This is a genomic window from Halorubrum sp. F4 (assembly GCF_027257195.1).
Classification (GTDB): domain Archaea; phylum Halobacteriota; class Halobacteria; order Halobacteriales; family Haloferacaceae; genus Halorubrum.
The window spans coordinates 272354-330024 of sequence record NZ_JAPDFS010000002.1 but is presented as its reverse complement, the minus strand read 5'-3'; the positions used below and the strand labels follow the sequence as shown (position 1 = coordinate 330024).

Below are 57671 nucleotides of genomic sequence, written 5' to 3'. Positions count from 1 at the left end.
TCGCAAGGAGATGATTCGGATGGGGAAGGCTGGCGTTCAGCGAATGAAGGAACGCCATAGTATCACCAATTTGGCTCCAGAACTCGAAGATAAATACGACCAACTTCGCTAATTGTGTTAAGTTAAGAATTAGTTCCAGCAGACGACGATGGCTTGAATTCATTATCCTGTTGTCATCGACCCTGGTTTCTGAAATTGTTGAAATTACCAAATATTTTATTAAATTGTATCAAGATTGGAGCGTGATACTGTGGAGAGCGGCGAAGGCTGTGACCCACGATCTGGTTGGTAGGCGGTGATATCGACGGGAAATCGGTGGTAGAAGTTCCTAGTTCAGTATTTGAAGATCATGAACTATGCTCGGTAAGCGACCGATTTCCCTACGTCTCACGCTCGTACTTACAGTCAAGGAGTTTCAGTACTTCACAAAGCTGGTTATAGTTAGAACGTCTGCTTGCTGCGAATGTGCTTAGCAAACAGCAGCAAGCAGACAGTGAAATCCACGAAGACTAGCTTCTTAACTTTCTCGTCAACGCTCTTGATGAGGAAATTGCTCTCAACCTTGCAAACAACATTGAAATCAACTCCGAGGACATCTACGAGGTCCTCGTCGGCACGACCGCCGACGGGACCTTGGTCTCGACCCTGTGTGGCACCAGTGAAGACTCACCACCTGCGAACACGATTCTCTACCATCTCCGGACGAAATTCAAGCCGTTCTGGCTCGAACGAATCGCTAACACTCCTTCGGCGAAATATCGTCGAACTGCTCCCAACCCTATTACGGTGATGAAGACGACATAGACGGTCTCAATCATTACGAATCCAAACACAGAACAACCGCATTCCACTCCTACGCCACACTCTGCGCACGCGTACGAAAACAAACGGTAAACGCTGAGGTGCGCATCTCGAAGACGGCGACACCGCCAGTAGCGTCCTCACTGAGTTTCTCGGTGTTCTCGACGGCCTTGACCTCAATATCAAGGCCGTTACCTCGACGCAGTTTCTACGACAACAAGTGTCTCACGCTGTTACAGGGGCACAACTACGCCTACGTGATGCCGATCATTCGGTCGGGTGAGGCCATTCAGCAGAAACTCTCGGAAGGGTGGAGTTGAGTCATCCAGCATGACCTGACAGGGAAACTTGACGGTCACAGCTGTACCGTCGAGTTTCCCGTCTACATTGACTGTACGTACCTGAATGGAAAATATGACGACTACGGCGTGGTGTGTCACGGTTACGCAGCTGACGCGACGTTTATCGAGACACCACGCGATGATCTTAATACCACTACTTGAAACCCTTCGGTATCGAATCAAGCTATCGCTTGTCTGAGCAAGCGATAGCGACGACAGCAACGCGAGACGTGACGGTGAGACTGCTGTATGTCGTGGTAAGTCTCCTGTTGTAGAACGTCTGGTGGGATCTGAACTACGAATACGTGGCGACGCCCCGCCGAGACGGGCGTCGCCTCCGGGGGTGGTCGTACAAGGAGTTCGTCAATATGGTTCGGCGAACTGCATGGACGGCCCGATCCACAGCGAGGCCGTCCACGCGAATCGGTCATCTGACGATCGGTTTCCCGGTAATCAGTGACCCAGCAAGCCAGGGAGTGAGTACGCTGTCGCGTCGGTGGCTGGTCGCCGCCGATAGCGACAGCTCCCCCTACTTGTGACGTTGTTTTCTCAGTGATGACATCTCAGCAGGAGAGATTTAGCGACTCAGAACGAGTTAGCTGGCGACGCTTTGTAAAGTACTGAACATTGTTCGTCGAGTGCCCCGGTTCACCCTTGCTCGCTGTGACCCCAGCTCCTGCTGAGAACTGACCAATAATTCTCTACCCAAGAACGAACAATCAATTAAATATATACCCTTCTAAGCAATATTCCAGCTATGCCTATCGTAAGTGTAGTAATTCCCACATACAACAGGTCTGAAACAATTTCCACTGCTATTGATAGTGTTCTTGACCAAAACTTCCAAGACTTTAATATTATCGTTGTAGATGATGGATCTAAGGATAGAACCCAGAGTGTTGTATCACAATACACAGAAGTGGATTTATACTCATTCAATCGGAATAGAGGACAGGCAGCTGCTCGACAAAAAGGGGTAAAAGAAGCTGAAGGAGAGTACATCTCCTTCTTAGATTCAGATGACGAATTATGCCCTAATCACCTATCTAAAGCTGTTGAATACTTAAACGAGACTGACTCAAATTGTGTCGGGGCCTTCACTGCTTTTAAATATGCTGATTCGGGCCGCATTTCTCATGTGCCAGATAACAAAATAACGTTTGATGACGTTAGAAGTGGGCATATTATTGGTGGATACTCACAACACACGTACCGATCAGATGTATTTAATCATATTAAAATCACTCGAGATATTGGAGCAGCTACCGGCTATGATCTCAGTTTACGTTTATTAAAAAAAGGGTATAGTATGATCGGAATTAATGAACCACTAGTGAGGAAATATAACTCTGAAAATAGTATTTCATCAGATCCTGAAAGACTTATTAACGGCCACAAAAAAATTATTGAATTACATGGAAAAGATCTAACGAATAAAGCTATTGCACAACTATACTATTCTGAAGCGCATGCCCTTGTAAATGATAAGAAAATAGACCAAGCAAACCGAAAGTTCAAAGATTCACTTGTTACCTATCCTTGGAATCCCCGATATTTACTGTACTATCTGGCTAGTGCTATGGGCTACCGGGCATTTCAATCAATACAGCGGTTAAAAGAGGTTGTGTGGGATAATATCAGGACATACAACGTATAGGCGGTGTTCAGATAAGGGTTGAAAGGTGAGGCGGTACGCTTTCAAAATAATTCATGCCCGAAAACGACCGCCTCAGGGGCTGTTTAGACAAAATCAACTTAGAATTTGTGGAACGAGAAGCAACACCGAAGCTGTTGATGAAGCTCAGTATTCAGCTCTATTTGCCGGGGCTATCTCTTTCGAATACTGTTTCGTTTCTTGAAGAATTCGGTGTTGATCGAGTTCGATCGACCGTTTACAACTGCATTCACAAAGCCGATCTACAGCCAGAATCGGGCCGAAGCCCGAATCACGTCGCGGTTGACGAGACAGTGATTCAACTCAACAATAAAAAGTATTGGCTGTACGCTGCCGTCAACCCCGAATGGAACGATCTGCTACATACACGGCTTGGACCGACGAGAAACAATGCAATCGCCGATCGGTTTTTGTAGAACTCCGTGACAAACAAGATGTCGACGACGCGATCGTTCTCGTTGATAGCGCAGCACCACTTCAGCGAGCCTGCTACAAATACGGTCTCGATTTCTGATACGAACGACATAGAAATCGGAACAGCGTCGAACGGGTCTTTCGTGAGGTAAAACACAGAACTACCAGCTTTTCAAACTGTTTCAGCAACGCCAACGCAGAAATTGCCGACGAATGGCTCAGATCCTTCGCCTTCGCATGGAATCAGCTTATCTGAACACAAGGGTGTCAAGGTTAGAGCGTGGCATTGTGGAGAGCGGCGAAGGCAGTGAGCCACGATCTGGTGGAGTTGGCGGTGGTATGGAGGGGAAATCGGTGGTAAAAGCGTCTGGTTCGGTATTTGAAGATCCCGAACCATGCTTCGATGAATGACCGATTTCCCCACGTTTCACGCTCGTACTCGCAGTCTAAGCGTTCAAGCGGCCAGTCGTACCACGGGCCGCGGTCGGCCCGCACAAGCGGGCGCCCGCGGCATCGTTCGAGAACGTCTTTCAAAAACAGTAACGCGTCAAGACTTGATCGGCCGGGAGTGACCTCAACGGCAAGTACTTCGAGCATCTCACAATCGACTGCCGCCCAGACGTAATGCTCGTCGCCGTCAATTTCGACTTTCGTCTCATCGACGGCGACTTCTTGGCGATCTCGGCAGTCCGGCTCGAAGAAGTGCTTCAACCAATGAAACCATTGCCTGATCGCCTCGTGCGATCGATCAACGAACGGTTCGATCCGTCGATACGAGAGGCCAACATGGTACAAAAATGCCGCGAGGACACGCCGTTCTGTCGGCGTGTCCTCACGGGAAAATACTTCCTGTTGGCGGGCCTTCTCAACCATGCGGTCGAGCATCCTCAACTCACCAACTTACCCTTGCTCGGCCGCTTCCTTCACGCTAAGGTTGACACCCTTTACGACCAAAAGTATTAAATATTCCTTGGTTTATCTCAAAACATACTATGGTAAATCTCTGTATGAAAACGAGATTGAATTGGAAATGTAATCTATAATTCATGTCTCGATACAATCTGAGTAATTTTAAACGTGCGATTCAAAATCCAGAGCATATTTCTGGAGAATTAAGCCATATTGGAACAAAAATAAATAGCCGCTTCCAAAAAAAATTAGTGTATCGGGATAAAAAAACAGATCCAATCTCCAAAGATTGGGATAATTTAATTATTCTTGATGCCTGTAGGATAGATGCCTATCAGAAAGTTATCGGAGATGATTCTGTAGACTCTCATATTTCAAATTCAACCCATAGCTGGGAGTTTATGAAAAACAACTTTCAAGGAAGGACTCTTCATGATACTATATATATAACTGCAAATCCATTTACAACACGTCTAGACAAATCTATTTTTTTCAAACTTGACTATCTACCTAAGCATAGTTGGAATGAAGAGAAAGGAACGGTTATGCCGGGTGATGTACTTCAAACAACGCTTAACACCCACAAAAATTATCCACACAAGAAATTAATCATTCATTTTATGCAGCCGCACTATCCATTTATTGGAGATATTGGAGATTCTATTGACCATACTGGATATAATAGGGACCAGGATGATGTAGAAGATACAGCTCCGAATATTTGGTGGGTACTTCAGTACGCTTCAAAAAGTCAGGGAGTTACGACACGTGAAGTTTGGGAAGCATATATTCAAAATCTAGAGATAGTCCTCGAATACGCACAAAAAATAGTAGATTCTATTCCGGGAAAGACTGTTTTAACTGCAGATCATGGCACGATGATCGGAGACCGCACGCTACCTGTTCCGGTTAGGGGATATGGTCATGCTCATGGATCTTTTGTGACTCCTGTGGTTAAGGTACCGTGGGATGTTAGAGATTACAATGACAGAAAAATCGTGAGAGCTGACTCACCGATCGATACAGGAGAAAAAATCTCTAAAAATATTAATCAACAACTTGAAAGTCTTGGATACAAGCCATAATCTGCTAACACCTACAGCCATATTTGAGTGGAATATACGCCTACTGTAGGAGATTGTTGCTACTGCTGAGCTGTCGAGTCGAAAAAGACAAGGACACCGCAAAAGCGGTGTCTGACACGAATGATTCCGCTCGATGTGTTTGGGTCGGAATCGGTCGCCGTGAATCTGCTGTAACAGGTTCGCTGGCGTGACGGCGTTTCCTGTCCTCGCTGTCGTTCTGGCCGTTCGGTCAGAAACGGCAGCTACGGACACTCTCAGTGTATCTCTGTAAGGATATCGACCGCAACAGCCCTCCATCAACAATGTGCTACACATGAGCGTTTAACAGAGATATTTATTACTTAGACCGCAACATGACCGACTATCAAGACAGCTAATTTTATTCACCAGTTTACCAACTACTTTGTATGAACAGTCGAAGATGGACACTGCCTTGGAACGACGTGGACTCGTTCAAGCTACTTAGTGGTCGATTTGAAGCTGAACGGCTTCCGGATGACCTCTCTGAACGCCCAGTCCCCGACTTCGGATATAATGTACTTAATCAAAAAGGTTTACTGTACGATCCGATTCTTGATTATGATGAATCACAAGGAGAACGAACTAACATACAGTGGCCAGACGGATTTGATTTTGCCGTCTGTCTCACACATGATCTCGATCACGTCACACGCTATTCACTGACACAAACATACCGGAGAGTTAAACAGAAAGCCAGCGCTCACTCACGTGCTCGCTCTATCTCTGAAGAATCCCTTGTTGGCAGTAACGCGAGTGATTTGTTGAGATCGATTGCTATTGAAGGCCGATCGGTGCTCCAGACTATCCAGCACACAGGTACCGACCCGTACCACTCACTTGATCAGTGGTTGGACGCTGAACGTACTATAGGTGCGAAATCCACCTTTTTTATTCTCCCGACACCGCTACCTCCATACCACAGTACTGACCCCGAATATCGATTTTCAGACTCCATCTTATTTGAAGGCAGAAAACAAACTGTTGCGAAAACAATCAGACAGATCGATAATCTTGGGTGGGAGATCGGACTCCATCCGACATGGTATTCATTCGATGACGTAGATAAATTACAACAGGAAAAATCTGAACTTGAGGATATAGTCGGTAGTGAAGTCGAAAGTGTCAGGTCCCACTGCTTACATTATGATATCCGCCAGACGCCTCGCGTTCAAGAGGCTGTAGGTTTCAAATATGATTCAACACTTGGTTTTAACCGAAACATCGGCTTCCGATTCGGCACTTCGTATCCCTGGAAACTCTACGATCTTCAAAGTAACAACTCGACCAATATTGTTGAGATTCCACTCCACGTTCAGGATACGGCTTTATTCCGACCGAAGGGATTGGATTTGGCTCCAGATGACGCTATTAAATATGTGAAAGAATTGACTAATCGAGTGAGAAATGTTGGCGGTGTGTTGACTCTCTCTTGGCATCCAAGCAAAATCGATAAGAACGGCTGGTTAGATTCATACCGTCAGATCCTATCGTTCCTAAATGATCAGAACGCGTGGATTACCACAGTCGCTGAGATTGGTGAACACTGTAGGCAGAGAGCCAAACTAACCCTGGAGTAAATGAGATGCTTGACCAGCAAGGACGGAAGCGGCTACCTTCGGCAGATTCCGGCATAGTGTGCTTTGTTGAATCAGATGATGGTGTGGGGATCACTGTTTGAGACCCTGTTCAAGCTTGTAGACTGCGGCGATCAACATGAGTTCACGGAGATCACGGTACCACGCGCGAGGGTGGACAGTAGGGCCGACTTGACGCTTGATGGCCGAAAAGGTAGTCTCGGCAATCCAGTGTTGGCCGTAAATTCGCTGTCCAATCGTGCGTTGTGTGCGTGAGTGTAGAACAGCGAACAGTCGGCGACGAAGCAAGAGCCAGACGCCCTCTGAACGGAGGGCGTCCCGGAGAGACAGGTCGTCATAGCCTCTATCACTGGCTATATTCTCAATCTTCTCGGTATTTCGAAGGACAACTCGACGACCAGTTTGCGTATCGTGAGGCCAGTGTGCCGAGAAGTGAATATCGAGGATAGCACACAAGTCTACGAGAACTGTCGTTTTCAGCGTGCGTATGTGGCGATCTGAGTGGTGTTGATAGTGTTTCGATGCCGTTTCTCGGTCGAAGAACGTGGTGTCGATAGCTCCGTACGATCCCGGATCGCAGATCTCTGTAAACTCCTGAAGGAATCCGTACCATATCGACATGGGCACCCGCTCGAACGACCGGTACAGCGTTGAGGGTACGAAATGCCATCCGCGACAGGTGTAACAACCACGAACTCGATCTATCTCACTCGCCCAATCAACGATCTCGCGGTACATCGCGTCCATATGAATCCGCAAAAAGTAGAGCATGACATGCTTCCAGCCGGGAAACCCGTTCCAGCCGAATCACTCACCGACGTTGGATTGGCGGTACAACGCTTTTGAGCCAGCGACGCAGCTTGCTTAACGAAGCGGAAGAGTAGGGTTAGTCACATCCGGCTCTTCTGCTTCGCTTCCACCTTTACAGCGACGCTACCTCGCCACTTTTGCAGATTCAACACTTATGAAAGCCTGATAGCCCAATAAACCACGTCTGCGATACTATATTTTTCGCCGGGATCTGCCCGATCTTGTCCACGGAGAGAAAACCGCAAGCAGTCACGGCGATAGCTCAGCAACCAGCCGGCAGGCGGTCAGAACGTGAGGGCGTTAGCTGTAGCTCATGCCCGCTGCGACCCGCCGATAAGGGCCGCCGGCTCGATGGCCCTCTGGCACTCACCTCTGGTGGATCGTACACTTCAACCTGATCAAGCATATGGAAAATTGACACGAGCAGTTTCTGCGCCGTTGCGACGATCGTTATCTGGTGGTTCTTCCGCTGTTTCAATCGAGTGTAGAAGCGTCCAAGATACGGATCGTTACACCGATAAACCGCTGTTTGGACGCATTGGACGGGGATCTAGCGTAAGTCTCCACTTCCTCGTTTCGAGGTCGATCCGTCAGTCTGCAAGTCACCTGACTCGCGGACGACCGGATCCAATCCCGTGTAACTCACCACCTGGTTCGCCTCGTCGAATCGGTCGATCTCACCAATCTCCGAGGTGATCAGCAACGACGAGTAGAAACTCACGCCCGGAATCGTCATCAACAGCTGCGTCGCCTCCAGAGACGCAGCGGTCTCTTCGATCAGCATTTCGAGTTCCTCGATCTGAGCGGTGAGCTCGTCGATAATCGAGAGGAACGACTCCATCAGCTGATCGCCGACCACACTGAGCGAGAAATCCTCGTTGGCGAGGATTTCTCGTCCGTTCACGCTGAACGGATCCCAGTCGTAGGTGATCCGTGTTTGTCAAGCAAGGCGTGGACTTCGTTTTTGAAGTCCGTACGCTTTTCGACCAATCGCTTCCGGCCGCGCACGAGTGCGCGGTGCTCCCGCAGTTCTTCGGACGGAACGTAACTTTCAGCGATCATGCCGGCTCGGCGAAGTTGCGCAAGCAACTTCGCGTCGAGCCGGTCGTTTTTTACCTCAGCATAGCCGATTGCCTTGGTCTGGCCCGGATCTGCGAGAACCACGTTGAGGTGTTCGTCGAGGGTGTCGCAGACCGTATAGTAGTTGCTGGTTGCTTCGAGCGCAGCTTTGGCTCCGGCGTATTCTTCGGCGACTTCGTCGAGATTCGCGTTTGTGACGCGAATCTCTTCGACGACCCCAGTATCGTCGTCCAAAACAGCGACGTGCGACTCATCTTTATGAAGGTCGATTCCGAGGTAGTATATGGTTCCTCAGGAGTGGGAAGTTCGTGAAGGAAGCCACACCCATTCGGGCTCGCCGCCTGGATGCTGTCGGCATCCGGGCGGCCTCCCATGATGTGCGTCCTTGGCAGTAGGCCAATCAGAGCCACGCGTTCTGAGACGTTGTTGAATCATCGGCCTTTGACCACACCCCAGTACCTCTTCACGCACGCTGGGGACTTAGCAGGCTCTCATCCCATCAGAGCAATTTTATCCAATTTCCTCTACTGGTAATGGATCATCTTCTCTTATCTTACTTCATGCTCTTAGAATTTAGCAATCTTTTACTTTATCGAGTTTTAATTTGACCTCAGGCTATCTGTATATGGGGATGAACGCTACGAAGTCAATTAATGAATCTAATTTGAATCTTGGAACGGTAACAAATACCTTAATTTCATTTGAATTTCTGTTTGTATTATTTTTATTTTCTGGTGTTGTGAAAGAATTATATGGTGTTAATATCCTGCTTGACACCACATTTGTGTTAATGATTTTGGTTTCACTTTCTATGACATACCTCATATACAGACGAAGTGAAGTAACACATATCCAAATTGTGTGTGTGATTTTATTGGTTCTGTTTCTGGCATATACCTTTATGACAGGTCTATTTATAAATGGCGAGAACTATTTTATGAGAAAAATGATAGGTACGTCCACTACTATCTTGGCCTTTTTTTCTAGTGTATTTGTTATCGCAACAAGGCCTGTACGAGTAAGGAAGTTGATCCAATCCTTATATCTATTTTCTATTATATCTGGAATAGTTGCTATTCTCAAGTTAGTATTCCTTAGTGCCGGTAGCCTACAAGAGCTAGTTCAATATCAACTGATGACCTTACTCCTTGGAATTGGATTCATTTTATCTTTTCATTATACACTCATGAATAGGAAAAAAATAAAGAAGGCTCTCATTTATTCGTTCTTGACTATGTTCTTTATTCTCATGCTGTCATCATCTGGAGGTCGGGGTCCTTTTATTTCATCAATCATAGCAAATGTTCTATTACTTATTACGGTATTTATCTCAAATAAAACCAATATAAAAAAGTTGGTCCAAATAATTGTATCATTCTTTTCAATCATTTTGACTAGTGGATTCATTTTCTCATATCTTGGGGTGGTTCCTAGAACTATTGAACGGATATTAATTACAATTGACTCACCTCTCGAAAGTAGACTAATGTACTATCCTACTGCGATTCGCTCCATAATAAATAATCCTCTGTTCGGCATTGGATTTGGTGGATGGCCTTCTGTATGGGATCAAGTACATGATCATCCTCACAATCTTCTTTTAGAAGTAACAACTGAATTGGGACTTGCTGGGTTATTCTTATTCACACTCGTTATAGTATATCCGTTATCATATTTTAGGCCAGTAATTGATATACAAAATAGTAAAAAAACAATTATTATTCTTCTACTAGTGTACTTATTTATTTGGCGTATGGTATCGGGAGATCTTACTTCAGATAGGTTCTTATTCACATTTATAGGTCTACTAATCTATCCGAGTATAAGACACTGTCAAGCCGATAATATCAAATTAAATTTGTTTGGATAGTGGACTACTCGTTAATTTAGATTATACTCAAGCAAGAACTGGCCACTGAGATACTTGTGACGAGAATATTGAGAGCGTGACGGCGACGCCTGTCGGTCTTTTTCGGTCCGACTCCACGCGACCGGTTTTCACTCAGGGAAACTAAGAGATCTTTCGCCTATTCGGCGTTAAACGGCCTCATCAAGCAGCTTTTTAGTGAGTACATTGAGTTATTAATAGCATGATTGAACAAGTCATACATCATTGTAATCATCAACAGCTGCATCAATCACTCAACTATTGAACGCCAGCTAAGGAGGTGCTAAACCAGGCAATTCCAATCGCATCAGTTATTCATTTGCTGAATATGTACTTATATTATGGATAGCCTCCACCTAACGACCGCTCACACACCGATAGACACTCGAATCTTCGATAAGCAGGCCACTAGTTTAGCTGACGCCGGATTCAGCGTCGGGATCGTCGCACATGATACTCCGGACAGAAGGCAGAACAGTGTCCAGTTTATTGACCTGGGTTCAACTCTGAGTCGGGTTGATCGGTGGCGTAATATTCCAGAGGTGGCTCGAATCGCGAAACAGCTTGATGTATCAGTCTATCACTTCCACGATCCAGAATTGATCCCAGTCGGACTCTACCTCGCAGCGACAACTAACAGTGCTGTAGTGTATGACGTCCATGAGGACTTCGGACACAAGGCTGCCGGAAGGGAATGGATCCCGGATCCGGTGACACTGCCGATTGCATACACAATCCCACGAGTCGAACGGCTCGCTGCGACCCGATTCGATGCAATCGTATCCGCAACCGATCGACTCGGAAGAAAATTTATGCAATCGAACGATCGTGTCGTCACGTTACACAATTATCCACGTATCGACGGGCTATCGTCAAAGATGGACACGAAGGAACGACAGGCCGATCACGTTCTCTGTTACATCGGTGGGTTGAGCGAACTCCGAGGCATTCATCGTTCCCTTGATCTCCTAAACATGCTCCGGGAGCGCGGCCTTGAAGTCGAGTTGTGGGCACTCGGAACGTGGCGTACTGATGCGGACAAACGTCGAGCTGAACGGTTCATCCGTGATCATGATCTCGAATTTCACGTCGAATTCCCTGGATACGTCGACTACGAAGAAATGTTCCGGTATTTGTACAGTGCTGATATCGGACTCTCGCTTTTAGACACAGCTGAGTTCGAAACCGCGATCCCGACAAAACAGTTCGAGTACCTGTACGCCGGACTTCCTACTCTGACTACTCCTCTAGATGCGGCGATCCGGTTTCTCCCCGATCGGTTCCGACACGTCGTTCCTCAAGACGATACTGAGGCTGCGGCTGACGCGGTCGAAAACGCTCTTCAACGAGACTACGATATCGCTAACATGCGCTCTCTTATTGAGAAAAAATATAGCTGGGAAGTTGAAGCAAAGAAACTCATCGCACTCTACGAAGAGTTATGTCGATAGATCATCCAGCACCTCAACGATCTTTTCCGCCGCGGTCCCATCCGCGTAAGGCTTCACATCTGATGGAGATCGTGGCGGATCAGCAAGTACATCCCCGATCGTGGTCGAATTCGCACCTACGAGGATATTTCCACCGGCCTCAACCATTTCCGGCCACTCAGTCTCCTCACGCAGTGTAACGCGAGGGACACCAAGGAAGAACACCTCTTTCTGGATCCCTTGCGAGTAAGTGACGATGATCTTCGCACCCGCCTGGAGCGTGACGAAATCCAAATATCCGACCGGATCAACGAGCGTCAATTCCATCTCGGTCGTCTCAACCAGAAGTAGTATTCCAACTGATCGATCGTCCGTGGGTGAGCTGGGAAAACTACCTCTTGAGGATCGGCCGCGAGACTCATCAGGATCGTTTCGAGCTGCTCTCGATCATCCGTATTACGAGGCCGGTGAACCGTCGCGAAGAGATACTCCTCGCCCAAGATTCTTATGAATCGTTGAGCGAGCCAGCGCTTCGTCACGTTCCCACAGCACCGAATCGTACATGACGTCGCCGACGTTGTGTACCCCTTCGGCCTCGAGGTTGTCGATCGCTCGTTCGCTCGGCGCAAACAGGGGATCAGAGGTATGACCCGTCAAGACTCAATTGATCTCCTCCGGCATCTCTCGATTGAAGCTTCGCAGTCCCGCTTCCACGTTTGTCAGATCGACGTCGACTTCGACGCGACCCTCGCGGCCGCGAGCGTCGAATTCGTGTCTCCGTAGCACAGCGGTACGTCAGGAGCGTACTCGTCGACGAACTGCTCCAGCTTGATCATCATCTGAGCCGTTTGAGCGGCGTGACTCTCGGACCCGATTCCGGGATCCCCAGTTCGTCGAAGAACATGTTGGACAGTTTCTCGTCGTAGTGTTGACTGGTGTGAACGAGGACTTCGTCGTGTTCGACTCATAGCTCTCTGGAGACCACGAACGCTTCGATGAACCGTGGTCGAGCGCTGACTACCGTGAGGACATCTATACTGCGTTTCGGTATCCAGAGAATCCAGGTATACCATTCGATACGGTCGTTTCTCTTTCGGCGACTCCGTCACTCGATCCCAAGAAGGGGACACATCCAGGTCGGTGTTAGCACTCTCGTATCGGAAGATTATCATGCGCTTGCCGACTCGTTCCGCATAGGAGTCAAGAATTGAGCATGAATCAGGCTACGATCGGGTTCGAATACGCGGAGGGATCCGAGGAACCTCACATCGGGTCCGATCCGAGGATCCGAGCGGGAACGATCATCTATGACGACGTCGCGATCGGTGACCGGTTCTCGACTGGACACGACGCGCTCGTTCGGGAGCTAACCGAGATCGGCGACGACGTCCTGGTTGGAACGAAAACCGTCATCGACGGTCGAACGACTATCGGGTCCGACGTGAGTCTACAAACTGGCGTGTACGTTCCCTCCCACACGACAATCGGCGATCACGCCTTCGTCGGCCCGCACGCCGTGTTGACCAACGATCCCTATCCAGTTCGGGATGACATCGATCTCGCCGGACCGACGATCGAAGACCACGCGTCCATCGGCGCGAACGCGACGATCCTCCCCGACGTGACGGTCGGTGCCGAATCGTTCGTTGCGGCCGGTTCCGTTGTCGTCAACGACGTACCCCCAGAAACGCTTGCGATCGGTGCGCCCGCGGAACATCGAGCACTTCCAGAAGGAGTCCCCCGGAAGAACGACCTATGACGATCCCGATCGCTAACCCGACGATCAGCGACGAAGCAAAAGAACGCGTGGAGGCCGTCCTTGACAGCGGAATGATCGCGGACGGGCCCGAGGTTCGTGAGTTCGAACGAGAGTTCGCAGACTACTGTGGAACCGATCACGGGGTCGCGACGGCAAACGGAACCGCCGCCCTCCATGCCGCACTCGAAGCACTCGGGATCGGCGAGGGTGATTCCGTGTTGACGACGCCGTTCTCGTTCGTCGCCACGGCGAATGTGGTCCGGTTCACCGGAGCGGATCCGGTGTTCGCCGACATCGATCCGGAAACGTACAACCTCGATCCCGAGGCGACTGAGGAGATCGCACGGAAGCACGACGTCGACGCGATCATGCCGGTTCACCTCTACGGACTACCGGCACCGATGGGCCAACTCTGCGAACTCGCGAACGACCTCGACGTACCGATCATTGAGGACGCGGCTCAGGCACACGGCGCGACCTACGAGGATACCAGAGTCGGATCGATCGGTGACGTGGCGTGTTTTTCGTTCTACCCGACCAAGAACATGACGACGGGAGAGGGTGGAATGATCGTCACGGACCGGGAGGACATTGCCGAGGCGGTGGCTCAATTCGTCAACCACGGACGAACCGAATTGTATGAGCACGCGACGCTCGGACACAACTTCCGGATGACGAGCATGGCCGCGGCGATCGGTCGTGTTCAGCTCGATCGACTTCCTCGTTTCATCGAATCACGACGAGCGAACGCCGCCGAATTGAACGAAGGCCTTGCGGGGACGGAAGTCGTCACTCCGACCGAACCGGATGGAATGACACACGCGTATCACCAGTACACGATCCGGACGGAGGATCGGGAGGGACTCCGAGAACACTTGGACGACCACGACATCGGAAACAGTGTGTACTACCCGAAATGTATTCATGAGCAACCCGCTTACGACCACCTCGACGTGAGCGCACGGGAGGCCGAACTCGCTGCGAACCAGGTCCTTTCGCTTCCGGTACATCCCTCCGTTTCACACGACGATATTGACCGGATCATCGAGGTAATTCACGACTATGACACGAAACGAGATTGACGTTGGCGTCATCGGCGTCGGATCGATGGGCCAGCACCACGCGCGCGTGTATGATGAGTTGAACGACGTGAACCTCGTCGGCATTGCCGACGCCGATACGAAGCGGGCAAACGAGGTCGCGAAAAAACACGATACAGAGGTGAGAGAAACGGAAGACCTACTGGAGGACGTCGACGCAGTCTCAGTCGTCGTTCCAACTCAGTATCACTATGACGTCGTGACGACGTGTCTGGACGAACACGTCGCGACGTTCGTCGAGAAACCGGCTCTCGGGTCACTCGATCGTGCCGATGATCTCCTCTCGAAAGTCGAAACGGCAGATGTACCGGTTCAGGTCGGTCACATCGAGCGATTCAATCCTGCCGTAACTACACTTCGAGATATCATCGATGATCTGTCGGTGATCAGTGTTCGGGCACGTCGACTCGGTCCCGAACCGGATCGAGCGATTCAGGACAGCGCCGTGATCGATCTGATGATCCACGATATCGACATCGTCCTATCGCTGTTCGACGAGACACCGACATCTATCGCTGGCTCGGGGAGCCGAGGAGGCAGACATGCGAGCGCCCTTCTCGAGTTCGAGGGTGACCGAATGGCATCGCTTACTGCCAGTCGGAAAACGCAACGGAAAGTTCGAACCCTCGAAATAACCACGGAGGAGTGTTTCATCGAAGTCGACTACCTCGACCAGTCGATCGAGATCCATCGAAACTCCGTCCCGGAGTACATCGAAAAGGATGGCAACGTGCGGTTTTCACACGAGAGTATCGTTGAGCGACCGGTCGTACAGAACGGAGAACCGCTACAGAGAGAACTCGAGTCGTTCATCGAAGCCGTCAAGACCGAAACCAGTCCCGAGATAACCGTCGAAGACGGATTGGACGCGCTATCGGTCGCATTAGAAATCGAGGAAAAAATTGGGCGGAACCCGGTGGCAACTTCCATCAATGACTGAGACGACCCCTCGCAGGGATCCGGAGTCACTGTACGGAACCTCGAAGACCAAAAGCTCCCAACGGGAGGCATTCACTGGTGGTGACGTACCCGTCGCAGTCTACGGTCTCGGAAAGATGGGACTACCACTAGCTGCCGTGTTTGCCGAAACCTGTGGGAACGTGGTCGGGGCCGATATCGACCCGGATGTCGTCAACACCATCAACGACGGCGGCTGTCACGTCAAACGTGAACCGGGACTCGATTCGCTCGTCGCCGACCTCGTCGATGACGGATCCCTTCGAGCGACGACGGATCCCCGCGAGGCGGCTCAGGAGTCGTCAGTTCACGTCGTCATCGTCCCAACCCCGATCACCGAGGAGAAGGAGCCGGATCTTGCGATCCTCGATACGGTCGTTTCGGATATCGCGACTGAACTAACCGAAGGAGACATCGTACTCATCGAATGTACTGTCCCGCCCAAGACGACGAGGACGCGTGTCTTCGAGCAACTTCTCGAAGAATCTGATCTCGAACGGGGAGATTTTGGGGTCGCATTCTGTCCGGAACGAACCTCTTCAGGGCGAGCACTCGAAGACATCCGCGGTGCGTATCCGAAAGTGGTGGGAGGGATCGATGATGAGAGTACTCGTACCGCAAACCTGATCTACGATACCATCAATTCTGAAGGGGTACTCGCAGTATCGGACGCAACGACTGCGGAGGCGGTGAAACTTTTCGAAGGCCTCTACCGAGATGTAAACATCGCACTTGCGAACGAACTCGCCCGGTTTACAGACGAATTGGGCATCGACGTTCGTGAGGCGATCGAGATCGCGAACACGCAGCCGTTCTGTCACATCCACGATCCCGGGCCGGGAGTCGGTGGACACTGTATCCCATACTACCCGTATTTCTTGATCAAACCCTTCGAAACCTCTTCACCGCTGCTCTCGACGGCACGTGAGGTGAACGACTCCATGCCGTCGTTTACTGTTTCGAAGGTGAAAGAAGGACTCAACGTAAACGGGATCGACCTTACGGATGCGACGGTCGTTATCCTCGGATTGACGTACCGACCCGGAGTCAAGGAGATCCGTGCTTCCCCATCCATCCCGATCACACAGGAATTGTCTACCTCGGGAGCGACTGTGTATGCGGTTGATCCGATGCTTGACACGTTCGATGCCTTCGACGCACAACCGATCGAACAAGAAGAGATTTACGATATTGGCGCTGACGCAATTATTCTAGTTACTCCACACGAGGAATTCGAGACAATTCGGTGGGAAGAACTGGACGAAGATCCAGATGAACTATCTGTTCTGGTTGATGGCCGAGCGACAATATCTGATCTGGATCTGGACTCATGGACATACACGATCGGCGTCTCCAAATAGAGAGTTGACTTTGAACAGATATTACATATAGGGGTTCTAAGATCTCCGATTGATATTGACTACTTCAGGATTAATTTATCAATTTTGGAAACTAGTTCAATCAAATTTCAATCTAGGGTTGTACTTGTAGTTTTACTCTCTCAAAATACTCTTATAAATAGTTGATCGGAGACGATTGGGTACCAATTTCAGTATTAATCGAGACAATATATTAAATACCATTATTGAAGGCGATATAAATCTAATCCGATAAAAGTACCATTGTGTCTTGACGTCATGCCTAATGTTCAATATGCCGCCTTTTCGTTCATAAAAAGACTCTCCTACACGTGCTTTCGCTAATATTTCAGGTATATTTGCGATACTATAGCCGCTCATAAGTAACCGCACCCAAAGATCATAGTCCTGTTGACGACGAAGGTCACGAAAGCCACCCACCTCAAGAACTGCGTCCTTCCGAAACATAACAGATGTATGGTTAATGGGTGATCGGAAACGAGCGTATCTTTCAACTGATGAAGGATCCAGCGGCACCTCTCGGATTCCTACAACATTATTTACACTATTTTCAAATTCCTCTATGTACCCTCCGACTACATCTATATCTGGATTCGTCCGCAGAAAATTCACCTGCTTTTCAAACCGTCCTTCTGCCGCAATATCGTCTGCACCGATTTGAGCTACCAAAGGTTGCGAACAATATTGTAGTCCCATGTCGTAAGCTTTCCCTGCTCCTTGGTTCTCTGGCAGTTCAACAGTAACTAGCCTCTCGTCATAATGTAGACGGAAATTATCAATAACTACCTCTAGCTCATCTGTCAGCGATCCATCTTTAACAATAACCGTTTCCGTCGGCCTATATTCTTGATTTATTATACTTTCTAAACATTGACTAAAATGAACTGGATTTTCACCTTCATATACTGCGATCAATAGAGAAAAATTGGTGCTATCCATATTACAATTCTGCCAGTCACTATACAAAATGATGCTGGTTTTCAGAACGCGTGTTCTTTTCAACTACAATACTCATAATATGAATTTGTTGATATATTCTCTCATTGTAGATCTCTCTCAGTAGATAACTGTCAGAACTACTGAATCGAAACCTCCCAATCTGCTCCACTTATTCCGGAATCCAAAAGAGATACACACCAACAATTTCCTATAGAAGAGCGTTCTCCGTTGGCAGTATCCCAACAGTGTCATTGGGGATCTTCTTCGTCACTTTCTTTGTCGATATAATCCCAAGTCTCTGTGTCTAACCGGCCCTCGAGATAGGCCTCACCATCCTCAGTGATCATGTAGACCCCATTTCCTAAACTTTCAACAAGCCCCTCTTCACCCAGTTTCTTACACCTTCTATCGACGTGCTGTCGAGAGTAGGGTAGGGAAGCTTTTGTAGTCATTTTTGTCGGTGTTGTTGGTTTGTTCTCATGAAGATATTCCAAAATTCGATCATCGACAGAAGTCATCCACTTACCTGAATGCCTCATTGAGCACATATTCTCCATCATAGTCTATATTACGGACGGATAGCACATATAGACTAACTAAAGCATTTTTCTAATACCATCGTTAACTATATGTTACTGGAGAATGATCATTGGTGTACGGAACCCGAGTGACGAACCCTCGGCTCGTGAGAAAGTGTAGAAACCCCGGCTGCGGTGCTCCAACACCCAGCCAGGACGGGTTCTGTGCCCGAACACAGAACCATGCTAATGCTGGCAACTGCGGGGCTTAAGCCCTGCGAGACGACCCCAGGATCGAACAGTAACACCTGTAGCCTATGTACCAATGAGGCCGATGGGTACGACGCTACCCTAGACGCTCCACTCTGTACAACGTGTGCGGAGACACGCAGCACTAACCAGAACACCGCAGAGGGGCACAATGAGTAGTTCCCACGCCGAGTGCGATACGAGCCACTCGGTCGGTGATCTCTCAGCCGTCCACCGCGATCTGCTCTGGATACTCGCACGGACAGGCCCCTGTGAGAGTTGCCAACTCCACCGAGCACTCACCGACTACTACACCGAGAGTATCGAACATAGCCAAGTCTGCGACGCACTCGAAGAACTCACCAAACACGACTTCATCACCACCCACGATCCGAAACGGTACCAACTCACAGAATCAGCCCGACGCGCACTCTCCGCCCGGCAAGCGTGGCAAGCTGACAGTCGCACCACCAGCACCGAGGGAGAATCAGAATGACGCGACCCACCGACGACCTCCCAGATCGCCAGCAACTCGCACACATTCCGCTGGACACCCACCTCGCCTGTCAAGTCTGCGGCCGCACCCTCCACGAAGGAGACGACATCACCGCCTACGCCTACCGGGCCGCCGGCGAGTCCGCGTACGCGATCGGCTACGTCATGTGCGGGTCAGATACCCACGAACACCCGACCGTCTTCACCCGCGGTGTTCGCGAGTACGTCCTCACGGGCCACATCGGGACGTGTACGGACACCCACACCCAATCGACGACGTTCGTCCTGCTCGACCCGACCGCCGTCGTCACGAGCCCCACGACGACCACAACCCCACACGTCGACGCGGACGCGCTAACCCCACGGGACCCAACCCACCCACCACGCCAGGAGCCTCCCTCGCTACTCACCGCCGTCCGCGAGCAGGCTCGCTCCGATGGTGGCGCGTCCCACGAGGGGCCACAGTGATCCACCACGCCGTCACTCGGTGATCATTGATGCAATCCCTCCAGCCTGCGGCCCCTAGCCGAGGAGTTCGGCTCGCTAGCCCAACAGGCGCTCCCACCGACGGAATTCGCTGTCTCGCGGTGTCACCTCGTCTGACCGAGTGGCTTCCGGACCTCCTCGAAAAACTCACGGCGCACACCGAGCGCGCTATCCGCGACACCACCACGGAGGATCCATGGCGGGCGAGCTCACAGCTGCTCACCCGCCTCTTCCCGGAGTGGACGAACACCGACCACGCGTGGACCGACGACGTCGCCGAAGCCGTCGCGTACATCCGCGCGATCACCGCGCGTGCGCTTACGTACGACACGGACACTGAGGACCTCTCGCCGTACCGCCAACAGCGCCACGCAGCCATCACAGAGACCGTCACCGCGATCGGCACGGGCCGTGGCCCAGTGAACGCCAGCCTCGGCGCGCTCGCGAAGGGCCCGGTCGCACTCCATCACGAACTCGACGCCCAGCCCACCGTCCTCACCCTCCAGTTGGACGGTGAAGCATGGACTGACTTAGACGATCGTCGGACGGGAGTCCGCGCACTCGCAGCGATCGCCGTGCTTGCCGCCGGGTTCGGCGTTCGACTCGTCGTCTCACCCGGACTCCAGCGACACCTGTCCACGCGATATCCAACGTGGACCGAGTGCCATCTCGATCTTACTGCGAGCCGGGATCGGTCTCCCCGTATCACCACCCGCCAACAGCCAACCAACGCCGCATGGAAAGCCGTCCATGACCTCGACACCGAACCAGGCAAACGCCGACTCCTCGGGAATCTCACGGCAACGTACGCCCGGGGGTACGACGACCTTACCGCCGACGACGCGATCGACATCGCAGCCGGAACCGTCAGCCGGTACGTCCTCGATCTCGAAACACGCGGACTAGTCACCGTTGACCGTCGCGGTCACCAACACACAGTCCAGCTCACCGATCTGGGCCAGCGTGCCGTCACCGCGTGTCTCGACGACGAGTACGACCTCGTCCACCCGGATCAGCGTCGGCTCGACGAGCGTCTTACCGCAACCCCTCACGAATCTACAAGTACAGTGTCCCCCCGGCGGGCGGGTGACCCAGAGGCGACACCACCAGACGAGTGGATCGCGGCGACCGGCACTCCGGACACAGACGCGGACTACGTCCAATGGCTCACCGGCCCTGACACCGCTCTCGACGGCCACCTCCACGAGCGATTCGCCACGGTTGCTCATGACGACGCCATCACGCTCGTCGATGACCATCCGGCTCCCTTCGAGGACGGCCGTGTCGCGTACCTCAGTCACACGGCAACGGAAACGCTCGTCGTCCTCCAGTGGGGCGGGCCCGTAGCCACCCTGGGACGTCTCGCGGGAGCCTTACTCAGCGAGAAGGCACTCTCCGAGATCCTCACGCCCGAACGTCTGGGCGAAGAATTCGAGCATCTCGACGAGGACACCCACGAGTACGCAGTCGGCCGCCTGCTCCGTCGTGGTCGCCAAATAGGGTGGTGTAGCGACGCCGACACCACCTACGAGACGTGGCGCGAGCGGATCACGACCGTCCGGGATCGCCTCCTGTCTCGTGTGGCCAAACTCACGACGAGTGATAACACAACTGCCCGCAGCGAACTCTTCAGGGATCTCCACGGGCTCATCGCCTCGGCCACCCAGCTGTATCACGCAGCCGGGATCAACCTTACGACCACGCTCCGAATTCCGGACACCGCCTCGCTCGCACGCTCCACCACTCGACTCCAGAATCTCTGTGAGTTCCTCGCCAAGACGGTCCCCAAACAGTCCGTCTACGGGATCCACTCCGGATATAGACTACTGTTCGAGGATCGACCCGCAAAGCTGTGCCGGCGACTCCCGTATGAGGTCGAGCCCGATACCCGGCTGGATCTCACGATGTCGTGGGTGGTTGCCGGCCCGACGGCCACGGCGCTCCACGATCAGATCACCACGACCCTTCGAGAGGAACTCACCACCGTGCGTGAAGCGATCGCCGACGGGACCGAAGCCGCACCCACCCTCGAGATCCCCGTCGTCGACGGCACGACGTACCCGGCCATCCGGCGGGTAATCGACGAGATTTCGACGGCCCACGACGTCCAGTGGACGCCACAGGAGACACAACGACTCGTCCGGCTGTGTCTCAGTTCGTTCGGCCCGTCGGACACCACACGACGGGCGTGTCCGTACGACGTCGTAGAAGCCCTCTTGGAGGCGCTCTCCGAATCCCGAACCCCGACGCCTGCCGACGTCGAACGCGCAGCCGCTACTCTCTCACCCTCGCGCTTCCGGCCGGATCTCACGCCGACGGCCACCAAGCTGTACGCCACACTGCTCCGGGCCGACACCGCGCTTGGCCGCACCGACCTCATCGATAAGGCCGGCATCTCCGCGAGTAGCTACGACCGCCGACTAGATGATGTCCATGCGCTCGAGCGCGTCCATGCCGTCCACATAGACGGCCACCGACGGTGGACAACCGCAGAGACGATCACAGCCACACCAGTGGGTGTCACCACGAGCTCTACTCCGCAGGGGACACACCCAACCCACCGCGTCGTCAGCACCGACCGACAAACCCGACGACACACCAGCCACGCTCAGACAGCCCTGTTCACGCCACCACCCCAGACCACGATGAGAGACTCCAGACTTCCAGTGAACCGACACCTGCCTAGACAGCCGGCCAGACACGGCACAGACCACGACGCACCGCTCACAGACTACCCAGCCGACCACACGATGACAGACCCAAACCACCACCCAACCGAACAACCCAGCACACCACCGCTCCACTCGAACCAGCGGGGTGAGACTCAATGACAACCCCGACGATCGACCTCGAAACGACGGTAACCCGCGACCAGCCAGTCACCCAGACGACGGGCTCCATCCAGGTGGGCACGGACGAACTCGACGACGACACGATCACGCTCAGCTTCGGCGGGCCGTGGGGGATCACGTATGCGGACCTCACCCCTGAAGAAGCCCACGCCGTTGCGACCGCACTCGACGACGCAGCCACCACAGCGCAGGAGGGGCCAACCGATGAGTGACTCCACCGACGACCCCGACACACAGATCCCCGCGGTAGGGACCAATACCGATGAGACTGACCAGGAACCCGCACCCGATCACGATCCCACAAACGGACGCTGGCTCGAACGGGAGGTCGCCACAGCCCTCGAAGCGTGGGGCTACCGCACGGCCCGCAACGAGAAACTCTTCGGGCTCGAAACCGACGTGATTGCCCGACGAATTCCCCCACACGATGAGCCGGACGACTTCATCGTCGTCGAGTGTAAAGACTGGCAGTCGACCCTTGTCCGCCGTGATGCCGTCGAGGACATCTCTCACCGGGCCGCACTGGCTCGCGCGATGCCGGTCCTCGTGGTCGCGTGGGGTGTCACCACGCCGGCGTGGACGATTGCCCAACGCCTCGACGTCCGCATTCTCACCATCGGTGACCTCACCAAGGGATCGCTGCCCCCGCTGACTGAACACCGACCGCCCACCGGAACCCTCCGCACGCGCAGAGAACCCCGTGTGAGCGAGCTTCGAGACGGGATGCCGGATCTGTTGCGACGATTGAGTGGCCTCGACATCGAGTCGCCGGTGTTCATCGGTGCTGGGCGAGGGCCATGTTACGTGCCGGATCGGACGGGAAACGACGCGTACGTCAACGCGTACGATAGCGACTACGACTTCCATTAGTTGAACAGGGAAGTGAGCTCATCTAACCCATACAGGTACAACGTAGGATGCTCGTCGGCGACGGCCCACAGCTCGTCGGTGAACCCGGCACGCGAAAAGAGGACATAATTCACGTCCCGATCGTCGCCGTGCCACCGAACCGCTGACTCGAGTGCTGTGAGCTCATCGAATAACGAGCGACCGACGGGCGTTGACGTCCACTTACACTCGCCGAGCAACAGCGTGCCCGTGTGTTGGTTGAGTCCGACGACATCGATCTCCTCACCGTCATACCACCAGCGACCGACACGCGAGCAGGACACAGGAAACGCAGACGTCTGAACCGCCTGTTGACACACGTTCTCGAAGGTTCGACTCGTATGTGTCGGGAGTGTCTCGGCGATTGCCGCCCGGACCGGTTCGGTCTGTCCCTGCTCGAGCGTTCCCTGATTCGGTGCCACGTACCGGAACCAGAACCGAAGGAAATCATCGGTCAGGTGATAGAGTCCACGACCGTCCGGATCTGTAACTGGGTGCTCCTGCTCGAGGATCGCTAACTGTGTGAGGTTCTTGAGATACCGGGAGAGACTGCTTGCATCCTTGTCGATCTCGTTAGCGATCTCGGTGACGCGGGTCGCACCACCGGCGATTGCTTCGAGGATCGCCATGTAGGTCGCAGGCTCACGAAGCTCCTGTCGAAGCAGGAATTCTGGCTCCTCATAGAGAAACGCGCCTTTCGAGAGAATGGCCTGCTCGATGTTCTCGAAGAGGCTCCGATCTGTATCGAACTGCTCGAGATACGCAGGAACACCTCCCAAAACACTGTAGATCTGGATCTGCGTCTGTATGTCGTCGTTCGGAAAGAATGCACGGACGTCTGTGAACGACAACGGCGCAAGCTCCCACTGCCCGGTACGGCGACCGTACAGTGGGCTCTCGTAGCTCAATACGCCCTCTTCCATCATCGAGATCGACGATCCCAACAGCACGAGCGAGATCTCCGTCTCAGCGAGGACGTCGTCGACGATCGTCTGAAACACCGACGGGATGGTCTCATCATCTGCAACGAGGTACGAAAACTCGTCTAGTGCAATAACGCACGGTCCGTTGACGCGATCCGCGAGATATTGAAACGCCTCTGCGAAATCGTCCACATCTGGGGAAACGTCATCAAACGCTTCGGCACACTGTACCGCAAAACGCCGCGCGTTGTGACGCGAGCCACGCTGGTCACACAGATAGTATATCGACGTCACGTTCAGATTCTTGAGTGCAGTGGTCACCAGCGTGGTTTTGCCGACTCGTCGGCGACCATAGAGAACGAGAAGCTGTCGGTCCTCCTGAGAAAGGTGTGACGTAAGCCACTCCAGTTCATTCTCTCTGTTGATCATTATGTGTGCGATAATATGATCGCGTTCATAATAGGTGTTCGGGTGAGACGCAGCGAGCAAACACGTGCCTTGGCCAGTGACTTCCGGCTCCACGCTCGACGTTCGGCGTCGACGTGCTCACAGTTTTTGAGACAGTAGCGTGAACTACTTCGTCTACTCAGCCGCTGGTGCGGCTTTGGTGAGGGTGTCGTCAGAACTCTCCGAGTTCTGACCGCTCACACCGTAGTCCCGAAGGGCCAGCTGGCGTGGTCCAGCGGGAGATCGTCACTCCTCGTCTACTTCATCACCATCGATGAACGCGAGGTCCGGTGAGTATACCTCCTCTGTGAAGATGAGCCGTCGATTCTCAAGCCGCTTGTTGCGGGTGTCTGAGGCGTCGATCTCAAAGGAGTCAGAACAGGCGTTTACCGCCCGTCCGAACCACGTTTCGGTCGGCTCTTTGAGGTCGGTTTGGGCTCGATACCACTCGAGGAACCGCGACCGGAGCAGCGTCATCGAAATCGAATCCCCAGGAGACTCGACCGTCACCTGCTCGAGGAACGACTTGACGGCCGCCTCGTAGCGTCCTGCGTGGCTATTCCGGTACCGGGTTGCCCACGACGGGGTGTGCTCGTACTCGATGAACTCGTTGCCCGACTGGTAGTGAACCGTCGTATTCGACAGGTAGTGCCAGTGTGTCAGTGGGAACGGCTTTCGAACCTTGGTGCGGTCGCCAATTGCGGCCGGCTTCGTCGGCTGTTCACGAATGACCTCGCCGTTCGACGACTCAAGCACGTAGGCTGACTCATGCTTGCGGACCCGTGGGAGGTCGTAGGTATATGTATCCACACTTGCCGCAGCGGGCCCAGACGCGACAACTGTGCCATTGACGAGCAGCTCTCGGATGTCTTCAGGGAGGTGACGCCATCGTACCTCTGTAACCCCGTCAGGTAAGACGAGCGTGACATCCTCTTCAGGGGTGACGAGCGTGTCGAGATTATATTCGATGACGCCCTTGTTATCGGCATCCTTGATGGGCTCCGGAAGTGGCCCCATTCGGGCCGCATCGTTCAGATTCTCGAATTTTCGCCTAGCGCTTTTTTCTGACGCGGTGACGATGACCACGGGATACCCCGCGTGGGCGCCACGAGCGAGATTCGTCAGCAGCTGGGCTGGCTTGGTGTCGTTTGCGATCTCGATTTCGTGACAGTAGATCTGGCCGTTGTATTTGCTGACGATGTCTGGGCGCGATTCGTCGTCAAACACCGTTTGTTGAGTAGGATCGGTTCCCTCGAAGTCGTGATCGACATCCAGCTGGTCGATGGCGAGTATCTTGTGTCCGTTTCGGAGGAGATACGAGACCCACTCGGAAACCAACTCTTGGTGCGGCTCGGACTCTTCGTGCGTATTCTCGAGTTCACGTTTCGGGTCCTCTGGGTGTTCGGTGCCGTAGGTCTGTCGCGTACTTGCTGCGCGGTCGCCAAGTTTGTGGACGGTTATGCCGTGAGCGGCTGCGGTTGCGGATCCATCCCACAACGAATACTCGAAGAACTCCGGGATGGCGACGTGAAAGTGGAGCAGATCGCGTTTATCCATCCGGAAGACACCGTAGCAATTGAACAGCTCCCGGTACCGTGAGTCTGGATTCATCCGAGCGTTCAGTAGCGCATGGTATTCAGACAGCCCTGATTGTAACTCTCGGGCTGTTGTTTTCCGAGCGCTCATCTCGCCCAGCAGTTCAATCGGCTGAGCATATGCCGCATCGCGAGCATTTCTGCGGTGCGATTCAACCGGCAGGTCGAAGTTGTCGGTGATGTCTTTGTTGTCGAAATACGAACTCAGCCGGAAGTCCGGGTCGACCGTTTTAGCGAACGTCTCAATATCGGCATCCCTGATGATGCCGTTTCCAGTGCCGAAGACAACGAGGCGAGAGGTCCCCAGATAATCATATGCTTTCCCGTCTGCGACTTGCGTCGTGATGGTGCTACAATCGTAGGGGACGCCGCGGTCATTCAGCGTTGTGACCAGCTCATACACCGCACTCCGCTGTGAAACGTCGATACGCGTGAAGCTGACATTCTCTGTCAAGAGGAGTCGCGACGTTGGTCGTGGTAACAATCCGAGCGGTGTCAAGTCAAGATCGACGATCTGCGCCTTGACACCCGACGGCGTATTCTCTTCAATAATACGCTGCATTTTCTCAGCGATCGTGGCCGGTGCCTTTCCACTGGTGGTTGGGACTGCATCAGCAGTCTCGGCCCACCCGTCAAGATCGGGGCCAGCGCCCAATGCCTTTTGTTGGGCTCGCTTGTGATTTCGGTCATCTGTGTACCCGATGAAAAAGTGCTCCTGTTGGGATTCACCGGGGGTGATTTTGAACTCGACAGCGTCGAGCGCCGGAATATCGTCGGAGAGTTTTTCGCGCACGCCATCGAGTGGGATGGGCGCCTGCGGGCGATCTGCTCGATTATTCTGCCCATCAAAGAGGAGTCGGATAGCTGCTGTCCGGCCTGGACCGCTCTGGGACGGCCGGTTAGCAGTCCGTCCATATTGACCCTGAATTGATGGGGGGATTTCTGTTGACATGTGTGGTACGTTGCTTATGAACCGAAGTTAGACGGCGTCGGTCTCGCCGTGGGCGCAGGCCAGTGACCGTTCCAATACTGGAACTTGCCAGTCACCGGCCTGAAGCCCAAGTCGTTCGTCCGTGTCGATTGTCTTCGCACAATACGCGGTGGCAGTTGGCGCCGGATTGGCGCTCGTGGTGGCCCCTGACAGTCGAGGTGAGACTGGCGCCAGACGTCGAGTGGATCACGTTCGGAGATAGCCGTCAGCAGTTCTTCGTGGCTACCAGCCACCACGATCGCCACCGGCCAGCCCGACTGGGTACGCTTGCGAGCAACGACGAGCTGGATCATACCCGCTCGCCTGGAATCGCGGTGTATTCGATGGGTGCCGTACGCTCGCTCCGGGGTGCGCATCGAATGTGTTTGGTTTTGTGTCATGGATGTGGTCGGGTATTCATGCGAGAGGTTACCGCGCTTCAGTACGGGCATTCACGCGATCTAGCGAGCAGCCCACCATCGGAACGCGCCAATCGCGGCCGTGGAGTGCCGTGATGTCCCCAGCCGGGCCCGTTCTCGGTGAGACTCGCGCTGGCAGCCGGAGGGCCAGCATCGCCTCTGGGGGCATCTGACAGTCGAGTTGGTCGTGGAGCCAGCCGTCTAGGACCTGGTTGAACTGTGCAGCGCCCGTGCCCGTACTCTGGACCGTGTAGGTTGAGACGAACGTCTGGATCGCCGTTTGCAGATCCGTGGCGGGCGCGGTCGACTGTGACCACTGGGTGTCCGGCCGGTGTGCGTAGAGCCGGTGGCCGTCTCGATAGCTGACGGTGACAAGGCCGCGGAAGGTCGGCCAGACCGACCCCACCGGGCGTGAGATGCCCGCATACTCCTCGGTACACTCAGCTACCGTGTCGAAGGTGTCCGTCCGCCCGTCTGGCCGCGAGACGCGGATCTGGTCGCCATCACCGGAGAATCGTGGAAGCACAAACGAGAGCTCCGTCAGCGGTGTCGAGAGCGACCCCTCCGCCAAAACCTCGCCTCCGGAGACCAGTCGCTTGGTGCTCTCGGGGCTCACCTGCCAGGTCGGCGTCGGGCTCGACTGCGACCGGACGAACACCCCGCCAGTGCCGTCCGGAATCAGATCCGGAACCGTGTACAAGACGGTGTGGCCGGTTTCGAGGACGCGGTCATATGGGACCGCAAGCACCCGGCCGGCCCACGCTGCCGCCGACGGCGACGGGGTGACGACGAGGAGCTGCTCACCGGCTCGGACCGCGCGGTTCGCGACCATGATGAGTTCACCCGCCGCCGAGACGGCCGGGTCGGTACTCGAAGCCGACGGATCGACGATCACTACCGGCGCGGCCTCCCCGTAGGGACTGCCTCGAAGATGCGGGGAGCCACGGGAGCGATCCTCGACCGTCGTGACGGTCGGTGACTGTTCACGACACCACTGCTCGACCCATGCGAGCAGCGAGGTCGGCGACGGCGATCGCCTCTGGGTAGACCGCTTCGAGCGCGGCGGCGAGGCGACGGCCTCACGGAGCGTCTCGACCGGCTCGAACGCCGGCGCAGAGCGCGCGCCGCCACCACGGATGGGCGTTCCCGTATACAGTGGCACGACTGCCAACAGGTCCGCCAGCGTCGACGTCGACACCGTCAGCGTGGGTTCGACCTCGAGCGGATCGTACAGCGCCGGGTCACTCCGACCATGGAGTAGGTTGTCATACGCTCGAGTTCCAGAAGCGAGCGTCAGCGCACGCCGCGCTGCCGGCGACGCCTGCACGAACTCTTCAAGCTCGCCTTTGGGTAGCTGTCCCGCCCGCCGGACGTGCAAGACAGCGGACTTGCTCAGCGAGCGAAGCGGCGACTCGCGAGTCTCCCAGTACAACTGTACCAGTTCTCGACTGGACCGGTACTCCCCAGGGAGTTCCTTTGCGAGCGCGTCTACCGGGGGCTCTGCGACGGCCGCGGTGAGTGCTCGCCGGCCGAGAGGTGCCGCGCGAAATGAATCACTCGCAACTCGACAGACGACAGAAAACCGGCCGTCATGCCGTCGTGAGCACAACAGCTGGCCCACTGTCCCGACCGCATGCGATTCGTTCGACTCCACGACCGCCCGGAACAGATTCCCAAGTGATCCCGTCACTCCCGCGTCGCGAACGACGCGCGAGGTTGGCAGGGGGGCCGTTCCGAGAGCGCTGAGATCATACGTCCCCCGCGCAAGCCCGATCCAGTCCGGAAGCCTTGCTTCGAGTTCGACAGCGAGTCGATCGAGGACGGTGGATGTATTCGGCTCTTGAGCAGTCGGGTCAGCGAACACCACTTCTGTGTAGCCGTCTTGGGTCACGACGAGCGTCTCGAACGAATCACCAGGAGAGACTGCCGCATCAAGCGCCGCCGCACACTCGCCGCCGAACGTCCGCTCAAGCTGATACCGCCGCTCCGTCAGCCCAGACGGCGTAATCACGAGCGCGTCGCCTCGCTCACCGAGGTTATCTCGCTGTTCGTTTGGGAAATGCGTCATGGGGAACCGGTTACTCCGGAGACACCCCCTCGGCCCACGTCCGGTCGATGGCCCCGTTGCGGTCCCACTCGATACCGCATGTCGAGAGCAGCCGGCCAGTCCACGTGGGGCCGAGTAGCTCGCCGGTCAGGTTCCGATACCAGCACGCAAACGTTTCTGCCAGTTCTGTCCTGTTCATCGATTCGCCCGCTGCGGGCGTCGTGAACGCCGCCACGAATTGGTCTGCGACCTGCTCGTAGCTGACCAGACTTGATCCCGTTGCCGGAAGGATCGGGAGTGATTCGGTTGTCCCGTCGTGACCGTAATGAATCCGTACCGCCGTACGGAGTGTTTCTGGGTGAGTACGGACTGCTACTGCGATCTCCGCGGCCGTGTCCAGGTCGCTCACACAGGGTTCAATTGTTGAGACATCCGCCATCTCAAGGAGCGTCAGCGTCTGCTCAACAGGGTCGTCACCAAGGAAACCGGTACCGAGTTTCCCGTTTTTGCGCACGTGGGCGACCCCAGGTTCCGGCGTGGGTAGATCCGTCTGTCTTAACAGCTCTACCCATCTCTGGATGAGCTGCTCGTGTTTGTCCTCGTCGTCGAGGGGGTTTGTTCTCTTCATCGGCATCCAGGAGTTCGAGGGGGGTTGATATGAACCGGGGCTGGCAATCGAGAGTTGTCGATTTGCACAAACAACTATATACTCATGCTGCGTAGGGTGGCGGGTGGGAAGGATGCATAATTTAAATTCTAGAACAATACTATGAAAAAATACTGAAGCGGGTTTCTGAGCGGCAGAATTTTAACTAGAGTATTTGATCCTCTATCAATGAGCAAGCGGCCCCGGGATAGAACAGAGGCGGAAACAACAATCTATCGCCAACGGTTCTATCAACAGGATTCAACGCAGCTCTACTCGGCAGATGATTATCAGAAGATTTGCGAGTGGAATGAACGAGTCCGATCTGATTCTGGAGTCAAACCCCTCCTAGTACTGTCAGAGGATTCGTTACTTCATCCCAAGCAAACTCTCAAGCGGTCTCCACTTGAGCTATACTGTACCCTGCAATATCACCTCGCACTATCAAAATATGAACATGATAGGTGGACTGAAGTATACGAACCGGCTGACCTCCTTTCGTGGATGCCCGAAATAAAAGACAAAGAGACCGTTATCAAATATCTGGATATCCTCGATGAAGTCGGTCTCCTATGGAAGACACGCCATGGAAATTACCAGCGTGTTGACGACGATCTCGGACCAATATTCGAAACACTAGCTACTGATGGTGAGATTTCGAACACGGAATTTGATGACTTCCCGGAGATACCGGATCAATCTGGATCGAATATTACGCCGGTGGCTCCCTTGCGGGCGTGGATCAAACGGTACTTTTGGAACGAACATGTCGCTGGTGTTGGGCTCATAACGTTCGGTGGGTACCGATCGATACAACTACTCTCGCAAGTCTATTCGACTGGCACTGTGTCGATACTTGATCTCGCGATCGCCTACGTACTGACGTGGATCCTGCTGATCGGAGTATTCGCTCTTGTGATCGGCCACTTGCGACTCCGTGCTCCGACCGCCCTCCAACGAGATCTTTTTAGTCAGTAACTGGATATTTCTCATTCGTCCTCGAGATGGATCCAATCTGGGGTAGGGTACTGTCCTCTCCATCCACGAGATCGTTTCCGTGGGCGGTCCAACAGAATCCAACTATCGAGCCCTAAGAGTTCGCCTTCGCATTTCTAGAGGAGCATCTACTGAAAAGACACCAATCTGATTTGTCTTCGTCTGAACCAAGCGTTTACTCCGCTCACACTACCCTGTTCTACTGTGTCTCTGGCCCACTGATAGGCTGTACACAGGACATGCTACTACATACTAAATCGCATGACGTGGCGGGGGCACACTAGCATGTTCCGAGTGAATATAATAATAAGAACAGCCCAACCAAGTTGGATGTCACAGACGACATGCCTAACGGCTCTCACGGAGGAAAGCATATCAGAATTTAACAATATTTTGGCACATACCCCTCCAACTCCTGCGTCGGAGATGGTTTCCAGAAAACGCTTTGTCGGACGTCGATCCAACTCCACTTTTCGAAGGACTATCAATGGGGGCGTACTAAGTCTGGATCACCGTCGCATCAAGTCCGGAGAAAATATACCAAATATATTATAAATCCTCGAGAGATTCGAGATGCGCTCTCGGAACGTTGAGAGCCCCCGTTCTTATCGAGGGTTTCGAAGAGGGGTAGTGGCGACTCTTCAACGGAAGCCCTGGGAAATATTCCGAGGCATTCAGAGGGGACCGTGTTCAGATCGCATCCCTCGCGTCAGGAGTTGGGAGAGTACCTCTGGGTACACTCCGGTGGTAGAAGATGGCCTCGCCAAGACTGACTGGTTCCTTTAGCCCTCTCACCTCCGTGTTGGCCGACGGCAACCCACAGGCGTCGCCGCATCCGCTACCGCATGGCCTCATTATTGTTATTATCACTCGGTGGCTAGTAGTGTGTCTACCCCCCGTCTGGAGATTTAGTGTCTGATAGGGGGTATCGACCACATACTAAATCTCCCGAAAACACACACTAGATGGCCGTAGGATGTGTTTGAAGAGTTATCGAACACCAGTGTTTCGTGAGCTCTGGCGCCGATCCTTGACGTGAGCTAAGCCGCGCGCGGATTGCTGTGAGTTTGGGCCTATAACCCACCAGAATGGTTTGTATACCCCGAGGGAGGTGAAGGCCGGGAAAACCCGGCTGAAAATACCCATGACCGAGACAGCAACCTCAGCAGACTCAGTATCGATAGCGACAGTCGCGATCGCAGACGGCGGCACCGCAGCCGAAGAGATCCAGTCGGACCCGTGTTTCACAATCGAAATCGAATGCGAGGACGCCACGCGACGTCGCTACCGATTCGAACCGCGACAGGAGCGTTCCGGGTGGTGGCGCTTCGATGAGGAATGGACCGGGATGAGCTGGGAATGCCACGATCGAGAGTGCGTTCGCTCGGTCTCTCTCACCGTCGACGGAGGTTCGATCATTTGAGTACGGGAGCGACGAGAGTAGCATACGACAGTTCACTACCCGCTCTTTGTTCCCTCAATTCGTTCAGTACCGCTCGCGCCAAACACACCCGTTACCATGTCATGGCTCATGAGCCACGAGACGCACTATATTTTAAGTAATTTATAACTATATGAGCTATCACTTATATATGTACATCCAGCTAAACGGCTTGTTTCGAGAAGATCCTCCACGTTGATTTAAAAAATCTGGGTAGACGGCTCACTAGGAGACGAACCCCCACACGCACGCCGTCCGATCGCCACCTGTGCAGGAGGTGCACAAAAGACGCATCCACTCTCATCGGTCCCTATGTACAGTTCCGAACAGTTCGATATCGGTCCGCGCGACCCAGTCGATCCGGATCCAGACCAGCGTGGGCAAGGAAACGGCGAGTGGCTCGAAGACCGGGTAACGTGTACGCTTCGTCAATGGGGCTACCGGACGTGGACGCGCGTCACAGACACAGTCGAAGAAATCGATGTGATCGGCAAACGGTCGTCACCGGGGATTAATGGCCCCAAATATCTCGTCGTCGAGTGTAAAGACTACGAAGGATCAGGAGCACTAATCGGGCGATCAGTCGTCGATCGACTCGTCGCTGTAACCGAAACCACAATCAATGAATCAAGCGTTCGACTGATCCTCTGTCACACAACGGATCTCGCCAACTGGGAGACGGTCAACGCCGTTGATGCGTTTGGCGTTGTCGCGCTCCACGTCGAGGACCTCTCGGAGTTCCCGATCGTCCCTGACTCGTACCCGCCACGAGAAGCCTATCATAAACCGCCGTATCTGGGAAGAGAGAGCAACCACATCATCCACGAAAGTCGGCTCGAGTATGACCCACACACCAGCGACGAATTCTATCGACTCAAAGGAACCAACACTGAAGAGACCTATGCGGTGACATCCTCATCGGTCAAACAAGCGGAGCGACCCCAATTATGACGCTGAATCCGTCGATACCAGCGGGACGGAGGTCACAACCCGCTCGAGACGCAGAGAGCTTCAAGTAAAACGAGAATAGGTATTATTTTCTTGGGAAAGATATATTATCTACAGTGCCGAAGAATGGATATGAGCCGCGACGATCACCTCAGCGAGACTCTCCGAGACGCTCGAGATGAGTGGCAGGAGTCGACGACGGCGCTCGAACGGGTGAACCAAGTGATAGAAGGAACCGCCACCCCACGAACGGCCGCAGAGCTCTCCGAGGAGGCGCTCGTAAGCGAGCCCACGGCGAGAAAGCATCTCCGGGCACTCGTCAAGACGGGCGTCGCGTCGTCGTTCGACGGGTCCTCCGCAACGACGTACGCCCGAAACGAGGAGACCGTACTCTACCGTCGGATCCGAGAGCTCTCAGCCGAACAATCCCGCGACGAGTTGCTTGACGGGATCGAACGGATGAAACGCCAGATCGCAACCTACCAGGAGGAGTACGACGCGATTTCACCGGAAGACCTCGCCACATCGCTTGGCGCGGACGCGTCTGACAGCGCGTGGGAAGCGGTCGCCGAGTGGCGGACGATCGAACGAAATCTCCACATCGCACAGGCGGCGATCAATTTCGGACGCGCCCGTGAACTCGGCGCAGTCACCCAGTAACGGCCCGTGACGGACGATTTCTCAGGTCCGGTCGGACCGGTCGATCTCCCCGTCTTACAGCAGATCCGTACCTTCTTCATAGAAGAGGAACCGCTGGTCGAATCGACGCGGTTCGATGACCCGGTTAACCCCACGGAACTGATCGTGAAGTTCACACTGGCGGATCGCTCGAGTCCCGGACTAGAAGTGACGTGGTGGCAAACCGGGGCCTACCGGTTTCATTATACGGAATCGGATGGTATCGATTTCAGGTACGATAACCATCCGAAGTCTTCCGTCCCCGACGCACACTTCCACCCACCACCGAATGCCGGGCCGGCGGAACCGTCGTTTCTCCAGTCAGCTACGCGTCCGCTCGTGATCACACGAGCGATCGTGACTCGGATACGCGAAGCGATCGTCGATGGAGGCGGTCTCGACCGGCTCAACGAGTGACACCCGTCCTGCTAGACGGATGTCCAGTCACGAATACGCGTCGTTGAACTCGCGTTCACAGATCAACAAGGCGGATGCCACGGGGCTTGACCCCGTGGAGGAAGCCGACATGGACATTACTCAAGCACATGAATTTATAAGACAAGCTCATATAATGTGAAGTAGCGATGGAGAACCCGCCGCATCGCACGGTTGTCATCAAACTCGATGTAACGAGCGATGCAGCTGAGTCTCTCCATCAGACGAAAGAACAGTTCCTCTACTGTGCGAATCAGACAAGCGACTGGGCGTGGCGACATGACGACTACTGCGTCACGAGTAAGAATACGGCTGAAAAGGCGCTATACGCCGATTTGAAAGATGAGACAGACCTCACAGCAAACCTCGTCCAGAAAGGTATCCGTCGTGCTATCGAAGCTGTGACGCATGGTGTCGAACGCCTCAAGAACGGTGAGAAGACTAGCCAGCCATACTTCCAGTCGTGGAGCGTCGTCTTCGACAAACGGTCGGCAACGTTCAACGCTGACCATGCTACCCTCTCAACCGTAGACGGACGGGTGAAAGCGGAGTACGTCGTTCCTCCAGAAGCAGAGCGTGAGGAAACCCCATTCGGTCGCTACTACGATACCGACGAATGGGACGCCTCACACGCCACGCTACAGTACGATGAAATGGCCGATGAGTTCTATCTCCACGTCACCACGAAGCGTGTTAGTGACGCTGACAGCGAACGGCAAGAAGCCGCTCACGAAGATGATGGCTCCGAGAACGGAGTGGTTCTCGGCGTTGACCTGAACGTGAACGGCGCGTTCGCTGTCACCTCTACTGGAGTATTCATCGGTTCTACGGATCACCTCACACACCGTCGCAACGAGTTCGAGGAACGCCGAGGACGACTTCAGCAAGTCGGTACGCGCTCGGCACACCTTACGATCCAATCCATCGGAGATCGGTTCTCGGAGTGGTCACTCGATTGGCTCCACAACCGCGCGAACGAACTGATCGAAGAAGCCGAACGCTCGGGCGTAGATGGGATAATTTTCGAGAACCTGAAGCACATCCGAAAGAGTATCTCGAACGCAGCGAAATTCCAGCAATGGGCGGTTGCGAAGTTTATTGAACTGGTCGAATACAAGGTCGAAGACACCGACCTGTTCGTGGATACGGTGAACCCTGCATACACCAGCCAGCGTTGTTCGCAATGCGGGTTTGTACATGAAGACAACCGCTCGGACAAATCGTTCGAGTGTCTCAAATGCGACTACGAGGTGAACGCGGATTACAACGCGGCAAAGAACATCGCAAACCGATACTGTGCGTATATCCATCGCGGGCAGAAGTCTCGCGGTGGATGGGCCACCAGTCAACTGGCCCTCAAGTCGGGAACGTTGAACGTGAATGGCGAGTTCAACGCCACCCCTCATATCGAGGGATAGAACGGGAGTTCACCGACAAGCCTCGGGGCTTGACCCCGAGGCTGTTGACACGCACCGGAATACAGCCCGCTACGGCCCCGGAGAGGCGGTCACACGGACCGTGTCACCGAATACGTGGTCGTCCGACCAACGCTCGAGAGTCCATATCCGGTTGTCTTTGGGAGGACATAAGTACTTTCCGTGGGCGAGAGAGTTCCGATCCGGTGCCCTCTCTGGGTACGATCATCGTCACGGATGACGGTCGAGGAGATCACAGTCAGCGGCCGAGAGATGAGCACGATCCCGGCGTGATTCTGGTAACGATTCGATATCGATCGTCGACGACCGCTGTCACACGAAGACGAGGTCGTCAGTGACACGGGACTCGATCCGTGGTTTTAACGAATCCTTCGTGACGAGATCGACTTTGACACCGAGTTCGTCCGTCAGTTCGTTCTCCAGCCGCACGAGATCGAATAACGTCACTGGTTGCTCGAACGCGACGAGGACGTCGAGGTCGCTGTCTGGCTGTTGTTCACCGCGGGCATACGACCCGAAGATACCCAACTCGCTTATCGGATACTCCTGCTCGAGCCGCGGCATGAGCTCCGCGAGCCGAGTTGAAATGTCCTCGGTTGGAGGCATACCGTATGCTACGGTTGCACTGGCTTAATAGATTCTGGGACAGTGGAGAACGCCTACGTTCGTGGAGCGTCCCGAGACGGAATCCTCATCGAGCGGCACTCGATCGTCGAGGGACAGATTTCCACGAGACGAACCATCCTTTATACGAACGGCGAGTCTACTGGCCCGTATGGCCTCCGACGGAGACGACGGAGACGCGATCGACGGCGAGGCCGTCCGTGGCGTCCTCCAGCGGTATCCGATCCGGCTCGGTATCTTCTTCGGCTCGCAGGTGACTGGGAAGACACACGCCGAAAGTGACGTTGATGTCGCCGTTGAGTTCGATGCAGGGCTTTCGCCGGAGAACAGACCCCGCGCTCGCCTCGACGTGATCGCGGATCTGACCCGCGAACTCGGGACGGATGACGTCGATGTGGTCGATCTCGATGGAGTTCGACCGGAGATCGGAGTGGCGGCCCTCGAAGGTGGCGTGCTCCTCGTCGGGAACTCCCGACGGGCCGATCAGTTACGGAAGCGTTTCACTGACCGAACGACGGAGGACACGCGAGACGACCGGCTCGCCCGGTTCGACGATCTGTTGGCGGAGATGGAGGATACGGTTGGCGCGTAGAAAAGAGACGATCGACCCCCACGCCCACGACCTCCCTTTCCTCACCTGATTCACTCGAAACGGTGGTGTGTCTCACCCGGCCCGAGCCGACCCACACGACTCCGCGATCGACGACGAGATCCGGGTTCGGAGAGCGTCACCTGACGGGACCCGCAGTTGGATTCTACCCTGAGAGGGTGGCTCGCGATCGCCGACCTTCCGCGGCCGTAGTACGCAGGCTTTTGGGGGGCGTCGTCGAACACGGTTCCATGAGCGATCCCGACGTCGTCGTCCTGCGACAGAAGATCCACGGAATCGAGGGAAGCGAGTACGCCGAGGCGCTCCGCCGGCGGCTCCCGAACCGCGAGGTCGCGCTCGCACGGACGCCCGCCGAGGAGCGGGAGTACCTGCGAACCGCCCGCGTCGCCACCGGCTTCTCGCTCGACGAGGCCGACCTCGAGGTCGCGGCGAACCTGGAGCTCTTCGCCTGCGTGTACGCGGGGACGGGCCACCTCCCTCGCGAGGCGTTCGAGGAGCACGGCGTCGCGGTGACGAACGCCTCCGGCGTCCACGGGCCGAACATCGCCGAGTACGTCGTCGGTTCGATGATCGGCCACGCGCGCGAGTTCCCCCGCGCCCGGCGCCAGCAGGAACGCCGCGAGTGGCGCTCGTATCCCACGACCGAGGTGTACGGCTCCCGCGTCGCCGTCGTCGGCCTCGGGGCCATCGGCGAGACGGTCGTCGACCGGCTCTCCGCCTTCGACGTCGAGACGGTCGGGGTTCGGTACACCCCCGAGAAGGGCGGCCCGACCGACGAGGTGGTCGGCTTCGACCGGATCCACGAGGCGGTCACCGACGCCGAGTACGTCGTGCTCGCCTGTCCGCTCTCGGATGAGACGGAGGGGCTGATCGACGCCGACGTGTTCCGGACCATGCGCTCGGACGCCGTGCTCGTCAACGTCGCCCGCGGGCGAGTCGTCGACACCGACGCGCTCGTCTCCGCGCTCCGCAACAACCGGATCCGCGGGGCCGCACTCGACGTGACCGACCCCGAGCCGCTCCCCGAGGACCACCCGCTGTGGGGACTCTCGGACGTCACGATCACGCCGCACAACGCCGGGCACACGCCCGAGTACTTCGACCGCGTCGCCGACATCCTTGCGGCGAACCTGGAACGGTTGGAGGCGGGCGAGGACCTCCGGAACCGAGCGGTCTGAGGCCCGGAGGACGCCGGAGTCCCGGGACCGTCGACGGGGATCCCTCCGGAGGAGCTATGTCGCGGCACGACGGTCCTCCACACAGTCGAGGAGGATCCGATCGACCATGAGTCAGGACCGGGCCGCGGACGACACGGACGAGTCGAGGGCGCTGGACACCTTCCGACGGTTCTTCGCGCTGGAGCGCGACGTGCTGGTGTTGTCGTTGGCGATGTTCGCGTTCAGCCTCGGGTTCCAGATGACGAGCCGGTACCTCCCCGAGTACATGGCCGCGTTCGGCGCGTCCGGGTTCGTCGTCGGCCTGTACGGAACCGCCGGCAACGTCATCGGTGCGGTGTACCCGTACCCGGGCGGTGCCGTCTCCGATCGCATCGGCTCCCGATACGCGCTCACCCTGTTCGGCCTGCTCTCGACGCTCGGGTTCGTCGTCTGGCTCGTCGCCCCGTCCGTCGGCGCGCTCTCGGTCGGCGGCGTCACCGTCCCGCCGTGGGCGTGGATCTTCGTCGGGTTAGTCCTCGCACAGGCGTGGAAGTCGTTCGGCCTCGGCGCGACGTTCGCGGTCGTCAAGCAGGCGACCGAGCCCTCGAAGCTGGCTTCCGGCTTCGCCAGCACCGAGACGTTCCGTCGGACCGCGTTCCTCGTCGGTCCCGTCCTCGCCGCCGTCCTCATCGGGTTCCATCCCGCGTTCACGGTGAGCTTCCGGTACGTGCTCGCCGTGGCGGTCGTCTTCGGAGCCGTCGGCACGCTGGTACAGCACGTCCTCTACGACGCGAGCGAGGACAGTTTCGGCGGTAGCTTCGAGGGGTTCGACCGGATCCGCGCGGACCTCCGGGAGATGCCCGACACGCTGCGGCCGCTCCTGATCGGGGACACGCTCGTCCGGTTCGCAAACGGGATGGTGTACGTGTTCTTCGTGCTGGTGATCACCCAGTTCTACGACGTCGGCTTCGACGCGACGCTGGCGCTCGGCGGGTTCTCCTACGCCGTCGACCTCTCCCCGGAGGCGTTCTTCGGCTACCTGCTCGGCGTCGAGATGCTGGTCGCGCTGGCGACGATGGCACCGGCCGCGAAGCTCGCCGAACGCGTCGGGCTCAAGCCCATCGTCGCGCTCGGCTTCCTCGTGTACGGGACCTTCCCCGTCGTCCTCATCGCGGGTCCCGAAGCGCTCGAACCGGTCCTCTCGCTCCAGTGGGCGATGGTGCTCGTCTTCGCCTTCTCGGGGCTCCGGTTCGCGGGCCTTCCCTCCCACAAGGCGCTCATCGTCGGGCCCGCCGAGCGGGACGCGGGCGGCCGCGTCACGGGGACGTACTACCTCCTCCGGAACACGGTCGTCATTCCCAGCGCGGCGATCGGCGGATACCTCTGGGACTTCGTCAGCCCGGAGGTCGCGTTCACGATCGCGGCGGTCATCGGCGTCGTCGGGACGGGGTACTTCCTCGTCTTCGGCGAGGAGTTCGAGGCGTATCGGTGACTCCGACGACGGGGGCGTGACCGTCAGAACGTGACGCGCCGCGGGTCCTCGTCCGTGAGTCGGCGAACCGTCAACACGGGTACCTTACACGTCCTGACGACGTTCTCGGCGACCGACCCGATGAGGAAGCGGTTCTCCCCGTGTCGCCCGCGCGTCCCGGTGACGACGAGGTCGGCGTCGATCTCGTCGGCGTACGAGACGACCTCCCTGGCCGGCCGGCCCTCGCGAACGTCCGTCGCCACCTCGAGGTCGTCGTCGCGCGTCTCGCCGGTCTCGACGACCGCCGCGAGCGCGTTCTCGCCGTGGTCGTCGAGCGCGTCGCGGAGGTCCTCGCGCACCTCGTCGGGCGACGACTCGACCTCGCCGGTGTCGAGGACGTACAGCGCGTGGACCGTCGCGTCGAACCGGGCGGCCAGATCGACCGCGACGTCGACCGCCCGACCCACGCTGTCGGAGCCGTCCGTCGCGACCACGATCCTGTCGAACATGCGCGAGCGTTCGTCGACGCGGAAGTTAAAAGGGGGCGGTCGGCGTGCGCCTGCGAGCGCCCGAAGGGCGCGAGTCAGCACGCGCGAGGGAGTCGGCCGTCCGGAGCGGACCGGAGGACGGTCGACGAGGTTGGGGAGGCGTGAGGCGCGGGGTTGTGCGGTTCGGGTGGGATTCAAAGGGGCAGTCTCGAGGACGAAGCCCGGCGACGCAAGCACTGCAAGGAGTGAGCGTTGCGAACGACTGAAGCGCACAGCGAGCCGCGCGAGTCGTCGAGACTGGGGCTTTGGAGGTGGTCTCTCTAGTCACGCTGACGACACCGTCGTACCGAGCGACCGGGGCTTTGGCGGTGGTCCCCGTGACCGCCTCCTCGGAGACGATCTCCCGAGAAAACGCTCGTTCGATCGAACGACGATCGGAACGCGCTCAGGCCAGGAAGACGTGCCGCGGCCGATCGGCGAGGACTTCCCGGCCCCACTGGACCGTCTCGCGGAACTCCTCGGAGCCGAAGAACTCCATCGCGTCGTCCTTCGCGCGCCACTGGCTGGCGATGAACATGTCGTTCTCGTCCTCGACGTTCACCATCAGATCCGTCTCGAGATGGCCGTCCATCCCGGCGAGCGCCTCGCCGACCTCGTCGAAGGTGTCGGTGAAGTCCTCGCGGTGCTCTGGCTTGACGGTGTAGAACATCCCCATCGTCCCGAAGCCGGACTCCTCGCCGGCGCGACCCACGACCCCCGGCAGCTCCGAGAGGAACCCCGCGGCGGTCTCGGCCGCCGAGGCGGTCTCCCAGAGGGAGACGACCGCGGCTCGGTCGGTCGCCCGTCCCTCGTAGACCGCGGTCTTCACGTGGGTGCCGTAGTGGTCGAAGTTGGCGCGGAGCCCCTCGACCTCCCCGAACAGCTCGTCGACGTCGGCCTCGCTGTACAGCACCGTCGCGAACACGTCCTCGCCGTGGGGCTTGCCGGCGTATATGTCGAGGTCGGCGAGCTCGCCCCGGATCCCGTCGTCGGGGGATCCTCCATCGTCGTCGCGAGGCCCCCCATCGTCGTCGGCCGCGGTTCCGGCGTCGGCCGCTCCGTGGGGATGGTCGCCCTCGCCGCCCGAACCCTCGCCGCCGTGCGGGTGGTCGCCGTGTGCCGAACCGCTCTCCCCGTGGTGACCGTGCGTGTCACCCTCGCCGTGGTGGCCGTGTGCGTCGGCCCGGTCGTTCCCGGTCGGGACGGCCTCGCCGGCGAGGTACGCGCCCAGGTCGCTCGGCGGGAACCGGCGACCGACGTAGAACCGCCCGAACTCGCCGTACCGCGAGGAAGCCTCGTCGAAGCGCATCTCGTAGACGATGTCCTTGATGTCGATCGGGTCCGACCCGAACAGGGTCACGCCCCACTCGTGGTCGTCGAAGCCGACGGAGGAGGCGATCACCTGCTTGATCCTCCCGGCGTACTCGCGGCCGACCTCGCCGTGGCCGGACATCAGGTCGGCGCGCTCCTCGAAGGAGAGGTCGTACCAGTTGTACTCCTCGCCGCGGCGCTTGCTCATCGGGTAGAAGGAGACGTACTCGTCGTCCGGGATCTCCGGTTTCAGCTTCCCCTCGATGTACCGACGGAGCCCCTCGTCGATATCGGCGTCCTCGCCGTCCTCGAAGTAGGCGTCCGAGACGTATCCCGACACCTCCGTCACGGAGACGTACGAGGATTCCGTCGTCGTGAACTCGGCGAGCGCCGTGTTCTCGAAGCCCCGCTCGATCGTCGACAGCTCGTCCAGCGTCGGCCGGAAGTGGATCGTCAACAGGTCCGCCTTGTGTCCGAGCACGGAGAAGAGCGCGGAGTCGCCGGCGTCGGCGGTCGCGAGCGCCTCGCGATGTTGCAGGTACGATCGGCCCTCCTCGACGGCCCGCTCCCGCTTCCGGTCGGGCGCGTTCCGCCACGCGTCCCAGTCGATCGACCGGAACTCGTGCAGCGCGAACCACCCTTCCTCCGTCGCTGGTGCCTCGACCATACGCCGCCTTGGGTCGCCGTGACTTAGGGGCTTTCGAGTCGACGGCGCGGCGCGTCACTCGCGGCGCTCCCGACTCGCTCCAGTCCCGACGTGCGCCGCGTCCCCGAAGGCCTATACCGGTTACCCGCCACTGTCCGAGCGATGTCTTCCGAGGATCCGACCGTCCCGATCGTGTGTACCGACTGCGAGACGGAGACGCGGGTCCCGCTCTCGGACGTGGCGGACGCGCTCTCCCGGCACAACGAGGGGAAACACGGCGGCGAGGAGGTGGCCGAGGTCGATCCGGGCCTCAAAGATCGGTTGGCCGACCTCGTCGCCGACGACCTCGACCTGTTCGAGGAGGAGTAGAGAACGCGGGGACTCCGGTTAGCTCTCGCCTCTCAGTCGTCGTTCGCCAGCGCACCCTCCGGGTGGCCCTTGTGCTGGAGGTTCCGGTTGTCACGCTTCTCGACGCTCGTCGCGGGGATCACGTCGTCGACCTCCGACCGTGGCCGTCCCGTGTAGCCGTGGTCCGGATTCTGCTCACAGTGGGCCATCGCGTCGTGGGCACCTTCCCACGGTCCGGCGTCACACCCCTCCGCCGTACAGACGAAGACTATCTCTGCTGACATTCTGTTCGGCCCTTCCCGATAGGGATATAAAAATACCTCACCCGAAATATCAGCGGTGATACTCTCGGCTGGGCCCGAGCGACCGTTCCCGGCAACCGACGTCGGTTCCTCGCGACCGACGTCACTTCCCCGGGATCGAGATCACTCCGTCGCGACCGTGGCGAGGAACCGCCGGACCCGATCACAGGTGTCCTCCCAGGTGGGATGCTCCCGGAAGGTCTCGCGTGCCCCCTCGCTCAGTCGGCGGAGGTGGTCGCGGTCGCGCGCCAGCGGCCCGATCGCGTCCGCGACGGCCTCGGCGTCGCCCGGCGACACGAGCGCCCCGTTGTGGTCGCCCACGAAGTCGCTCGCCCCCCCGTTCGCCGAGGCGATCGCCGGCAGCCCGAACGCCATTCCCTCGAGGTAGACGATCCCGAACGGCTCGTATCGGGACGGCACCGCGAGGACGTGCGCCGAGCGCAACTCCTCCCGGAGGGCGTCGTCGTCGACGCGGCCGGCGAACGCGACCCGATCGGCGATCTCGAGGCGGTCGGCGAGCGCCCGCAGCGACGCGACGTGATCGGGCGCGACGCCGGTGTCGCCCACGACGCGGAGCCGCCAGTCGATCCCCTCCTCGAGGAGCGACAGTCCCCGGATCAGGGTCGGAATCCCCTTCCGCGGGGTGACGTTGCCGACGGCGACCACCCGGAACGGGTTCCGGGTCAGCCGATCGCCCGAGAGCGCCGGAGCCGTTCCGAGCCGGTCGCCGGCGGGGGGTGCGACGACGCTGGAAGACGATTTCCACCCGGGGCGGGTCTCGTCGACCCCGCACAGCTCGGCGACCGCGTCCCGCGTCGGACGGCTGTTGAAGACGTACGCGTCCGCGGTCCGGAGGTAGTCCCGTTCGATCGCCCGGACCGCCCGGTCACCGACGCCGTCGCCGACGACCGCGGACCGGAGGTAGTGGACCAACGCGACCACGGGCGTCCCGATCCGGCGGTTCGCGAGGAACAGCGACGGGCCGCAGTAGGCGTCCTCGACGACGACGTCGAACCGCTCGAGCCGGTCGACGAGCCCGGGAACGAGGTTCGTGAGAAGCGACCGACGATACGACCGCTCCGGAAGCGAGACGACCTCGACCGTCCAGCCGTGGTCCGCGAGGTGATCGGCGAGCCGTCTGTCGTAGAGGAACCCGCCGGAGCGAACATCGAGATCCCCGTAGACGACGATCCCGACGTGGAGGTCGGTTCCGCTCTCGCCCTCGCCGGATCCGTCGGAAGCGGGGTCGCCGCCCCGACCGACCATCTCAGTCGCTCGCGGCGGGCGCGCCGAACAGTTCGACCGCGGTCCCGGCGTGGCGGCAGTCCTCCAGGGCGTGTTTGGCGGCAAACCCCGCCTCGTGGGCGGAGGCCCCGTGCCCGACCCCGACCTGCAGTTCCACGTCGACGTCGGCGACGACGTGGTCGACCGCTTCCGAGAACGCGGACTCGGGCATGTCCGGGCAGACGGCGATCACGTTGTCGCCGCCGACGAAGAAGGAGAGCGCGCCGTGCTCCCGCCGGAGGTGTCGCATCAAGGACGCGTAGGCCCGCTCGATGTCGATGAACGTGTCGAACTCGTTGAGCCGGTCGGTGTACTTGCCGGTCACGTTCACCACGTCGAAGTGGGCGATCCGGACGTCTCCGGGGTTCGTCTCCGTCAGGTACTCGCCGGCGAGCACCTCGGTCCGGGCCTCGTCCTGCGCGCTCCCCTCCGTCTGCAGTCGCCCGTTGGCCGCCTCGAGGGCGTCGATCGGCCGATCGCTCACGGCGGTCCCGAGGCTGACGGTCACCGGGTAGCGGTTCCCGATCGATTCCTGGAGCGTGGCGAGCGCGTCGCCGTCGATTCCGTTCGTCACCGCGATCATGTTGTCGAATCGGGTGAAGAAGGCGTACCCGTCGCGGTGGCCGAGGAACTCGGCGATGTCGGCGAAGAGTCGGGACTGGAGGCTCTGGAGGTCCATCTCCCGACGGGGCTCCGGCGTCACCGTCCACGGCCCGTAGTTATCGATCTGGACGAGGGTCACCTGGGTCGTCGTCACAGTACCCGTCGATTCGGACCGGCGCCGCTTTACCCTTCCGTTATCCCGAAGCTGCGACCCATCCCGATGTTGGAACGTGCGGCGGCGGTCCTCGGAGAACGGAACGCGTCATCGAGCGGGCGCGTCGAGCGGCCGAGCGCAACCCATACGGCGACGGCGGCCCGAGGGAGGGCATGGACTTCTCCGGTGCCGTCCTCGACGTCGACGGGACGGTCGTGCGCGGCGACGACCCGATCCCCGGCGCGCCGTCGGGCTACCGCCGGCTTCGCGAGGCCGGCGTGGAGACGCTGTTCGTCTCGAACAACCCGACGAAGGCGCCGCCGGCGTACGTCGACCGCCTGGGTGCGGCGGGATACGACGTCACCGCCGCGGACGTGATCACCGCCGGGAGCGTGACCACGGCCTATCTCCGGGAACACCACTCCGACGACGACCTGCTCTGTCTCGGTGCGCCCGGCCTCCTCGAGCAGTTCGCCGACGTCGGGCTCTCGACGACCGATGACGTCGACGCCGCGGAGGCGCTCGTCGCCTCGATCGACCGATCGTTCGACTACGACGACCTGTGTACGGCGCTGTGGGCGCTCGAACGCGGGATACCGTTCATCGGGACGGACCCCGACGTCGTCATCCCCGCCGCCGAACGGGACGTTCCCGGGTCCGGCGCGGTGATCCGGGCGGTCGCGGCCGTGGCCGAGCGCGACCCCGACGTCGTCCTCGGGAAGCCCTCGGATCCCGCCATCGCGATGGTCCGCGAGCGACTCCCGTATCCGCCCGAGGAGTGCCTCGTCGTCGGCGACCGGCTCGACACCGACGTCGCGCTCGGTGCGCGCGCCGGAATGACCACGGTCCTCGTGCTGTCGGGCGTCACCGACGAGGCCGACCTCGCGGGGAGCGACCACGACCCCGACCACGTCATCGACCACCTCGGCGAGATCGACCGCGTGCTCGACTGACCGAACGGTACCGGACGTCGCCTCTCCGGCCGGACCCGGACGGATCCGGGTCGACCCCGCGCCCGGATCCGGACGTTCTTACCGGATCATTTATGTAGGAGTACGGTAACTACCGGAGTATGACAGCGGTTGACTCACACGACACGGCCGCGGACGACGACCCGGAGCCCGAGCCCGAGAGCACGATTCCGGTCATCGAGGGTCACGCGGTCCAGTTCAACGAGTACCGGTACTGAGCCGGACGGGTCCGTTTCTTCCCCTTCCCTCTTCCCCCTTCCCCCGTCCGTCGTCCGTTCCCTTCCGTTCTCCCGTCCACCCCTTCTCCTCGCGGTACCGTCGCGTTCGTCCGTTTGGCGTCTCCGCCTTCCCTCGCTCCATCGGTCGGGTCACCGCCCCGTTGTCGGGAGGGTTAAGTGGTCGTCGGGGATACTCGTGGACGTGTATCGGAGGGTCAGACGCGCGAGCGTGTTCGCCGCGGTGGCCGCGCTCGCGGCGTTCACGCCGGCGCTCGGCTACGCTGCCCCCGTTCCCTTCCTGGTCGCCGCCGGGGTGTTCCTCCTCGGGATCCGCGACGGGGAGTGGTTCGAAGTCCTCGCGCTCCCGGGCGACAGGGAGGAGGACCGCCTCTACGGCGTCGGTGCGTTCGCGCTCGCGCTCGCGGGACTCGCGGCGGTCGCCACCGTCCCCCCCGTTCCGCTGCCCGCCGGCGCGTTCGTGGCGGCCGCGCTCGCCGTCGGCGGCGGACGGCTCGGGCGCGAACTCGTCCGTACCCGCTCCGAGGACGAGTTCCGGCTCGTCGCCGCCTACCTCGTCGCCGGCGGCGTCGCCGCGGTCGCCGGTCAGGTCGCCTCCGGCGCGATCGCGATCCTCCTCGGGGGCGGTTCGCCCGCTTCGCCCGACGCGAGCACTGCCGCCGGCGCGTCGGTCCCCGGCTTCCTCCCCGCCGGCGGGTTCGACGCGCTCGTCGGTTCGCTTCCCGCGTTCGCGTTCCTCGGAGCCGTCGCGGTCCTGACCGCGGCGCTCGTCCGATCGCTCGTGTACGCGCGGGACGCGCACATCACGGTCGTCATCGTCGCGCTGGTCGCGTGGGGGTTCACGGCGCTCGACCCGACCGTGACCGCCGTCGGCGTCGTCGCGGCGCTCGCCGTGACGGCCGGGCTCGGGTACGTCTCGTACGCGCTCGGGGCCGCCTCGGTGCCGGGAATGCTCACCGGCGTGTTGCTCTCGCTTCTCACCGTCGTGCTCGGCGGCGTGGCCTGGTTCCTCACGCTGATGGCGTTCTACGCGGTCGGCGGTCTCGCCTCGAAGTACCGCTTCGACGAGAAGGCCGACCGCGGCGTCGCCCAGGAGAACCAGGGCGCACGCGGGACGGGCAACGTCCTCGCCAACTCCGCGGTCGCGCTCGTCGCGCTCCTCGGGTACGCCGCGGCCCCCCACGTCGGCGTGCCCGAGTCCGTCTTCCGGCTCGCGTTCGCCGGCGCGGTCGCCACCGCGATGGCGGACACGCTCTCCTCGGAGATCGGCGGGCTCTTCGACGCCCCCCGGTTGATCACGACGCTCCGACCGGTCGAGCCCGGAACCGACGGGGCCGTCACCTGGCAGGGCGAGGTCGCCGGGCTCGCCGGAGCCGCGCTCGTCGCCCTCCTCGCCGCGCCCCCGTTGCCGGTCGGCGACCCGGTCGTCGCCGGCGGTCCTCTCCTTGGAGGCGGAGTCATCGTTCTCGCCGGCGTGGGCGGAATGACCGTCGACAGCGTTCTCGGCGCGCTGATCGAGGGGGAGCGAGTGGGCAACCAGACCGTGAACTTCCTCGCGACCCTCTCCGGCGCGGCCCTCGCGGTCGGCGTCGGCGTCGTAGTCGGGTGATCTCGATGGCCGACTTCCGGGACGTCTCTGATCCGCGCGTCCGCCCGATCGCTCCCGCCGACGCCGACCGGGTTCGAACCCTCCAGACGCACCTTCGGCGGCCGAGCCCGGAGCTGCTGGAGTACGGGGTCGCGGTCGGGGCGGGGTTCGTGAGCGTCGCGGAGACGGCTTCGGACGACGCCCCCGTCGTCGGCTACGCGCTCCCGGTGGACGCGTCGACCCGCCCCGGCTGTCACCTCGCCGAACTCGTCGTCGCCCCCGACTTCCGCCGGCAGGGCCGTGCCCGCGGACTCCTCGCGGCGATCGTCGACGACGCGGACGGGGCGGTAACCCTCCAGGCACACCCCGACAACGACGCCGCGCTCGCCCTCTACGAGGCGTGCGGGTTCGCCGTCGTCGACCGGCGGCCGGACGCGTACGTCGACGGCGACGCGCTCGTGTTGTGCCGGGAGTAGGTCCGGCGTCGCGGCCGGAGCGGATGGACGCGAGAACAGACAAAAGGCCTATTCGAGGGGCCCGCCTCCGGCGAGGTATGAGCGAGGCCGACGCGGACGCCGACGTGACGGTGGATTTCGGCGAGGACGGACTGGTCCCCGCGATCGCACAGGACGCCGAGGATGGCGAGGTGTTGATGCTCGCGTACGTCTCGCCGGAGGCGCTCGAGCGGACCCGCGAGACGGGCGAGGCGCACTACTACTCCCGGTCCCGCGAGGAGCTGTGGCACAAGGGCGGCTCCTCGGGACACACCCAGGCCGTCGAGGAGATCCGCGTCGACTGCGACGCCGACACCCTGTTGTACCTCGTCGACCAGTCGGTCGGCGCGTGCCACACCGGCCACCGGTCGTGTTTCCACCGCACGATCGACGGCGAGCACGTCGGCGAGGAGGTCTTCGACCCCGACGAGGTGTACTGATGGCGGGGCTGGACGGCGCCGGTTCGGGCGACGCCGTCGGCGACGACCCCGACGATCCCGGCGACTCCGACGACCCGGTCCGCTCCGCCGGCGAGCCGGCCGCGGAGCTTCGCGAGCGATACGACGAGCTCGCCCGGCTCGAATCGCGGATCGCGGATCTGGGGCGCGAGCGGGTCGAGGCCGCCGCCGACGCCTATCGCCGGGCACACCGCGTGCTCGACCAGTACGAGGAGGACGCCGTCGGCACCGGGGACTTCGGCTCCTACGTCCAGTTCGAGGGGGCGTTCGCGAACGCGGTCGACGTCGACGACGACACCCCCGCGGCGGACGCGTTCGCCGCCGCCGACGAGGCCGTCGACAAGCGCCGGCTCTCCGAGTCGGACTTCGCCGCGACCCGCGAGGCGCTCGAGCCCGCCGGCGACTACGTCGACCTGCTGTCCGACCGCGACGACGCCGTCGACGCGTACCGGCGCGCACGGAAGGCCGCCACCGACGCCCGCGGCGCGCTCGCGGACCGGCTCGAGGAACTCCGAGAGGTCGCCGACATGGCTGACGCCGACCTCGACGCGGACGTCTCCCGACTCCGCGAGCCGATCGAGGGATACGACGACGCGGTCCGCGAGGCGTTCCGCGAGTTCTACCGGTCGGCGTCGGCCCGGGACGTCCTGGACTTCCTCGAGCGCGCGGACGCGACCCCCTTCGTCGACGCCGACCTCCCGCCGGCGGACCTCCGCGAGTACGTCGACGACCACCCCGCCGGCGAGGAGTCGATCCCGACCCTGCTCGAGTACGCCGACTACTCCAACTCGAAGCTCGAACACTACGTCGAGGACGTGGGAGCGCTCCGGACGGCGGTGGCCGTCCACCGGACGTTCCTCGACCGGATCGACGCGGAGCCGCTGACGCTCGCGTGGCCGCCCACCCCCGGCGACGAGCTGGCCTACGAGATCGACGAGCTGATCCCGCTCGCCTCGCGGATCGCCGACGACGGGACGGTCGCGGACCTCCGGTCGATCCGCGATCTCGCCCGCTCGGCGGAGTACGAGCGGCTCCGACGCGCCGCGGTCGTCCGGGACGCCCTCGGCGACGACGAGCTGGCCCTGCTCGAACGCGGCGAGATCGACGAGCGGGTCGCCGAGGCGGAGCGGACGCTCACGCTCGTCGACGACGTGCTCGCCGAGACGGAACGGGAGTAGCGTCGCTCCGCAGCGGTCCGGCACCGACGACCTCGGCGACCGCCGTAGTTTAAGTCTCGAGGGCGACGAGACGACGGCATGACCCGATTCGACGCCGCGACGGAGTCCGAGCGGCTGGCGCTTTACGCGGACGCGGCGGCGGCCCACCGCGCCCGCTCGAGCGACGTGATGACCGTCGACGTCGACCCCGACAGCGACGTCACGGACGGCGGGGAGGTCCCGCCGTGGATCCAGCTCGCCGGCACCGAGGTCGTGATGGACTGTACCGACGAGGAGCTCGACCGCCTGAAGGAGCTGCTCGGGGAGTTCCCCGAGTTCCGGATCGACGAGCTCGTGGCTCCGGAGGAGGCCGAGGGGACGAACGCGGTGATCACCGCCCGGTCGGACGCCAACCGCGTCGCGGGCTTCATCGAACGCGCCTTCCGGGAGGTGTACGGGCTCGATCCGACGTACAAGGCGTGGGTGACCGCCGTCTAACCGTAGTCACCGCCGTCTAGCCCGTCTCCGCGTCCGGCGGTTCCCTCACCCCCTCTCGCCGTTCGGCGGATCAATAGCTTGAAATCCGACGTAGCCCCATCGGTACGCATGGCGCTCGAAAAGGACGTGGACTGTCCGGCCTGCGGCGAGACGCACGCGTTCTACCGGACCGCGGCGACGACCCTCCACCTCGGGGAGAAGACGAAGTGGCGGTGTCCGGAGTGTGGCTTCGGCTACGTGGAGATAAACGGCATCAACACGCTTCCCGCCTGAACCGTCGATTCTCGTTCGATCCCGTCTACGCTTCTCACCCGACCAGTCCGATGAGCACGTAGAGCGACGCGACCGATGCGACGGTCGTCACGAACACGTTCCGGGAGGCGAACGCCTCGTCGCCGCCGAGTTCGGTCGCGAACACGTACGTCGAGACCGCCGTGGGCGTCCCGAGCATGACGACTCCGGCCGTGATCGTCGCGGCGTCGACGCCGAACGCCGAGAGCGTCGCCCACGCGATGGCCGGGGCACAGCCGAGTTTGAGCGCGAGGACCCACCCGGTCGCGCCGGGGTCGGCCACCGGGAGGTCGACGCGGAGCGACGCCCCGACACAGAGCAGCGCCAACGGGAGCACGAGCGACCCCAGGCGGTCGAGTCCGGACGCGACCGCGACGGGTACGGGGGCACCCACGGCACCGATCAGGATCCCGGCGACCAACGCGATCAGGACGGGGTTCCGCGCGAGGGTGCTCGCCTCCCGGACGACGCTCGTGTCGGTGCCGTTGACGACGCTCAACACGGCGACCGTGAGCGGCACCTGAACCAGGAGCGCCACGCCGAGGACCACGCTCGCGAGCGCGGTCACGTCGGGCTCGAACGTCGCGGCGACGAGCGGCAGGCCGAGGTAGCCGAGGTTCGAGTGGTACGACTGGACGACCGCGACGCTTCGACGCGCGGCCGGGCGGTTCCGGTGGAGGACCCACGCGATCCCCGCCGTGGCCAGCAGGGCGACGAGGACCGCGACGACGAGCGCGCCCGAGAGGAGGGCCGCGATCGATCGGTCGTACGTCGCGACGAAGACGAGGGAGGGTAACGCGACGTAGTAGGTGGCGGCGTTGAGCCGGCCGGTCCGGGACGAATCGAGAACGCCGACGCTCCGGAGGCCCGTGCCGACGAGCAGCACCGCGAGCATCCCGAGGAGACGAAAGAGGACCTCCATGGGACCTGAAACCCCCCGGAGGTGTTCACCGTTCGGGTCGACGACCGCGATGGGGACGGCTTCGACCGATCCCTACAGGTTCGCGTTGCCCGCGCCGCCGTCGAGGACGACCGACTGGCCGTTGATGTAGCCGGCCTTCGGCGAGGAGAGGAACGCGACGGTGTTACCGAGCTCCATCGGGTCGCCGATGCGCTCGACCGGGATCCCCTCGCCCCAGGCGGCGAGGCCCTCCTCGTAGGTGTCGTACTCGCCGCGCTCGACGGCCTGGGTCACGAGGTCCTCGATCCGGCTCGTCTCGTGCGGACCGGGAAGGACGGCGTTCGCGCGCACGTCGGGAGCGAGCTCCTTCGAGAGCGTCTTCTCCAGTCCGATCACGCTCATGCGGACCGAGTTCGAGAGCACGAGCCCGTCGATCGCCTCCTTGACCGACCGGGAGGTGACGTTGACGATGGTGCCGCCGTCGCCCTCCTGGAGCGGATCGGCCGCCTCGCGGCAGAGCCGGACGACGCTCATCACGAGCAGGTCGTACGCGTGATACCAGTCCTCCTCGTCGGTCTCCAGGAACGGACCCGACGGCGGGCCGCCCGCGGAGGTGACGAGGTGGTCGAGCCGGCCGAACTCCTCGAGCGTCTCGTCGACGAGCCCGACCACGTCGTCCTCGTCCGTCAGATCGCCCTGGACGGGATGGACGCGCGCGTCGCCCGCCGCCTCCTCGCGCAGTTCCTCGGCGGCCGCTTCGAGTCGGTCCTCGTCGCGGCCGTTGATAACGACGTTGGCGCCCTCGCGGGCGAGCGCGGTCGCGGCCGCGTTTCCGAGGCCGTCGCTTGATGCCGTCGTCAGTGCTACGTTCCCGTCGATATCGAGATCCATACGTGAGTCCCTCTCACGCGAAGGGTTAATGATTACCGACTCGGCATTCGGGGCCGGGGACGGGGCCTTTATCAGGGTCGGCTCGGAGGTGCGCGTATGCGAGGGAATCATGGTCGGTGAGGCGCGCCATCCGTCGGGCGATACCGGGCCGCTGGACGGCGTCACGGTGCTCGACGCGTCCCGCGTGCTCGTGGGGCCGTTCTGTACGATGCAGCTCGGCGACCTTGGTGCGGACGTCATCAAGATCGAACGACCGGGCGTCGGCGACCAGACCCGAGGCTGGGGGCCGCCGTCGTTCGGCGAGGGCGAGGACGCCCAGAGCGCCTACTACACGAGCGTCAACCGGAACAAGCGCTCGGTCGTGTTGAACCTCGCGAGCGAGGGGGGCCGGGACGTCTTCCGCGATCTCGCCCGCGAGGCCGACATCGTCGTCGAGAACTTCCGGGTGGGAAAGACCGCCGAGTGGGGGCTCGATTACCCCGACCTCGTCGAGGAGAACCCCGAGCTGATCTACTGCGGGATCTCCGGGTACGGTGAGTGGGGACCGGACCGAGACGAGCCGGCCTACGACATCGTGATGCAGGCGCGCGGGGGGCTGATGTCGATCACGGGCGTCGACGGCGGGGCGCCGGTCCGGGTCGGCGTCGCGCTCGCGGACATCGGCGCGGGGATGTACGCGACGCAGGCCATCCTGGCCGCGCTGCTCGAACGCGAGCTCGGCGACGGGACGGGCCAGAAGATCGACGTGAGCCTGCTCGACGGACAGGCCGCCTGGATGAGCTACATGGCGACGAACTACTTCGCGAGCGGGGAGGTGCCGGGCCGGATGGGGAGCAAACACCCGAACATCGCGCCCTATCGGGCGTTCGAGACCGCGGACGACTACGTCGTCGTCGGCTGTTCGGCGGACTCCTTCTGGCCGGGACTGTGTGACGCGCTCGACCGGCCGGACCTCCTCGAGGACGAGCGGTTCGAGACCAACGAGAAGCGGGTGAAGAACCGCGAGGCGCTCGACGCGGACCTCGAGGCGGAGTTCGCGGGGATGTCGACGGAGGAGGCCGTTCGGACGCTCACCGAACACGACGTGCCCGCAAGCCACGTCCGCGACATGGCCGAGCTGTTCGACGACCCGCAACTCGAGGCGCGCGACATGCGCCAGCGGATCGACCATCCCGAAGTCGGCGAGGTCGAGGTACCGGGATCGCCGATGAAGTTCTCGCGGACGCCCACGACGGTCCGCCGGCATCCGCCGATGCTCGGCGAACACACCGAGGAGGTCCTCCACGAGTACGGCTATGCCGACGCCGACCTCGCCCGCCTGGCGGAGGCGGACGTGATCCCGGACCCGGTCGAGGAGTGAAGGTCCCGGACCAGATCGGGGAATGAAGGGGTCGAAGGCCGAGCGGGTCGAGGGCTGAACGGGATCGGGGACCGGGCGAGGGCGACGAACGTCCCCGACCGATGGAGGGAAGTCCCCCGGTGTGCGATCCCCGCGCATGGAAACCACCGTTGCCTTCGAGGGGCTCACGTGTGTCGACTGCGGGGAGACGTTCGACGCGGAGACGGCCACGCACCGCTGTCCGGACTGCGACGGGATCCTCGATCCGAGCTACGACCTCGACCGAGTCGACCTGACGCCGGCGGACCTCGAGACCCGTCCCGGCGAGTCGATGTGGCGCTACGAGGAGCTGTTGCCGTTCGCCCGCGAGGCCGCCGTGACGCTCGGCGAGGGCGGAACGCCGCTCGTCGAGTGTCCCGCGCTCGCGGACGCGATGGGCGTCGGCCGGGTGCTACTGAAGGACGAGGGCGCGAACCCCACGGGCACGTTCAAGGACCGCGGCCAGTCGCTCGCGATGACGGCCGCCCGCGAACACGGCGCGAGCGAGGTCGCGTTGAACAGCGCCGGCAACGCGGGCCAGGCGGCCGCGGCGTACGCGGCCCGCGCCGAGCTCGACGCGCACGTCTACCTCCCGTCGCGGGCGGGGTTCACCCAGAAGGCGATGACGGAGGTCCACGGCGCGGACCTGACCGTGACCGACCCCGTCGGCGGGAACTCGCAGATCGGCGACGCCGGGAAGGCGTACGCCGCGGCGATGGAGGAGCACCCCGAGTGGTACTCGACGAAGACGTTCGTCACGCCGTACCGACACGAGGGAAAGAAGACGATGGCGCTGGAGCTCTTAGAGCAACTCGACTGGGAGGCCCCCGACGCGGTCGTCTACCCGACCGGCGGCGGGGTCGGACTCGTCGGGATGCACAAGGCGGCCCGTGAGGCCCGCGAGCTCGGGTGGAGCGACGAGCTCGTTCCGATGTACGCGGCGCAGGCCGCCGGCTGTGCACCGGTCGTGGACGCCTACGAGGCGGGCGCGGACCGACACGAGCCGCTCGCGGACGACGAGGTCGACACCGCCTGTAACGGGATCGCGATCCCTGACCCCGGCGCGAGTCCGCTGATCCTGGAGGCGATCCGCGAGTCGGACGGCGGCGCGGTGGCGACGACCGACCGGGAGATCCTCGACGCCGCGATCACCGTCGCCCGCGAGGAGGGTCTCGAGATCGGCGCGACGTGTGCGGCCGCGGCCTCGGGTGCGTTCGCGCTCGCGGACGCTGGCGAGTTCGGCCCCGACGACACCGTCGTCCTCCTGAACACCGGCGCGGGCAACAAGGACGTCGACACCCTGCGGGCGCACGTCGGCGAGACGGAGGCCTGAATCGGGGGGCCACGGAGACGCGAATCGGGTCGCGAACCGGAACCACTAGGGCCCGCGCCGGCGACCGCCCCCACATGCAACTCGGCGTCATCGGACTCGGACGGATGGGGCGGATCGTCGTCGACCGGACCCTCGCGGCGGGCCACGACGTGGTCGCGTTCGACCTCTCGGCGGAGGCGACGGCGGCTGCCGCGGAGGCGGGCGCGGACCCCGCGGATTCGGTCGAGGACCTCTGCGGCCGGCTCGACGAGTCGGACGCGGCTGACGGGGAAGGGGACGGAAAGCGGATCTGGCTCATGGTTCCCGCGGGCGACGCGGTGGACGCCACGCTCGCGGACCTCGAGCCACACCTCGAACGCGAGGACGTGGTCGTCGACGGCGGCAACTCCCACTTCGAGGAGTCGGTCCGTCGCGCCGAGGGGACCGACGCCGCCTACCTCGACTGCGGGACCTCCGGCGGCCCCGCGAGCGCGGAGGAGGGGTTCTCCCTGATGGTCGGCGGCCCCCAGTGGGCCTACGAGGAACTGGTGCCCGTCTTCGACGCGGTCGCGACCGGCCCCGACGGCCACGACCGCATGGGCGAGTCGGGCGCGGGCCACTACGTGAAGATGGTCCACAACGGCGTGGAGTACGCGCTGATGCAGGCGTACGGCGAGGGGTTCGAGCTGCTCGCGGAGGGCCGGTACGACCTCGAGATGGAGTCGATCGCGCGCACCTGGAACAACGGCGCGGTGATCCGGTCGTGGCTGCTCGAACTCTGTGAGGAGGCGTTCCGCGAGGAGGGGAACGACCTGGGCGACGTGGCCGACCACGTCGCCGGCGGGTCGACCGGAACGTGGACCGTCGAGGAGGCGCTCGAACAGGAGGTCCCCGTCCCGCTCATCTACGACGCGCTCGCCGAGCGGTTCGACTCCCGCAACGAGGGCCGATTCTCGCGGCGGCTCGCCAACCGACTGCGCTACGGATTCGGTCGCCACGAGGTGAAACGACGAGCCGACGGGGAGTAGGTCCCGCGTCGGATCGAGCCGAAACGGGTCGGATCGAAGGGGGGAACGGAGCGAGATCTCCGGTTCACTCCCGGTCGAGGTACTCCTGTTGGACCGCGACGACCTCGCTCGAGTCCTCGCAGTCGGCGTACCGTCGAAGCGGTTCCTCGTTGAGTTCGAGGAACGTCTCGCCCCAGGTGAACTTCGCCATGACCCGTTCCGCGTGGTCCGGTTCGCCGAGGATCGCGAGTGCGGCCGCGAACGCCTCGACGGTGGTGAGCTTCATCGGCCGGCCGAAGTTCACGGGGTTGGCGGCGACGAGATACGGGAGCGCGCGGTGTTCGCCCGGCAGCGTGAACTGCTTCTCGCCGGCCGACTCCCACGAGCAGTCGAGCGCGACGAGCGCGTTCTCGCGGGCGATATCGGCGTCCGCGGGCGAGAGCGCGCGCTCGGCGTGTGGGTTGAGGACGACGCCGTACGGGGTGGCCCGATCCGACCGGTGGAGTTCCGCGAGGTCGAACCGGGCGAGCTTCCGGGCCGTACACTTGTCGGGGTCGTCGTCGCCCTCGTACCGGACGTGGAGGTCCACGATACCAGATGGGCGGTGTCGTTGATAAGGCGTACGGAGCGGTCGACTACGGATCGGGGTGCGAGGATCGGAACGCCGAACCGACGGCGAACGTCGGCGAAGCCCCAGCCGCTCGATGATACGCGGTTCCCGACTTGGACGTGACTGCCGAAGCCCCAGCCGCCCCGCACAGCACCGCACCTCACGCCTCCCCAGCCTCGGGGGGGGGGGG

50 protein-coding genes and 5 pseudogenes (1 of these 55 cut by a window edge) are annotated in these 57671 nt (G+C 59.7%); 36 read left to right on the top strand and 19 right to left on the bottom strand.

What is annotated here, in order from left to right; all coding sequences use genetic code 11:
- From OKW78_RS06405 to OKW78_RS06390, 4 genes and pseudogenes are all read left to right on the top strand, one after another.
- A protein-coding gene (locus OKW78_RS06405) for a glycosyltransferase (RefSeq protein ID WP_281194374.1) crosses the window boundary here: on the top strand, positions 1-112 show its 3' end. It extends 1022 nt beyond the left edge of the window; the window shows 112 of its 1134 coding nt (coding positions 1023-1134); its start codon lies beyond the left edge, outside the window; it ends in the stop codon at positions 110-112.
- 353 nt (positions 113-465) lie between these two features.
- Positions 466-1602: pseudogene (locus OKW78_RS06400) on the top strand (ISH3 family transposase).
- A gap of 297 nt (positions 1603-1899) precedes the next feature.
- Complete coding sequence (locus tag OKW78_RS06395) at positions 1900-2799, top strand: glycosyltransferase family 2 protein (RefSeq protein ID WP_281194373.1); 900 nt, start codon at positions 1900-1902, stop codon at positions 2797-2799.
- Positions 2800-2852: 53 nt separating this feature from the next.
- Positions 2853-3487: pseudogene (locus OKW78_RS06390) on the top strand (IS6 family transposase).
- Positions 3488-3504: 17 nt separating this feature from the next.
- Here OKW78_RS06390 and OKW78_RS06385 read toward each other — a convergent pair.
- A complete protein-coding gene (locus OKW78_RS06385) occupies positions 3505-4116 on the bottom strand; it encodes a DDE-type integrase/transposase/recombinase (protein WP_281194372.1) in 612 nt (203 codons plus the stop codon).
- A gap of 161 nt (positions 4117-4277) precedes the next feature.
- Between OKW78_RS06385 and OKW78_RS06380 the strand changes: the two genes are divergently transcribed.
- From OKW78_RS06380 to OKW78_RS06370, 3 genes and pseudogenes are all read left to right on the top strand, one after another.
- Positions 4278-5225 (top strand): hypothetical protein, encoded by a 948-nt coding sequence (locus tag OKW78_RS06380; protein WP_281194371.1) that lies wholly within the window; start codon positions 4278-4280, stop codon positions 5223-5225.
- A 120-nt stretch (positions 5226-5345) separates the two neighbouring features.
- Positions 5346-5509: pseudogene (locus OKW78_RS06375) on the top strand (transposase); the annotation flags it as partial.
- 159 nt (positions 5510-5668) lie between these two features.
- Complete coding sequence (locus OKW78_RS06370) at positions 5669-6823, top strand: polysaccharide deacetylase family protein (protein ID WP_281194370.1); 1155 nt, start codon at positions 5669-5671, stop codon at positions 6821-6823.
- Positions 6824-6913: 90 nt separating this feature from the next.
- On the opposite strand, the gene OKW78_RS16990 is transcribed toward OKW78_RS06370, so the two are convergent.
- Both OKW78_RS16990 and OKW78_RS06365 read right to left on the bottom strand, forming a co-directional pair.
- Positions 6914-7462, bottom strand: coding sequence for a transposase (locus OKW78_RS16990; protein WP_369335033.1), 549 nt, complete (start codon positions 7460-7462; stop codon positions 6914-6916).
- Between the two features lie 550 nt (positions 7463-8012).
- Positions 8013-9016 (bottom strand): annotated as a pseudogene (locus tag OKW78_RS06365) (IS110 family transposase); the annotation flags it as partial.
- Between the two features lie 340 nt (positions 9017-9356).
- On the opposite strand from OKW78_RS06365, the gene OKW78_RS16985 reads away from it, so the two are divergent.
- Positions 9357-10601 carry an O-antigen ligase family protein gene (locus OKW78_RS16985; protein ID WP_369335030.1) on the top strand — a complete coding sequence of 415 codons (1245 nt, stop codon included), beginning with the start codon at positions 9357-9359 and terminating at the stop codon, positions 10599-10601.
- 359 nt (positions 10602-10960) lie between these two features.
- On the top strand, positions 10961-12070 hold the full coding sequence (locus OKW78_RS06360; RefSeq protein ID WP_281194369.1) for a glycosyltransferase family 4 protein: 1110 nt from the start codon (positions 10961-10963) through the stop codon (positions 12068-12070).
- Here the strand turns inward: OKW78_RS06360 and wecB are convergent.
- Positions 12059-13085: pseudogene (wecB, locus tag OKW78_RS16980) on the bottom strand (non-hydrolyzing UDP-N-acetylglucosamine 2-epimerase). The gene OKW78_RS06360 and the pseudogene wecB overlap by 12 nt on opposite strands.
- A gap of 177 nt (positions 13086-13262) precedes the next feature.
- Between wecB and OKW78_RS06350 the strand changes: the two are divergent.
- From OKW78_RS06350 to OKW78_RS06335, 4 genes are read left to right on the top strand one after another with little or no spacing between them, the layout of a single operon-like run.
- A complete protein-coding gene (locus OKW78_RS06350; RefSeq protein ID WP_281194368.1) occupies positions 13263-13808 on the top strand; it encodes an acyltransferase in 546 nt (181 codons plus the stop codon).
- Positions 13805-14890: a DegT/DnrJ/EryC1/StrS aminotransferase family protein gene (locus OKW78_RS06345; RefSeq protein WP_281194367.1), complete on the top strand. Its 1086-nt coding sequence runs from the start codon at positions 13805-13807 to the stop codon at positions 14888-14890. Before OKW78_RS06350 ends, OKW78_RS06345 begins: the two co-directional genes overlap by 4 nt.
- The gene (locus OKW78_RS06340) at positions 14871-15848 is read left to right on the top strand and encodes a Gfo/Idh/MocA family protein (RefSeq protein ID WP_281194366.1); all 978 of its coding nucleotides are present in this window, start codon (positions 14871-14873) and stop codon (positions 15846-15848) included. Before OKW78_RS06345 ends, OKW78_RS06340 begins: the two co-directional genes overlap by 20 nt.
- Positions 15841-17226, top strand: coding sequence for a nucleotide sugar dehydrogenase (locus OKW78_RS06335; RefSeq protein WP_281194365.1), 1386 nt, complete (start codon positions 15841-15843; stop codon positions 17224-17226). The genes OKW78_RS06340 and OKW78_RS06335 overlap by 8 nt, the downstream gene beginning before the upstream one ends.
- A 132-nt stretch (positions 17227-17358) precedes the next feature.
- Here the strand turns inward: OKW78_RS06335 and OKW78_RS06330 are convergent, their stop codons facing one another.
- Together OKW78_RS06330 and OKW78_RS06325 are read right to left on the bottom strand one after the other, a co-directional pair.
- On the bottom strand, positions 17359-18183 hold the full coding sequence (locus OKW78_RS06330; protein ID WP_281194364.1) for a glycosyltransferase: 825 nt from the start codon (positions 18181-18183) through the stop codon (positions 17359-17361).
- Positions 18184-18431: 248 nt separating this feature from the next.
- Positions 18432-18722, bottom strand: coding sequence for a MarR family transcriptional regulator (locus tag OKW78_RS06325; protein WP_281194731.1), 291 nt, complete (start codon positions 18720-18722; stop codon positions 18432-18434).
- 720 nt (positions 18723-19442) lie between these two features.
- Here OKW78_RS06325 and OKW78_RS06320 point away from each other — a divergent pair.
- The 4 genes from OKW78_RS06320 to OKW78_RS06305 are packed head-to-tail and all read left to right on the top strand — an operon-like array spanning position 19443 to position 23653.
- A complete protein-coding gene (locus OKW78_RS06320) occupies positions 19443-19913 on the top strand; it encodes a hypothetical protein (RefSeq protein WP_281194363.1) in 471 nt (156 codons plus the stop codon).
- A gap of 29 nt (positions 19914-19942) precedes the next feature.
- Complete coding sequence (locus tag OKW78_RS06315; protein ID WP_281194362.1) at positions 19943-22762, top strand: plasmid replication protein RepH; 2820 nt, start codon at positions 19943-19945, stop codon at positions 22760-22762.
- A complete protein-coding gene (locus OKW78_RS06310) occupies positions 22759-22995 on the top strand; it encodes a hypothetical protein (RefSeq protein ID WP_281194361.1) in 237 nt (78 codons plus the stop codon). Before OKW78_RS06315 ends, OKW78_RS06310 begins: the two co-directional genes overlap by 4 nt.
- Positions 22988-23653 (top strand): restriction endonuclease, encoded by a 666-nt coding sequence (locus tag OKW78_RS06305; RefSeq protein WP_281194360.1) that lies wholly within the window; start codon positions 22988-22990, stop codon positions 23651-23653. Before OKW78_RS06310 ends, OKW78_RS06305 begins: the two co-directional genes overlap by 8 nt.
- Here OKW78_RS06305 and OKW78_RS06300 read toward each other — a convergent pair.
- The 4 genes from OKW78_RS06300 to OKW78_RS06285 form a co-directional block, all read right to left on the bottom strand.
- Positions 23650-25023 (bottom strand): ATP-binding protein, encoded by a 1374-nt coding sequence (locus OKW78_RS06300; RefSeq protein WP_281194359.1) that lies wholly within the window; start codon positions 25021-25023, stop codon positions 23650-23652. The two genes, OKW78_RS06305 and OKW78_RS06300, sit on opposite strands and share 4 nt — an antisense overlap.
- A 264-nt stretch (positions 25024-25287) precedes the next feature.
- Complete coding sequence (locus tag OKW78_RS06295) at positions 25288-27429, bottom strand: hypothetical protein (protein WP_281194358.1); 2142 nt, start codon at positions 27427-27429, stop codon at positions 25288-25290.
- A 606-nt stretch (positions 27430-28035) separates the two neighbouring features.
- Positions 28036-30093: a hypothetical protein gene (locus OKW78_RS06290; RefSeq protein ID WP_281194357.1), complete on the bottom strand. Its 2058-nt coding sequence runs from the start codon at positions 30091-30093 to the stop codon at positions 28036-28038.
- Between the two features lie 10 nt (positions 30094-30103).
- Positions 30104-30700, bottom strand: coding sequence for a hypothetical protein (locus OKW78_RS06285; RefSeq protein WP_281194356.1), 597 nt, complete (start codon positions 30698-30700; stop codon positions 30104-30106).
- A gap of 207 nt (positions 30701-30907) precedes the next feature.
- Between OKW78_RS06285 and OKW78_RS06280 the strand changes: the two genes are divergently transcribed.
- The 5 genes from OKW78_RS06280 (at position 30908) to OKW78_RS06260 (ending at position 36634) form a co-directional block, all read left to right on the top strand.
- Complete coding sequence (locus tag OKW78_RS06280; protein ID WP_281194355.1) at positions 30908-31696, top strand: hypothetical protein; 789 nt, start codon at positions 30908-30910, stop codon at positions 31694-31696.
- A 1771-nt stretch (positions 31697-33467) separates the two neighbouring features.
- A complete protein-coding gene (locus OKW78_RS06275; RefSeq protein ID WP_281194354.1) occupies positions 33468-34106 on the top strand; it encodes a hypothetical protein in 639 nt (212 codons plus the stop codon).
- Between the two features lie 129 nt (positions 34107-34235).
- Entirely contained in the window at positions 34236-34763 is a 528-nt protein-coding gene (locus tag OKW78_RS06270) for an ArsR family transcriptional regulator (RefSeq protein ID WP_281194353.1), read from the top strand.
- 6 nt (positions 34764-34769) lie between these two features.
- The gene (locus OKW78_RS06265; RefSeq protein WP_281194352.1) at positions 34770-35198 is read left to right on the top strand and encodes a hypothetical protein; all 429 of its coding nucleotides are present in this window, start codon (positions 34770-34772) and stop codon (positions 35196-35198) included.
- A 167-nt stretch (positions 35199-35365) separates the two neighbouring features.
- On the top strand, positions 35366-36634 hold the full coding sequence (locus OKW78_RS06260; RefSeq protein WP_281194351.1) for a transposase: 1269 nt from the start codon (positions 35366-35368) through the stop codon (positions 36632-36634).
- A gap of 330 nt (positions 36635-36964) precedes the next feature.
- Here the strand turns inward: OKW78_RS06260 and OKW78_RS06255 are convergent, their stop codons facing one another.
- Positions 36965-37258 (bottom strand): nucleotidyltransferase family protein, encoded by a 294-nt coding sequence (locus OKW78_RS06255; protein WP_281194350.1) that lies wholly within the window; start codon positions 37256-37258, stop codon positions 36965-36967.
- Positions 37259-37319: 61 nt separating this feature from the next.
- Here OKW78_RS06255 and OKW78_RS06250 point away from each other — a divergent pair, with 61 nt between their 5' ends.
- From OKW78_RS06250 to OKW78_RS06240, 3 genes are all read left to right on the top strand, one after another.
- Positions 37320-37868: a nucleotidyltransferase domain-containing protein gene (locus OKW78_RS06250; protein WP_281194349.1), complete on the top strand. Its 549-nt coding sequence runs from the start codon at positions 37320-37322 to the stop codon at positions 37866-37868.
- Positions 37869-38116: 248 nt separating this feature from the next.
- Positions 38117-39064, top strand: coding sequence for a D-2-hydroxyacid dehydrogenase (locus OKW78_RS06245; protein WP_281194348.1), 948 nt, complete (start codon positions 38117-38119; stop codon positions 39062-39064).
- A gap of 106 nt (positions 39065-39170) precedes the next feature.
- On the top strand, positions 39171-40535 hold the full coding sequence (locus OKW78_RS06240; protein ID WP_281194347.1) for an MFS transporter: 1365 nt from the start codon (positions 39171-39173) through the stop codon (positions 40533-40535).
- A gap of 23 nt (positions 40536-40558) precedes the next feature.
- Here OKW78_RS06240 and OKW78_RS06235 read toward each other — a convergent pair whose 3' ends face one another.
- On the bottom strand, positions 40559-41023 hold the full coding sequence (locus tag OKW78_RS06235; protein WP_281194346.1) for a universal stress protein: 465 nt from the start codon (positions 41021-41023) through the stop codon (positions 40559-40561).
- A gap of 424 nt (positions 41024-41447) precedes the next feature.
- Positions 41448-43019 (bottom strand): heme-binding protein, encoded by a 1572-nt coding sequence (locus tag OKW78_RS06230; protein ID WP_281194345.1) that lies wholly within the window; start codon positions 43017-43019, stop codon positions 41448-41450.
- Between the two features lie 141 nt (positions 43020-43160).
- Here OKW78_RS06230 and OKW78_RS06225 point away from each other — a divergent pair, with 141 nt between their 5' ends.
- Positions 43161-43367, top strand: a complete 207-nt coding sequence (locus OKW78_RS06225; protein WP_281194344.1) for a hypothetical protein — start codon at positions 43161-43163, stop codon at positions 43365-43367.
- A gap of 32 nt (positions 43368-43399) precedes the next feature.
- Here OKW78_RS06225 and OKW78_RS06220 read toward each other — a convergent pair whose 3' ends face one another.
- The 3 genes from OKW78_RS06220 to OKW78_RS06210 form a co-directional block, all read right to left on the bottom strand.
- Entirely contained in the window at positions 43400-43630 is a 231-nt protein-coding gene (locus OKW78_RS06220) for a hypothetical protein (RefSeq protein ID WP_281194343.1), read from the bottom strand.
- A gap of 141 nt (positions 43631-43771) precedes the next feature.
- A complete protein-coding gene (locus tag OKW78_RS06215; protein WP_281194342.1) occupies positions 43772-44914 on the bottom strand; it encodes a glycosyltransferase family 4 protein in 1143 nt (380 codons plus the stop codon).
- A 1-nt stretch (position 44915) separates the two neighbouring features.
- Complete coding sequence (locus tag OKW78_RS06210; RefSeq protein WP_281194341.1) at positions 44916-45689, bottom strand: GTP cyclohydrolase III; 774 nt, start codon at positions 45687-45689, stop codon at positions 44916-44918.
- Positions 45690-45862: 173 nt separating this feature from the next.
- Between OKW78_RS06210 and OKW78_RS06205 the strand changes: the two genes are divergently transcribed.
- From OKW78_RS06205 to OKW78_RS06175, 7 genes are all read left to right on the top strand, one after another.
- Positions 45863-46642 carry an HAD-IIA family hydrolase gene (locus OKW78_RS06205; RefSeq protein ID WP_281194340.1) on the top strand — a complete coding sequence of 260 codons (780 nt, stop codon included), beginning with the start codon at positions 45863-45865 and terminating at the stop codon, positions 46640-46642.
- A gap of 438 nt (positions 46643-47080) precedes the next feature.
- Entirely contained in the window at positions 47081-48505 is a 1425-nt protein-coding gene (locus OKW78_RS06200; protein ID WP_281194339.1) for a DUF92 domain-containing protein, read from the top strand.
- A 5-nt stretch (positions 48506-48510) separates the two neighbouring features.
- A complete protein-coding gene (locus OKW78_RS06195; protein ID WP_281194338.1) occupies positions 48511-48960 on the top strand; it encodes an N-acetyltransferase in 450 nt (149 codons plus the stop codon).
- Positions 48961-49037: 77 nt separating this feature from the next.
- Positions 49038-49418, top strand: a complete 381-nt coding sequence (gene hisI / locus OKW78_RS06190) for a phosphoribosyl-AMP cyclohydrolase (RefSeq protein ID WP_281194337.1) — start codon at positions 49038-49040, stop codon at positions 49416-49418.
- The gene (locus tag OKW78_RS06185) at positions 49418-50614 is read left to right on the top strand and encodes a hypothetical protein (RefSeq protein WP_281194336.1); all 1197 of its coding nucleotides are present in this window, start codon (positions 49418-49420) and stop codon (positions 50612-50614) included. Before hisI ends, OKW78_RS06185 begins: the two co-directional genes overlap by 1 nt.
- A gap of 78 nt (positions 50615-50692) precedes the next feature.
- Entirely contained in the window at positions 50693-51091 is a 399-nt protein-coding gene (locus OKW78_RS06180; protein WP_281194335.1) for a hypothetical protein, read from the top strand.
- 108 nt (positions 51092-51199) lie between these two features.
- Complete coding sequence (locus tag OKW78_RS06175) at positions 51200-51364, top strand: hypothetical protein (protein WP_203227815.1); 165 nt, start codon at positions 51200-51202, stop codon at positions 51362-51364.
- 34 nt (positions 51365-51398) lie between these two features.
- Here the strand turns inward: OKW78_RS06175 and OKW78_RS06170 are convergent, their stop codons facing one another.
- Both OKW78_RS06170 and OKW78_RS06165 read right to left on the bottom strand, forming a co-directional pair.
- Complete coding sequence (locus tag OKW78_RS06170) at positions 51399-52304, bottom strand: AEC family transporter (protein ID WP_281194334.1); 906 nt, start codon at positions 52302-52304, stop codon at positions 51399-51401.
- A 72-nt stretch (positions 52305-52376) separates the two neighbouring features.
- Positions 52377-53174 carry an SDR family oxidoreductase gene (locus tag OKW78_RS06165; protein ID WP_122104461.1) on the bottom strand — a complete coding sequence of 266 codons (798 nt, stop codon included), beginning with the start codon at positions 53172-53174 and terminating at the stop codon, positions 52377-52379.
- A gap of 109 nt (positions 53175-53283) precedes the next feature.
- Between OKW78_RS06165 and OKW78_RS06160 the strand changes: the two genes are divergently transcribed.
- The 3 genes from OKW78_RS06160 (at position 53284) to OKW78_RS06150 (ending at position 56892) form a co-directional block, all read left to right on the top strand.
- Entirely contained in the window at positions 53284-54534 is a 1251-nt protein-coding gene (locus tag OKW78_RS06160; RefSeq protein ID WP_281194333.1) for a CaiB/BaiF CoA-transferase family protein, read from the top strand.
- Positions 54535-54670: 136 nt separating this feature from the next.
- Positions 54671-55885, top strand: coding sequence for a threonine synthase (locus tag OKW78_RS06155; protein WP_281194332.1), 1215 nt, complete (start codon positions 54671-54673; stop codon positions 55883-55885).
- A gap of 74 nt (positions 55886-55959) precedes the next feature.
- On the top strand, positions 55960-56892 hold the full coding sequence (locus tag OKW78_RS06150; protein WP_281194331.1) for a decarboxylating 6-phosphogluconate dehydrogenase: 933 nt from the start codon (positions 55960-55962) through the stop codon (positions 56890-56892).
- 64 nt (positions 56893-56956) lie between these two features.
- Here OKW78_RS06150 and OKW78_RS06145 read toward each other — a convergent pair whose 3' ends face one another.
- On the bottom strand, positions 56957-57460 hold the full coding sequence (locus tag OKW78_RS06145; protein WP_281194330.1) for a DUF367 family protein: 504 nt from the start codon (positions 57458-57460) through the stop codon (positions 56957-56959).
- Between the last annotated feature and the right edge of the window lie 211 nt (positions 57461-57671).

What these genes read in the sequence shown, in the direction of transcription:
- OKW78_RS06305 (WP_281194360.1), top strand. Translation starts at nt 22,988, where the DNA reads ATGAGTGACTCCACCGACGACCCCGACACACAGATCCCCGCGGTAGGG.
- OKW78_RS06195 (WP_281194338.1), top strand. Translation starts at nt 48,511, where the DNA reads ATGGCCGACTTCCGGGACGTCTCTGATCCGCGCGTCCGCCCGATCGCT.
- OKW78_RS06185 (WP_281194336.1), top strand. Translation starts at nt 49,418, where the DNA reads ATGGCGGGGCTGGACGGCGCCGGTTCGGGCGACGCCGTCGGCGACGAC.
- OKW78_RS06205 (WP_281194340.1), top strand. Translation starts at nt 45,863, where the DNA reads ATGGACTTCTCCGGTGCCGTCCTCGACGTCGACGGGACGGTCGTGCGC.
- OKW78_RS06280 (WP_281194355.1), top strand. Translation starts at nt 30,908, where the DNA reads ATGAGCAAGCGGCCCCGGGATAGAACAGAGGCGGAAACAACAATCTAT.
- OKW78_RS16985 (WP_369335030.1), top strand. Translation starts at nt 9,357, where the DNA reads ATGGGGATGAACGCTACGAAGTCAATTAATGAATCTAATTTGAATCTT.
- OKW78_RS06215 (WP_281194342.1), bottom strand. Translation starts at nt 44,914, where the DNA reads ATGGTCGGTCGGGGCGGCGACCCCGCTTCCGACGGATCCGGCGAGGGC.
- OKW78_RS16990 (WP_369335033.1), bottom strand. Translation starts at nt 7,462, where the DNA reads ATGTCGATATGGTACGGATTCCTTCAGGAGTTTACAGAGATCTGCGAT.
- OKW78_RS06385 (WP_281194372.1), bottom strand. Translation starts at nt 4,116, where the DNA reads ATGCTCGACCGCATGGTTGAGAAGGCCCGCCAACAGGAAGTATTTTCC.
- OKW78_RS06150 (WP_281194331.1), top strand. Translation starts at nt 55,960, where the DNA reads ATGCAACTCGGCGTCATCGGACTCGGACGGATGGGGCGGATCGTCGTC.
- OKW78_RS06235 (WP_281194346.1), bottom strand. Translation starts at nt 41,023, where the DNA reads ATGTTCGACAGGATCGTGGTCGCGACGGACGGCTCCGACAGCGTGGGT.
- OKW78_RS06225 (WP_281194344.1), top strand. Translation starts at nt 43,161, where the DNA reads ATGTCTTCCGAGGATCCGACCGTCCCGATCGTGTGTACCGACTGCGAG.
- OKW78_RS06260 (WP_281194351.1), top strand. Translation starts at nt 35,366, where the DNA reads ATGGAGAACCCGCCGCATCGCACGGTTGTCATCAAACTCGATGTAACG.
- OKW78_RS06160 (WP_281194333.1), top strand. Translation starts at nt 53,284, where the DNA reads ATGGTCGGTGAGGCGCGCCATCCGTCGGGCGATACCGGGCCGCTGGAC.
- OKW78_RS06350 (WP_281194368.1), top strand. Translation starts at nt 13,263, where the DNA reads ATGAATCAGGCTACGATCGGGTTCGAATACGCGGAGGGATCCGAGGAA.
- OKW78_RS06345 (WP_281194367.1), top strand. Translation starts at nt 13,805, where the DNA reads ATGACGATCCCGATCGCTAACCCGACGATCAGCGACGAAGCAAAAGAA.
- OKW78_RS06245 (WP_281194348.1), top strand. Translation starts at nt 38,117, where the DNA reads ATGAGCGATCCCGACGTCGTCGTCCTGCGACAGAAGATCCACGGAATC.
- OKW78_RS06230 (WP_281194345.1), bottom strand. Translation starts at nt 43,019, where the DNA reads ATGGTCGAGGCACCAGCGACGGAGGAAGGGTGGTTCGCGCTGCACGAG.
- OKW78_RS06275 (WP_281194354.1), top strand. Translation starts at nt 33,468, where the DNA reads ATGTACAGTTCCGAACAGTTCGATATCGGTCCGCGCGACCCAGTCGAT.
- OKW78_RS06240 (WP_281194347.1), top strand. Translation starts at nt 39,171, where the DNA reads ATGAGTCAGGACCGGGCCGCGGACGACACGGACGAGTCGAGGGCGCTG.
- OKW78_RS06270 (WP_281194353.1), top strand. Translation starts at nt 34,236, where the DNA reads ATGAGCCGCGACGATCACCTCAGCGAGACTCTCCGAGACGCTCGAGAT.
- OKW78_RS06170 (WP_281194334.1), bottom strand. Translation starts at nt 52,304, where the DNA reads ATGGAGGTCCTCTTTCGTCTCCTCGGGATGCTCGCGGTGCTGCTCGTC.
- OKW78_RS06285 (WP_281194356.1), bottom strand. Translation starts at nt 30,700, where the DNA reads ATGAAGAGAACAAACCCCCTCGACGACGAGGACAAACACGAGCAGCTC.
- OKW78_RS06220 (WP_281194343.1), bottom strand. Translation starts at nt 43,630, where the DNA reads ATGTCAGCAGAGATAGTCTTCGTCTGTACGGCGGAGGGGTGTGACGCC.
- OKW78_RS06360 (WP_281194369.1), top strand. Translation starts at nt 10,961, where the DNA reads ATGGATAGCCTCCACCTAACGACCGCTCACACACCGATAGACACTCGA.
- OKW78_RS06290 (WP_281194357.1), bottom strand. Translation starts at nt 30,093, where the DNA reads ATGACGCATTTCCCAAACGAACAGCGAGATAACCTCGGTGAGCGAGGC.
- OKW78_RS06300 (WP_281194359.1), bottom strand. Translation starts at nt 25,023, where the DNA reads ATGATCAACAGAGAGAATGAACTGGAGTGGCTTACGTCACACCTTTCT.
- OKW78_RS06325 (WP_281194731.1), bottom strand. Translation starts at nt 18,722, where the DNA reads ATGAGGCATTCAGGTAAGTGGATGACTTCTGTCGATGATCGAATTTTG.
- OKW78_RS06395 (WP_281194373.1), top strand. Translation starts at nt 1,900, where the DNA reads ATGCCTATCGTAAGTGTAGTAATTCCCACATACAACAGGTCTGAAACA.
- OKW78_RS06340 (WP_281194366.1), top strand. Translation starts at nt 14,871, where the DNA reads ATGACACGAAACGAGATTGACGTTGGCGTCATCGGCGTCGGATCGATG.
- hisI (WP_281194337.1), top strand. Translation starts at nt 49,038, where the DNA reads ATGAGCGAGGCCGACGCGGACGCCGACGTGACGGTGGATTTCGGCGAG.
- OKW78_RS06175 (WP_203227815.1), top strand. Translation starts at nt 51,200, where the DNA reads ATGGCGCTCGAAAAGGACGTGGACTGTCCGGCCTGCGGCGAGACGCAC.
- OKW78_RS06180 (WP_281194335.1), top strand. Translation starts at nt 50,693, where the DNA reads ATGACCCGATTCGACGCCGCGACGGAGTCCGAGCGGCTGGCGCTTTAC.
- OKW78_RS06155 (WP_281194332.1), top strand. Translation starts at nt 54,671, where the DNA reads ATGGAAACCACCGTTGCCTTCGAGGGGCTCACGTGTGTCGACTGCGGG.
- OKW78_RS06330 (WP_281194364.1), bottom strand. Translation starts at nt 18,183, where the DNA reads ATGGATAGCACCAATTTTTCTCTATTGATCGCAGTATATGAAGGTGAA.
- OKW78_RS06335 (WP_281194365.1), top strand. Translation starts at nt 15,841, where the DNA reads ATGACTGAGACGACCCCTCGCAGGGATCCGGAGTCACTGTACGGAACC.
- OKW78_RS06320 (WP_281194363.1), top strand. Translation starts at nt 19,443, where the DNA reads ATGACGCGACCCACCGACGACCTCCCAGATCGCCAGCAACTCGCACAC.
- OKW78_RS06380 (WP_281194371.1), top strand. Translation starts at nt 4,278, where the DNA reads ATGTCTCGATACAATCTGAGTAATTTTAAACGTGCGATTCAAAATCCA.
- OKW78_RS06310 (WP_281194361.1), top strand. Translation starts at nt 22,759, where the DNA reads ATGACAACCCCGACGATCGACCTCGAAACGACGGTAACCCGCGACCAG.
- OKW78_RS06315 (WP_281194362.1), top strand. Translation starts at nt 19,943, where the DNA reads ATGCAATCCCTCCAGCCTGCGGCCCCTAGCCGAGGAGTTCGGCTCGCT.
- OKW78_RS06255 (WP_281194350.1), bottom strand. Translation starts at nt 37,258, where the DNA reads ATGCCTCCAACCGAGGACATTTCAACTCGGCTCGCGGAGCTCATGCCG.
- OKW78_RS06165 (WP_122104461.1), bottom strand. Translation starts at nt 53,174, where the DNA reads ATGGATCTCGATATCGACGGGAACGTAGCACTGACGACGGCATCAAGC.